Annotated in this window: 48 protein-coding genes (2 of these 48 cut by a window edge); 23 read left to right on the top strand and 25 right to left on the bottom strand. The window is 65.4% G+C overall.

What is annotated here, in order from left to right:
* A protein-coding gene (locus JQ587_RS11780; RefSeq protein ID WP_212299193.1) for a hypothetical protein crosses the window boundary here: on the top strand, positions 1-312 show its 3' portion. It extends 51 nt beyond the left edge of the window; the window shows 312 of its 363 coding nt (coding positions 52-363); its start codon lies off the left edge, out of view; the stop codon is at positions 310-312.
* Between the two features lie 72 nt (positions 313-384).
* On the opposite strand, the gene JQ587_RS11775 is transcribed toward JQ587_RS11780, so the two are convergent.
* Together JQ587_RS11775 and JQ587_RS11770 are read right to left on the bottom strand one after the other, a co-directional pair.
* On the bottom strand, positions 385-933 hold the full coding sequence (locus JQ587_RS11775; RefSeq protein WP_249148955.1) for a sterol desaturase family protein: 549 nt from the start codon (positions 931-933) through the stop codon (positions 385-387).
* Entirely contained in the window at positions 912-4,295 is a 3,384-nt protein-coding gene (locus JQ587_RS11770) for an AAA family ATPase (RefSeq protein WP_212425407.1), read from the bottom strand. Before JQ587_RS11770 ends, JQ587_RS11775 begins: the two co-directional genes overlap by 22 nt.
* 160 nt (positions 4,296-4,455) lie before the next feature.
* Between JQ587_RS11770 and JQ587_RS11765 the strand changes: the two genes are divergently transcribed.
* Positions 4,456-5,295, top strand: a complete 840-nt coding sequence (locus tag JQ587_RS11765; RefSeq protein ID WP_212425406.1) for a class I SAM-dependent methyltransferase — start codon at positions 4,456-4,458, stop codon at positions 5,293-5,295.
* A 9-nt stretch (positions 5,296-5,304) separates the two neighbouring features.
* Here the strand turns inward: JQ587_RS11765 and JQ587_RS11760 are convergent, their stop codons facing one another.
* The 5 genes from JQ587_RS11760 to JQ587_RS11740 form a co-directional block, all read right to left on the bottom strand.
* Positions 5,305-6,924 carry a di-heme-cytochrome C peroxidase gene (locus tag JQ587_RS11760; protein ID WP_212425405.1) on the bottom strand — a complete coding sequence of 540 codons (1,620 nt, stop codon included), beginning with the start codon at positions 6,922-6,924 and terminating at the stop codon, positions 5,305-5,307.
* Between the two features lie 507 nt (positions 6,925-7,431).
* A complete protein-coding gene (locus tag JQ587_RS11755) occupies positions 7,432-7,677 on the bottom strand; it encodes a hypothetical protein (protein WP_212425404.1) in 246 nt (81 codons plus the stop codon).
* Between the two features lie 25 nt (positions 7,678-7,702).
* On the bottom strand, positions 7,703-8,827 hold the full coding sequence (locus JQ587_RS11750; protein ID WP_212298850.1) for a DUF2336 domain-containing protein: 1,125 nt from the start codon (positions 8,825-8,827) through the stop codon (positions 7,703-7,705).
* Between the two features lie 365 nt (positions 8,828-9,192).
* On the bottom strand, positions 9,193-12,816 hold the full coding sequence (locus JQ587_RS11745; RefSeq protein WP_212425403.1) for an AsmA family protein: 3,624 nt from the start codon (positions 12,814-12,816) through the stop codon (positions 9,193-9,195).
* A 144-nt stretch (positions 12,817-12,960) separates the two neighbouring features.
* A complete protein-coding gene (locus tag JQ587_RS11740) occupies positions 12,961-14,190 on the bottom strand; it encodes a cytochrome P450 (RefSeq protein WP_212425402.1) in 1,230 nt (409 codons plus the stop codon).
* Between the two features lie 131 nt (positions 14,191-14,321).
* Here JQ587_RS11740 and JQ587_RS11735 point away from each other — a divergent pair, with 131 nt between their 5' ends.
* Together JQ587_RS11735 and JQ587_RS37160 are read left to right on the top strand one after the other, a co-directional pair.
* Positions 14,322-14,933 (top strand): TetR/AcrR family transcriptional regulator, encoded by a 612-nt coding sequence (locus JQ587_RS11735; protein WP_212425401.1) that lies wholly within the window; start codon positions 14,322-14,324, stop codon positions 14,931-14,933.
* Between the two features lie 150 nt (positions 14,934-15,083).
* Positions 15,084-15,377, top strand: coding sequence for a CPCC family cysteine-rich protein (locus tag JQ587_RS37160; RefSeq protein ID WP_433995293.1), 294 nt, complete (start codon positions 15,084-15,086; stop codon positions 15,375-15,377).
* Positions 15,378-15,407: 30 nt separating this feature from the next.
* Here JQ587_RS37160 and JQ587_RS11725 read toward each other — a convergent pair whose 3' ends face one another.
* The 3 genes from JQ587_RS11725 to JQ587_RS11715 all read right to left on the bottom strand — a co-directional run bounded on the left by JQ587_RS11725 (position 15,408) and on the right by JQ587_RS11715 (position 21,963).
* The gene (locus JQ587_RS11725) at positions 15,408-17,993 is read right to left on the bottom strand and encodes an EAL domain-containing protein (RefSeq protein ID WP_212298855.1); all 2,586 of its coding nucleotides are present in this window, start codon (positions 17,991-17,993) and stop codon (positions 15,408-15,410) included.
* 148 nt (positions 17,994-18,141) lie between these two features.
* On the bottom strand, positions 18,142-19,443 hold the full coding sequence (locus tag JQ587_RS11720; protein ID WP_212425399.1) for an MFS transporter: 1,302 nt from the start codon (positions 19,441-19,443) through the stop codon (positions 18,142-18,144).
* Between the two features lie 90 nt (positions 19,444-19,533).
* A complete protein-coding gene (locus JQ587_RS11715) occupies positions 19,534-21,963 on the bottom strand; it encodes a bifunctional diguanylate cyclase/phosphodiesterase (protein WP_212425398.1) in 2,430 nt (809 codons plus the stop codon).
* A gap of 285 nt (positions 21,964-22,248) precedes the next feature.
* Here JQ587_RS11715 and JQ587_RS11710 point away from each other — a divergent pair, with 285 nt between their 5' ends.
* Entirely contained in the window at positions 22,249-23,415 is a 1,167-nt protein-coding gene (locus JQ587_RS11710) for an ABC transporter substrate-binding protein (protein WP_212425397.1), read from the top strand.
* Between the two features lie 9 nt (positions 23,416-23,424).
* On the opposite strand, the gene JQ587_RS11705 is transcribed toward JQ587_RS11710, so the two are convergent.
* From JQ587_RS11705 to JQ587_RS11690, 4 genes are all read right to left on the bottom strand, one after another.
* Positions 23,425-24,402, bottom strand: a complete 978-nt coding sequence (locus JQ587_RS11705) for a hydroxyacid dehydrogenase (RefSeq protein ID WP_212425396.1) — start codon at positions 24,400-24,402, stop codon at positions 23,425-23,427.
* Between the two features lie 12 nt (positions 24,403-24,414).
* A complete protein-coding gene (locus JQ587_RS11700) occupies positions 24,415-26,268 on the bottom strand; it encodes a TRAP transporter large permease (protein ID WP_212425557.1) in 1,854 nt (617 codons plus the stop codon).
* Positions 26,269-26,290: 22 nt separating this feature from the next.
* Positions 26,291-27,322 (bottom strand): TRAP transporter substrate-binding protein, encoded by a 1,032-nt coding sequence (locus tag JQ587_RS11695; RefSeq protein WP_212298860.1) that lies wholly within the window; start codon positions 27,320-27,322, stop codon positions 26,291-26,293.
* A 332-nt stretch (positions 27,323-27,654) separates the two neighbouring features.
* Positions 27,655-28,098, bottom strand: a complete 444-nt coding sequence (locus JQ587_RS11690; protein WP_212298861.1) for a DoxX family protein — start codon at positions 28,096-28,098, stop codon at positions 27,655-27,657.
* Between the two features lie 98 nt (positions 28,099-28,196).
* Between JQ587_RS11690 and JQ587_RS11685 the strand changes: the two genes are divergently transcribed.
* The 3 genes from JQ587_RS11685 (at position 28,197) to JQ587_RS11675 (ending at position 32,587) form a co-directional block, all read left to right on the top strand.
* On the top strand, positions 28,197-29,117 hold the full coding sequence (locus JQ587_RS11685; RefSeq protein ID WP_212425395.1) for a LysR family transcriptional regulator: 921 nt from the start codon (positions 28,197-28,199) through the stop codon (positions 29,115-29,117).
* 145 nt (positions 29,118-29,262) lie between these two features.
* The gene (locus tag JQ587_RS11680; protein WP_212425394.1) at positions 29,263-30,744 is read left to right on the top strand and encodes a caspase family protein; all 1,482 of its coding nucleotides are present in this window, start codon (positions 29,263-29,265) and stop codon (positions 30,742-30,744) included.
* A 175-nt stretch (positions 30,745-30,919) separates the two neighbouring features.
* Entirely contained in the window at positions 30,920-32,587 is a 1,668-nt protein-coding gene (locus tag JQ587_RS11675; protein ID WP_212425393.1) for a SulP family inorganic anion transporter, read from the top strand.
* Between the two features lie 6 nt (positions 32,588-32,593).
* On the opposite strand, the gene JQ587_RS11670 is transcribed toward JQ587_RS11675, so the two are convergent.
* From JQ587_RS11670 to JQ587_RS11660, 3 genes are all read right to left on the bottom strand, one after another.
* Positions 32,594-32,956 (bottom strand): hypothetical protein, encoded by a 363-nt coding sequence (locus tag JQ587_RS11670; protein WP_212425392.1) that lies wholly within the window; start codon positions 32,954-32,956, stop codon positions 32,594-32,596.
* 38 nt (positions 32,957-32,994) lie between these two features.
* Positions 32,995-34,329, bottom strand: a complete 1,335-nt coding sequence (locus JQ587_RS11665; protein WP_212425391.1) for a Spy/CpxP family protein refolding chaperone — start codon at positions 34,327-34,329, stop codon at positions 32,995-32,997.
* Positions 34,330-34,431: 102 nt separating this feature from the next.
* Positions 34,432-35,856: an FAD-binding oxidoreductase gene (locus JQ587_RS11660; RefSeq protein ID WP_212298867.1), complete on the bottom strand. Its 1,425-nt coding sequence runs from the start codon at positions 35,854-35,856 to the stop codon at positions 34,432-34,434.
* A gap of 87 nt (positions 35,857-35,943) precedes the next feature.
* Between JQ587_RS11660 and JQ587_RS11655 the strand changes: the two genes are divergently transcribed.
* On the top strand, positions 35,944-36,450 hold the full coding sequence (locus JQ587_RS11655) for a thioesterase family protein (RefSeq protein WP_212298868.1): 507 nt from the start codon (positions 35,944-35,946) through the stop codon (positions 36,448-36,450).
* A gap of 16 nt (positions 36,451-36,466) precedes the next feature.
* Here the strand turns inward: JQ587_RS11655 and JQ587_RS11650 are convergent, their stop codons facing one another.
* Positions 36,467-36,637, bottom strand: a complete 171-nt coding sequence (locus tag JQ587_RS11650; RefSeq protein ID WP_128950323.1) for a DUF1328 domain-containing protein — start codon at positions 36,635-36,637, stop codon at positions 36,467-36,469.
* 240 nt (positions 36,638-36,877) lie between these two features.
* Between JQ587_RS11650 and JQ587_RS11645 the strand changes: the two genes are divergently transcribed.
* The 8 genes from JQ587_RS11645 (at position 36,878) to JQ587_RS11610 (ending at position 45,355) form a co-directional block, all read left to right on the top strand.
* Positions 36,878-39,478 (top strand): ATP-dependent helicase, encoded by a 2,601-nt coding sequence (locus JQ587_RS11645; RefSeq protein ID WP_212425390.1) that lies wholly within the window; start codon positions 36,878-36,880, stop codon positions 39,476-39,478.
* Positions 39,479-39,780: 302 nt separating this feature from the next.
* Positions 39,781-40,068, top strand: a complete 288-nt coding sequence (locus JQ587_RS11640; protein WP_212298870.1) for a type II toxin-antitoxin system HicB family antitoxin — start codon at positions 39,781-39,783, stop codon at positions 40,066-40,068.
* 88 nt (positions 40,069-40,156) lie between these two features.
* Positions 40,157-40,573, top strand: a complete 417-nt coding sequence (locus JQ587_RS11635) for a hypothetical protein (RefSeq protein ID WP_212298871.1) — start codon at positions 40,157-40,159, stop codon at positions 40,571-40,573.
* Complete coding sequence (locus JQ587_RS11630; RefSeq protein ID WP_212425556.1) at positions 40,573-41,241, top strand: OmpA family protein; 669 nt, start codon at positions 40,573-40,575, stop codon at positions 41,239-41,241. The genes JQ587_RS11635 and JQ587_RS11630 overlap by 1 nt, the downstream gene beginning before the upstream one ends.
* Positions 41,242-41,414: 173 nt before the next feature.
* Positions 41,415-41,933, top strand: a complete 519-nt coding sequence (locus JQ587_RS11625; protein ID WP_212298872.1) for an Mpo1 family 2-hydroxy fatty acid dioxygenase — start codon at positions 41,415-41,417, stop codon at positions 41,931-41,933.
* A gap of 33 nt (positions 41,934-41,966) precedes the next feature.
* Positions 41,967-42,998, top strand: coding sequence for an NAD-dependent epimerase/dehydratase family protein (locus JQ587_RS11620; protein ID WP_212425389.1), 1,032 nt, complete (start codon positions 41,967-41,969; stop codon positions 42,996-42,998).
* Positions 42,999-43,028: 30 nt separating this feature from the next.
* Positions 43,029-43,655, top strand: coding sequence for a methyltransferase family protein (locus JQ587_RS11615; protein ID WP_212425388.1), 627 nt, complete (start codon positions 43,029-43,031; stop codon positions 43,653-43,655).
* A 395-nt stretch (positions 43,656-44,050) separates the two neighbouring features.
* Positions 44,051-45,355 carry a PQQ-dependent sugar dehydrogenase gene (locus JQ587_RS11610; protein ID WP_212425387.1) on the top strand — a complete coding sequence of 435 codons (1,305 nt, stop codon included), beginning with the start codon at positions 44,051-44,053 and terminating at the stop codon, positions 45,353-45,355.
* An 80-nt stretch (positions 45,356-45,435) separates the two neighbouring features.
* On the opposite strand, the gene JQ587_RS11605 is transcribed toward JQ587_RS11610, so the two are convergent.
* Together JQ587_RS11605 and JQ587_RS11600 are read right to left on the bottom strand one after the other, a co-directional pair.
* Positions 45,436-46,260: an aspartate dehydrogenase gene (locus JQ587_RS11605; protein WP_212425386.1), complete on the bottom strand. Its 825-nt coding sequence runs from the start codon at positions 46,258-46,260 to the stop codon at positions 45,436-45,438.
* A gap of 37 nt (positions 46,261-46,297) precedes the next feature.
* Complete coding sequence (locus JQ587_RS11600; protein WP_212425385.1) at positions 46,298-47,215, bottom strand: LysR family transcriptional regulator; 918 nt, start codon at positions 47,213-47,215, stop codon at positions 46,298-46,300.
* A gap of 252 nt (positions 47,216-47,467) precedes the next feature.
* Here JQ587_RS11600 and JQ587_RS11595 point away from each other — a divergent pair, with 252 nt between their 5' ends.
* Both JQ587_RS11595 and JQ587_RS11590 read left to right on the top strand, forming a co-directional pair.
* On the top strand, positions 47,468-48,766 hold the full coding sequence (locus tag JQ587_RS11595) for an MFS transporter (protein WP_212425384.1): 1,299 nt from the start codon (positions 47,468-47,470) through the stop codon (positions 48,764-48,766).
* 21 nt (positions 48,767-48,787) lie between these two features.
* Entirely contained in the window at positions 48,788-49,861 is a 1,074-nt protein-coding gene (locus JQ587_RS11590) for a tartrate dehydrogenase (RefSeq protein WP_212425383.1), read from the top strand.
* A gap of 6 nt (positions 49,862-49,867) precedes the next feature.
* Here JQ587_RS11590 and JQ587_RS11585 read toward each other — a convergent pair whose 3' ends face one another.
* Together JQ587_RS11585 and JQ587_RS11580 are read right to left on the bottom strand one after the other, a co-directional pair.
* Positions 49,868-50,821: a LysM domain-containing protein gene (locus JQ587_RS11585; protein ID WP_212425382.1), complete on the bottom strand. Its 954-nt coding sequence runs from the start codon at positions 50,819-50,821 to the stop codon at positions 49,868-49,870.
* A gap of 112 nt (positions 50,822-50,933) precedes the next feature.
* Positions 50,934-51,650, bottom strand: coding sequence for a hypothetical protein (locus JQ587_RS11580; RefSeq protein WP_212425381.1), 717 nt, complete (start codon positions 51,648-51,650; stop codon positions 50,934-50,936).
* A 282-nt stretch (positions 51,651-51,932) separates the two neighbouring features.
* Here JQ587_RS11580 and JQ587_RS11575 point away from each other — a divergent pair, with 282 nt between their 5' ends.
* Both JQ587_RS11575 and JQ587_RS11570 read left to right on the top strand, forming a co-directional pair.
* A complete protein-coding gene (locus JQ587_RS11575) occupies positions 51,933-52,856 on the top strand; it encodes an ABC transporter ATP-binding protein (protein WP_212298882.1) in 924 nt (307 codons plus the stop codon).
* Positions 52,853-53,614, top strand: coding sequence for an ABC transporter permease (locus JQ587_RS11570; protein WP_212425380.1), 762 nt, complete (start codon positions 52,853-52,855; stop codon positions 53,612-53,614). The genes JQ587_RS11575 and JQ587_RS11570 overlap by 4 nt, the downstream gene beginning before the upstream one ends.
* Positions 53,615-53,670: 56 nt before the next feature.
* Here JQ587_RS11570 and JQ587_RS11565 read toward each other — a convergent pair whose 3' ends face one another.
* Positions 53,671-53,994 (bottom strand): hypothetical protein, encoded by a 324-nt coding sequence (locus tag JQ587_RS11565; protein ID WP_212425379.1) that lies wholly within the window; start codon positions 53,992-53,994, stop codon positions 53,671-53,673.
* 372 nt (positions 53,995-54,366) lie between these two features.
* Between JQ587_RS11565 and JQ587_RS11560 the strand changes: the two genes are divergently transcribed.
* On the top strand, positions 54,367-55,158 hold the full coding sequence (locus tag JQ587_RS11560; RefSeq protein ID WP_212425378.1) for a L,D-transpeptidase: 792 nt from the start codon (positions 54,367-54,369) through the stop codon (positions 55,156-55,158).
* Between the two features lie 2 nt (positions 55,159-55,160).
* Here the strand turns inward: JQ587_RS11560 and JQ587_RS11555 are convergent, their stop codons facing one another.
* Complete coding sequence (locus tag JQ587_RS11555) at positions 55,161-56,423, bottom strand: hypothetical protein (RefSeq protein ID WP_212298886.1); 1,263 nt, start codon at positions 56,421-56,423, stop codon at positions 55,161-55,163.
* A 125-nt stretch (positions 56,424-56,548) separates the two neighbouring features.
* Here JQ587_RS11555 and JQ587_RS11550 point away from each other — a divergent pair, with 125 nt between their 5' ends.
* A complete protein-coding gene (locus JQ587_RS11550; protein ID WP_212425377.1) occupies positions 56,549-57,547 on the top strand; it encodes a glycerophosphodiester phosphodiesterase in 999 nt (332 codons plus the stop codon).
* Positions 57,548-57,570: 23 nt separating this feature from the next.
* Here the strand turns inward: JQ587_RS11550 and JQ587_RS11545 are convergent, their stop codons facing one another.
* Positions 57,571-57,671, bottom strand: the end of a protein-coding gene (locus tag JQ587_RS11545; protein ID WP_212425376.1) for a fused MFS/spermidine synthase. 2,182 nt of this gene lie beyond the right edge of the window; only the last 101 of its 2,283 coding nucleotides appear in the window; its start codon lies beyond the right edge, outside the window — the gene reads right to left on this strand; the stop codon is at positions 57,571-57,573.

The raw sequence follows: 57,671 nt of genomic DNA, 5'->3' as shown, positions 1-57,671 counted from the left end.
GTCACTGCACCGGCTGAGCCAATGCACAAAAGGCCCAAGCAAAGCTGGCACGGCTACGGTTTTCTTCCGGGCTATCGTCAGCCGCTGAGCAACAGTCAGCCGCTCTATGCGCAGAAGAACGGGTTCCGACGTTATGCGCGCGAAAACCAGCGCCCCTGGTATATCGATCCCGTGCCGGCCTATTACCGCTACATTGACGGCGAATGGCGCTATTTCGGACGGCCCGGCTTCGGCGGCTCCCGCTACAATGGCGGCAGCTTCGGTCCGTGCTGGACGCGCACGCCGATCGGCGCGATCTGGAATTGCGGCTGATCTCTCTTCACCTCTCCCTTCGGGAGAGGTGAACCCAGGCCTCCGCTGACTGCGCCTCAATCAGTAGCGCGATCATTCGGAACAATACGTTCCGAAGACGCGATCCCACATGCTGGTGACCACGCCGAAATTGCACGGCCTCTTGCCGTAGTGATGGCGCGTGTGCCGGCGCTTCAGGCGCCAGAGATAGCCGCCGCGCTTCAGGCGATGATGGTGAATGACGTGGTGGAGCGCGCCGAAATAGATGTAGCCCAGCATGAGCCCCGCCGTGACGGTGCAGGCGCTGCCGAACCCGACCAATAGCCAGACCGGCAGCAGCGATCCCAGACAGATCGAGCCCAGGCTCAGCCACAGCGGCGACCCCACCAGCGCGCGCGGATCGGAATGGTGCATGTCGTGCAGGGCGGCGAGATAGGCCGGACCATGCAGGGCGAAACGGTGAATGACGTATTCGGCGAGGCTCCAGAGCAGCAGCCCACACGCAAAGCCGATCGCGGCTTCGTCCCAGCGCAGCGGCTCCTTCAGCAGCAATGCGACCGCGACCAGCGCAGCGCTTGCCAGGGGATAGAACACGAAATCGGCAAAGTACAAGAATGTTTTCAATCGCATGGGTTTGCGCATGGGCCTGTCCTGCTGGACCGCTCCATGGCCGCCCTTGCTTCGAATATCTCCGGCAATGCCTGTGCGTCGGCGAACATGCCGACCACCGGGCTGAGCACGCTCAGCGCCTGCGCATCCGTTCCGCTCGCCTGATACAATCTGGCAAGCGAGAGCGCGGCGCGCAGCTCGTAGGTCGCAGCCCGTTGCGCCCGCGCGGTCTCGATGGCCTGGATGAAGGCCGTCTCCGCGGCGACGATATCGATGGGATCCTTGCGCAGCAGCAGTTCGCCGCGCCAGCGCTGGATCTCCGGCGTGAACCACTCCTGTCCGGTCCGCTCCACCGCGACGAGCTGCTCGTCGAGGATCGCGAGCGCCTCGTCGAACTGCCCCTCGCCCGCCTTTGCCTCCGCCAGCAGCGTCCAGGTCAAGGGCACGTAGAGCCCGGTCGCCATCTTGCCGACCAGCGGCAGCGCGATGGAATCCTCCATCTCCTGCAGCCCGGCCGCCCGGTCGCCAAGACGACAGCGGATCCACCCGTTCCAGAATTTGCCGGCGCGCGTGTAGAGCAGAAGGCCGTGCTCGCGACTGAGCTCGATCACGGCATCGACATGCGGCCTGGCGCTTTCAGGATTGCCGCGCACCGCTTCGAGCACGATCTTGTGGAAATGCGCGTAGACCATCGTCGCGATATGGCCGCTGTCGGCGGCACGGCGGATCGCCTCCTGCGCCAGCTGCTCGGCGCGATCGACTTCGCCGAGCGGCCACAGCACCAGCGCGAGGTAGATCGCCGCCGCGATGCCGTAGTCGTGGCCGTACAGGAACGCGAGATTGCGATCGTGCTCGTCGCGGTAGATGGTGAGCGCCTGCTCCAGGTGCTGCTTGGCGTCGGCGAAATTGCCCTCGAACCAGCGGGTCATGCCGCAGACCCGATGGGCAATCCCCGCCTCCGGCGCGTCGGGCCGGTCGGCGGTATCGTGCAGGAACGCCTGCGCGAGCTCCTGCATCGATTCCAACTCGCTGCGAACCAGGCTGCCGACCCACAGACCGTAAGTGGCGGCGAACCGCTCCGGCGCGCCCTTGAGCCCGGAGGCGAGCTCACGCGCGCGGGCGAAGGCGACCGACGTCTCCGGCGCGCCGTAGCCGCGCGTCGCGATCAGCGCGTTGCCATAGGCGATCTGCAATTGCAGCCGGCGGCTCTGCCCCGCCGGACTCTCGCTCAACCCTTCCGCCAGGCCGATCGCCTTGGTCAGGTGCGCGATCGCCTCGGGATAGGCCGAGCTGCGCAAGGACCGGTCTCCCGCCTTGCCCCACCACTCGACGGCGTCCTCGACGAGACCTGCCTGCGTGAAGTGGTGGGCTGCGATTTCGGGCGCCGTCGCGGCAGCCTCCGGAAATTTCTCCTGGAGCACAATGGCGATCCGCTCGTGCAGTCGTCGCCGGCTGCTCTTGAGCAGGCTCTCATAGGCGGTGTCCTGCACCAGCGCGTGCTTGAACGTATAGACGCTCTCGGGCGCGGACCTGTTGCGGAAGATCAGTTCGGCGCTTTCGAGCTGGGCGAGCCGGGCATCGAGCTCGGCATCGTCCTTGTCGGCGATGGCGCGCAGCAGCAGGTCGGAGAATTCGCGGCCGATGACGGCGCAAACCTGCGCGACCTCCTTCGCCGGTCCGAGCCGGTCGAGCCGCGCCATCAGCGAATCCTGCAGCGTCGTCGGGATCGACAGGCGCGGCAGGCTTCCGGCGATCCTGTAGCGGCCGCCCGCTCCCTTTTCGAGGACGCCCATCTCCAGCATCGTGCGCGTTAGCTCCTCGACGAAGAGCGGGATGCCGTCGGTCCGCGTCGCGATCTGCGTGACCAGCTCGGACGGGACCGCGCGGCTTCCGATCACCTCCGCGATCAGGCGCTGGACGTCGGTCTCCTTGAGCCGTCCGAGCTCCAGCGTCGTCAGGTTCGCCGGGCCCATCCACGGCAGCGTGAATTCGTTGCGGAACGTCAGGACGAGCAGGAGGCGAAGCTGGTCGGCCAGCCTGAAAGCGAGCCCGAGCAGTTCGAGCGAGGTCGCATCCGCCCAGTGCAGATCCTCGACGATGCAGACCACGGGCGCCTCGGCGCTGAGGCGCTGCAAGCGCTGGATCAGCGCCGCCAGCGTGTTGCGGCGCAGCTGCTGCGGCGTCCAGTCGAGCGGCGGATAGCGTCCATCGGTCGCGATCGACAAGAGATCCGCAAACAGCGGCACCAGCGTCGGCGTCTTCAGATCGCTGCGCCCCAGCAGCGCTTGCAGCTTGCGCAGCCGCTTTGGGTTGCTGTCGCCGGCGCTGATCTTCGCCGCCCGCTGGAGCTGCGTGATGACAGGATAGAGCGCGCTGGCACGATGATGCGGCGAGCACTGATAGCGCAAGCGGATGTGCGGCTCCGCGCCGATCCGCTCGTTGAGGAAGTGCTCCGCAAGCCGCGACTTGCCGATGCCGGGCTCGCCGGAGATCAGCACGACCTGGCCGTGGCCGCGCCAGGCCCGCTGCTTGCACTCGGCCAGCCGCTCGAGCTCATGCTCGCGGCCGACGAAGCCGGCAAGGCCCGCGGAGCGATAGGCTTCGAAGCGGCTCGCGAGCGGCGACGGGCGGTCCACCGCCCAGACCTCGACCGGCTCGGCAAATCCCTTGATCGGGCGGGTGCCGAGCTCGCGCAGCTGGAACAGATTGCCGAGCAGCCGGCGCGTCGAGGCCGCGATGATGACCGAGCCTGGTTCGGCGAAGGTCTGCATCCGCGCCGCCAGGTTCGGCGTTTCGCCGATCACCTCGAGCCGGCTGGACGCGCCCTTTGCAATGAGATCACCGACGACGACGAGCCCGGTGGCGATCCCGATGCGGACCTCCAGCCGCAGGCCCGGCTGGATGTCGATGGCCTGGACGGCGGTGGTGATCTCGAGCCCGGCGCGGACTGCGCGCTCGGCATCGTCCTCATGCGCGGACGGGTAACCGAAATACGACAGGATGCCGTCGCCCACCAATCGCGAGACGATGCCGTCATAGCTCGCGATGACCGCGGTCGCGGCCTCGCGATAGGCTTGCAGGATCTCGCGCATCTCCTCGGGATCGAACTGCTGCGACAACGCGGTCGAGCCGACGAGATCGCAGAACATGATCGTGAGCTGGCGACGCTCGGCACCCGCATCGATCGTCGGTGCGAGCAGACGTGCCTTAGGAACGTCGAGCTCTGCGATCGAACGCAACAGCCTGCGCCGGTGCCCCAGCACGACGCCCATGGTCGCGAGATCGCGATCCGTAATCTCGGAAAGGATGTCGAAATCAATGCCGTGGTCGGAAAAGGACTTCAGGTATTGAGGGAGGCCGACCTTCTCCAACCAGGCAGCAACCTGCCCAGTCATCACGCGGGGTCCAGCATTATTGTACTAAACCTAAAGTATATCCCCCCTCGGAATGAAGTCAATCGTGGCAGGCAAGCGTCGCCATTGTTGACGCATCCAAAGCGCTGGCCCATGCTTCATGGTGGAAGCGTTCCCCATTTTCGCGTGAGAGTATTCATCCGTGAAGCAGGATCCGTATCCGACAGCGGCAAACCCGATACATCAGGCCGTCGTAAAACTGTTTTATTCGCGCGCCGCGCGCCACCTTTTCACCAATGCCTGGTACTCCCTGCTCAGCAACCTCGACAGGGACGCCGCGATCCGGTTCCTCAACTACGGCTATGCCGCGCTGAACGGCGCGCAGGTCGCGCTGCAGGCCGCCGATGAGCCCGATCGCTATGCGATCCAGCTCTACCATCACGTGGCGTCGGGGGCTGCGATCGAAGGCAAGGATGTGCTCGAGGTCGGGTGCGGTCGCGGCGGCGGCGCATCCTACATCGCGCGCTATCTCCACCCGAAGAGCTACACCGGGCTCGACATCTGCAAGCCGGCGATCCGGTTCAGCAAGGCGCGTTATGCCGATCAGTGCAACCTCACCTTCCACGTCGGCGATGCGCTCAGCCTGCCGTTCGCGGACGCGAGCTTCGATGTCGTGGTCAACGTCGAGAGCGCGCAGCATTATGGCGACATGGGACGCTTTCTGGCGGAGGTCCACCGCGTGCTCAGGCCGGGTGGCGCGTTCCTGATGGCCTGTTTCGAAGACCGGTCGAAGGACGTGTATCCGCGCGAGGCTCTCGCCCAGTCGCGCCTGCGCCTCGTCCACGAGGACGACATCACCGCCAATGTGGCGCGCGCGCTGGAGCTCGACGGGGCGCGGCGAACGGCGCTGGCGGACGAGATCGTGCCGCGGATGCTGCTCGGCGTATCGCACGAATTCGCGGGCATTCCGGGCACGCAGCTGCACGCCTCCTTTGCCAACGGCACGTGCCCCTATTACTGCTTCACCTGCCGCAAGGACTGAAGCGGCCGCTCAAAGCGTCTTGAGATATTCGATCAGCGCCTTGCGGTCGTCGTCGGTCATATCGGTTCCGTAAGCATGCCCGGCATTCGAGTTGCCGCGCATGGTGGTGTCGAATTTGAACGCGCCGGGAGTCTCGCTAGCCATCGCATATCCGACGTTGACCGGATCGAACTCCCAATTGCCGACAAAGAATGTCTTGGGCCGCTGTTCCGGCGGAAGCAGGAGATCATGGAGCGACGGAACGGAGCCGTTGTGCAGATAGGGCGCCATCGCCCAGACGCCATTGAGGGGCCTTGCGCGGTACTTGAGCTCTCCGCGGTACTCGTTGGGACGTCCGCAATTGATCGCCGCCGCAGCCGCCGCGTTGTCCTTGGATTTGGCGATCCATTGATCGGCGATGTTGCCCGTGACGATCCGTGCAGCCTCGTAGTTGGCAATATCGTCCGCTCCGCCGACCTTCGACAGCGTGACCCTGCGTTCAGCGAACGTGGTCGCCTGCGCAGGATCGGTGCCGATCTCCTTGAGATCGTACGTCCGGACCTGAATCTCCTCACAGGCTCCGGGAGCTGCTGCCGCGGGAGCGGGATCGTGGCAGTTCGCGCAAGCCTTTGCGTACAGCGACGCGCCGACTGCAGCCAGCTTCGGATCGGGCGCATTGAAGAACTTGTCCGGCCAACGCGGCGAGCGTAGGTCCATCAGCGCCCGCTGTCCCCAGATCACGTTATCCATCTCGACTGCATGCGTCACCTTGTTCGTGATCATCGTGGCGTCATGCTTGATCGGCGCCTGGACGCCGAGCGCCTCGATCAGGTTGCGCGTCAACGGCTGGCGGATCGAGGCGTTGTACAGCACCCAGCTGAACCGCGGCGTATCCCACAGCGGCGGATATCTCACCGGCGCCGTCCGCGGCGCATAGTTCCTGGCGTCATTTATCGGGTAGGCAAGCAACTGGTTCAGCCCTTCCCCGTGCGCGTCCAATCTGCCGGCCCCCGCAGGCGTCTCGGGGTTCTGCGGATCCGGCGGAAACGATGGGAGTGCAGCAAAACATCCCAACGCCGTTCCCACTTCGGGGAGCGGATGCTGCACACGCGCTACAAAGCGCGCGAGTGCTTGCTGGTCGGTTTTGAGCGTTTGGAGCGCGCCGAAGAGCTGGGCGGTCAGGCCAGCGATGTCGATATGGGACGGCCCGCCCTCGAGGCGGATCTGCTGGCCGCGGTAGCTCACCTGCCCGGTGTGACAGCCCGCGCAGCCCAATCCGAGCCAATTGCCCTTCCAGCACTTGTGCTTGCCATCGGGGAAATCGACCTGCGTCTTGTAAAGTCCGACAGGAAGCCCGTCCGGGTTGCCGGTCGGATCCGCAGGATCAGCGAGGAAGCCGAGCCGCTGCAAATTCGCAGGCGCACTGATCAGTTCGGTTTGCCCGGGCTGCTGGCCCGGCTGCTCGAGCCCGAGAAACCATTCATACGGGAAGATCGCCGTCCCCTGCGAGATGAAGTGCCAGCGCTTTGCGGTCTCCGGGCTCCAGCCCTGCGGATAGCCTGACGGCGCCTTGTCTTCCGCCGCCGCGAGAATGAGAACGCCGAGAAGGGCCCCGATGGCAAGCAATGATACGCGCACAGTAAATTTCATATTCGGCTCCAATTGCTATGAAGCGCTCGAATTCGGACTTCCAGCCGGCCACTTCCAGCCGGCCCATGTGCCGCGATCAATCAGCGCGGCCTCGCCGCCCGGCACCGGCAAACAATGACGTCAATAGGTTGGCTGCGCAGGCAATCAGCAATCACACAGCCCTGATGCAGCTGCGCCCTGCACCGGAAGCCCTCATCTTCAAGCAAATGACAACGGCGGCCCGCGAAGGGTCGCGTCCCGAGCGCCTGCAGAATAACCCACAAGCATGTCCGTCCGCATGAAACAGATCACAACGAAGGCACGCCGCTCGCAGCCGCTCCAGACCCTTTGCCTGCCGGCGCCTCGCGGCGCCTGCAAGTGGAGGCTACATCATGCCATAAATTATCGCAAAGGTAGAAATGAGATCTGTGCTTCGCCGTTTTGGCGAGCTGTAACAAGGTCGGTGGTATCCGGACCCCGCGAATGCCGGTCACCATGGCGGCCGGAATAGGCATCAAGCTCCGAAGCTTAGCGGAAATAGCCCAGCACCAGATCGGTATCCGCGCTGCCCGCAACAGTGCCGTTCAGCTCGGCATCGATGACGCGGCGGCAGGCTTCGATCGCGGCGTGGTCGCCAAGATCGTTGGCGGCTTCCAGCACGAGCCATGCGGCGTCGACCGTCGCCTTCTCCGGAGCCGCGCCGCCGGTCTCGGCGACGAGGGTCTTGGTAAGACTCTTGTTCTTGCGAACTGCGGTGCCGAATTGAGGCAACATTGCAAATACTCCCTCGATTTCCCGCTCAGTGAACCTGGAGCTCAGGCTGACGACCCGTCGCGGGATCGGTGCCGGCGCTGTTCTTGCGCGACTGGTAGAATTTCAGAATGCTGCGTGAGGTCTCGATCTTGAGCCGGCCGAAGTCGCGCTCGTTGTCGTGAAGCTCGCGCGCCGTGATCAGGTGATCCTTGGCGCCGAGGAACAGCAGCGACATCGTGGTGTCCCAGGAGAAGTCGAGCGCCTTGCACAGCACCAGGATCATCTCGCGATTGCGGTCCATCAGCGCCCGCTCGATCACGTCGACCGGGAGCGACGACAGCAGCGACAGGCCGATCTGCACCTCGTCGAAACGGTGCTGGCGCGCGTAGTTCGAGATCGAGACCTGGTTGAGGTTGCCCTGCCGGTGCTGCGTCGTCACCACGCGCTTGGCGACGAAATAGCTGCGCGAGGACGGGCCGAATTTCGACTGCAGATCGCCGGTGACCTCGGTCACCGAGCTCTGGATCTGCGACATCATCTCGGGGCGCTCGGTCTCGAGCCGGCGGCGGACGTCTTCCGACGCCTTGGAGATCAGCTGCTGGAAGATGTGGCGCGGCACGTCCTTGCGCAGGCCGAGCTGCTCGGCGAGGATCGAATCTCCCTCGGCGCGGCGGACCATGTGCAGCAGGCCCGAACCGGAGAAGCGCGCGCCCTCGTTCTTGGCGACCGAGGTGACAACCTCCTGGTTACCACGCTTGACGAGCACGTCGGTCACGGCCTCGCCGATCGCATCACGCTGGGAGATCGCGAGCAGATGCGCCTGGCCCTTGGTCATCGCGCTCTCGACCAGCACCTTTTCGTTGATCCGGTTCGAATCTCGCAGCACGGGACCCGCGACCTCGATCTCGTCGTCCAGAGCGAGCTTCTCGATGACGTTGAGCGGAGCATGATCGCAGCCCGCCATCAGCTCGGAGAGCTGCGTCCGCGCGGCGACTTCGATCTCGTCGGCGAGCCTGCCGATGACCTCGCCGAACATGCTGATCTCGTCGTCGACGTAGCGGCCGGTGATCAGGAGATCAGTCGCATGCCACAACGCCTTCGCGCGGCTCTCGTCCGTACCACGCGCGATTGCGTCGTCCAGATCCTGTAGAAGCGTTTTCGCCCCGTCCATCTCGATAACCCCAGTTCTTGGTCGTTTCTTCGGCGATCCATCCTGCTCGTGCGGGCAGGATTCCGAATTCCTCTGGGAGCAACGCTAGCGATCAAACGCGAGAATCCAGTAAAATCTGCAGTTCAGTTTTGCCGACGAAAATTCATTCAAATGCGAGCGAATGTGGTTACCAGCACGTAACGCGAAAGTGCGCTCCCTCTCCCGCTTGCGGGAGAGGGTTGGGGAGAGGGTGTCACCGCCCCGGGACTTGTTGAGGACTGCGGAAAAAATCCCTGCGTGGTGAGAACCCTCACCCGCCGCGCTCTGCGAGCGCGTCGGCCTCTCCCGCAAGCGGGAGAGGCGGCGCAAGCCCGCGCACACCGGCCCTAAGGATTCTGCGGCGTCAGGACCAGCGGCGGTTTCGGCCGGGGCTTTGCGGGGGGCGGGCCCGGGGCGGGCCGCACGTCGATCGGCGGCGGCAGGGGCGCGACCTGCTGGCTTGCGAGCGGCGGGCTCGGCGCGGCGGGCGCGGCAAGCGGCGCCTTCGGCGTAGGCGCGGCCTTTGGTTCAAGCCTGACCTTCGGCGGCGTGCGGCGCGGATCGCGGCCGGGCATCGGCACGTCGGTCAGCGCCGGCGCAGGCTCGGGCTCGGGCGAGACCAGCGTCGGCAGCGCAGCGGTCGCCGGCGGCGGCTCGCCGCGCTCGATGGCGTCCAACCGGCGCGTCTCGCGATCGATCGTGCGCACCGCAAGCCACGACGACAGCGGCGTGAGATCGACGGTGCGGCTGAGCTTGTCGGGTGGACCTGCCGCAAACAGCTGGATCTCCGGCGGCGCGCCGGAGAGGCCGGTCATGATCGGCGTCAGGCTGGCGCGAATGTCGGCCTGATCGGCGGGAATGTCGTAACCGCCGGAGACGATGGCGCGAGCGTTCTTCGCTTCGAGCGGGGTTGCGCCGACACGCAGGCGGCCGTCGCGGATCGTGAACGGGATCTGCGCCGAGGCAACCGTGATGGGGGCCGCAGACAATGCGGGCTCGACCAGCTGACGCAGCCGGTTGTCGTCGCTCACCTGCCCGCCATCGCTGGCGCGAATGGCGATCTCGAAGGCGCGCGGATTGAGGCCGATGATCTCAGCCGAGTCCAGCGTCACCGTGCCGTTGCCGGCGAGCGCGCCGGTGAGCGCCGAGACGCTGCGGCCCTGGCTCGTCAGCGTCATCTGCACCGAGGCGCGTCCCTTCGGCAGCGCGAGATCGCGGTAACGCAGCGACGCCGCATCGACATTGGTAAGATCGAGATGCGCGCTCAGCGCGAGACCGTTGGCGCCATTGCGCGCATCAAGGCTTGCGGTCATCTCCCCACCACCCAGGGCGCCCTTGAGGCCATCGAACGCGAGCGATTGGCCGTCGCTCCTGAGCATGCCGCTGAACGGACGCAGCTCGATTCCGCCAGGCAGACTGCCGCGCAAGGCCTGGAACGCGATGCGGCCGCGCCAGCCGCTGACGAGACCCGCACTTAACGGCTCGCCGCTGTCGCGCCCGGCGGCGCCAACGGCAAGCGCGAGCGCCGGCGCCAGATCGAGCGAATCCAGCCCGACTTCGCCGTCGACGCTCTTCTCCTGACCCAGCGTCATAGCGAGATGGCCGCGCAGATGCGAACCAGAGGCGGTGCTGTCGAGATCGTCGAAGGTCAGGCGATTGCCGGAAAGCGTGAGACGGGAGGACAGGCTCACATTCTGCGCCGATTTGTCGGTCCCGAACAGCGGCGCCAGATTGGCGTTGCGCACGCGCAGATTCACGCTGCCTTTCGGCTCCGGCGCCGACAAGTCGACGCTGCCTTGCGCATCCGCATCGAGCCCGCCGCCACTGAGCTTCGCGTTCAGTTGCAAGGGACGGCGCCACGCGCCGCTCAGCTTGCCCTCGATCTGCGAGGCGCCCTCGCCTGCGGTGACCATGCGATCGAGGCCGAGCAACGCCGTGAGCGAAGCGGCCTGCGGCGATGACACTCTTGACTCCAGCGTGAAGTCGCTGGCGCGCAGACGATCGATGTCGATGCCGTTGACGGCGGCCACCGGCATCTGCGCGGCCAGCGTCGCATTGGCCTTGAGCTGCGGCGCATCGAGGTCGAGCATGGCGCGCGCGTCGCTGCGGTCGGCATGTTCGGCATTCTTGTCGAGGCTGAGGTTGAGCGTCAGGCGCGTCGCGCCAGGTAACGCCGGAAGAGCATCGAAGCGCGCGCGCACCGCAGGTGCGATCGGCTCGAGCAGCGCCGTGACATCGCGCAGCGAATTGGCCGAGGATTTCAGCGCGAGCTTGCCGGTGGCCTTGGTGCGATCAAAGCTGCCGCTCGCCTCCGTCGTGACGCCGCTTGACTGGCCGAACCGCAACTGCTCCAGCGACAGCGAGGTCGGACCATATCCGAGCTTGGCCGCGAACGGCCGCAGCTCCTGTCCCGCCGAAATCGCGCGACCGATGTCGAGCGAGAGTTTCGCTTCCTCCGGCCATTCACCCTGCGGTCCCGCGAGCGCGCGGACAAAGCTGGCGGCGGCATCGAGGTCGAGACGGTCGGCCTTGAGGTCGGCATCGATCCGCGAGCCTTTGCTGGCGCCTGTTTGCACGAAGGCGATGCGGCCCTCGACCGCGCCGCCTTCGATGTCGGCTTTCAATTTGTCGATGGCGAGATGGTTGGCGGCGATCGTGACGTCGCCGGCAAGGCGCAGCGGCCGCGTGCTGCGGCGGTTGACCTCGTTGCGGCCCTGCAGCCAAGCCACTAGCGTATCGGGATCGGACGACTCGACGCTGAGCCGGCCGCTGAAGCTGTCGGCGCCGGGCGTGGCGCCTTTGAGCGAGAGCTGCGTCATGCCGGGGGCGCGCAGCTCGAGCCGCTGGAAGGTCCAGGACCGGCCGTCGGTCTGCAGCTCGGTCGTGATGTTCTGGAGCGGACGTCCGCCCAGCATGATCTGGTCGGAGTTGAATTCGATCTGTGCCGGGATCGGCGCCTGCGGGATCGCGGCGAGGCCCGCGCGCAGGGCCGGCAAAATGCGCAGCGGCTCGGCATCGTCACGGCCCGCGAGCTTGTCGGCATCGACCTGCCGCGCCGACAGCACCGCGCGCAGTAGCGGCGAAGCACCAAACCTGAGATCGCCGACGCCGCCGACCTTGAGCGTGGTGTCTTCCGCGCCAAAGCTCGCATCGATCTGGTCGAACTTGGCGCCGGCCGGGTCGGCCTTGAGTTTTGCGGTGAGCTTCCACGGCGACGGTCCCGCCTCAGCCGGCTTCTTCGTTGGCGGCACGGCGAGCGTCAGCGCGCCGTCGAATTTCGGCAGGCGGTTGTCGAAGGCAAGGACGCCTTCGAGATCGACCAGGATCGCGCGCTCGCCGGGATCGATGTTGAGGTGCAGACGGGTCGCGCTGCCGTCGGGGCTCGGGCCGGAGGAGATGCGGAACGGATAGCGGGTGCCGGCGGCGGTGAAATTGCCGTCGCCCCGCACCGAGCCTGCGAGCGAGCGGACGTCGCCGGAGAAGACGATGTCGTTGAGCTCCAGCGTCGAGCGGCTGGCAGCGTCGTGCAGCGCGATGCGGCCGGTGAGGTTCAGCCGCTCGATGGCGAGCGATGCCAGATTGAAGGTGCCGCTCGCGGTAGACGGCAGGTCGACCTTGCCCCTCGCGTCGAGGCCGAGATCCACCGCCATGCCGCCGACCGAAAGCTCGGTGGCCCGCCATTCGCCGCGCATCAGCGAGCCCAGGCTGAACTCGACGTCGAGCTTGTCGGCGCGCAGCCGGCCAAGATCGTTGTTACCGCCGAACGTGACCGAGCGCAGCCGCAGCGTCGGCGCCGGCAAGAGCCGCGCATCGAGCTCGCCCGCCACGCGCACCGGCACACCGATGATCCGGGTCGCCTCCGCCTCGAACTGGGGCCGAAACTGGTTCCAGTCGACGAAATATGGCCCGATCAGCGCGGCCAGCAGCGCTAAGATGAAGGCAATCGCCAATCCGAGCAGCGTCGTCTGCACGGGTCTCCCCTCGGCCAAGCCGGCACCCGGGTCAAACCCAAGCTGACAAACCAAGCTTCAGGCGCGCCGGAACTGCCCCTTATATAAGGGGAAGTGTGGCGAAGTCACAGCGACTGTTGCGCGCGGAGGTTAACGTACCCGGCCTCACCAACTGGCCGGCAGCCGCTTCAAGCCACGCAGCACGAAGGTCGGCCGCCATTCGGGGTTCTCGACGTCGTCGATCCGCAAGTCAGGCAGCCGCCGCAACAGCGTGGCGATGGCGATCTCGGCCTCGATGCGCGCCAACTGGGCCCCCAGGCAGAAGTGGATGCCGCCGCCGAACGACAGCGGCTTGACGTTGGGCCTGGCGATTTCCAGCCGCTCAGGGTGATCGGGATAGACCGCGGGGTCGCGGTTGGCCGAGCCGAGCAGGCACAGCACGGTCTCGCCCTTGGGGATCCTCTTGCCGCCGAGATCTTCGATGTCCTCCAGCGTGACGCGCCCGGTCATCTGCACCGAGGAATCGTAGCGCAGGAATTCCTCGATCGCGTTGACCATCAGCTCCGGCTTCGCCTTGAGCAGAGCTAGCTGGTCCGGGTTTCGATGGAGCGCCAACAGGCCGTTGCCGATCAGATTGACAGTGGTCTCGTGACCGGCGCCGAACAGCAGGATGATGTTGGCGGTCAGTTCCTCGTTGGTGAGCTTGTTGCCGTCTTCCTCGGCCTGCACGAGCTGGGTGGTGAGATCGTCGCCGGGGCTGCGGCGGCGGAGTTCGAACAGCTGCTGGAAGTACATCTGCGCCATCATGTTGGCGGCGTTGCCCTTCGCGATCTCCTCGGGCGTCATCGGCACCGGATCAAGCAGCCGCCCACCGTCGCGCGAGCTCTTGTAGAAGACCTCGCGATGATCCTCGGGGATGCCCAGCATCTCGCAGATGACGGTAACAGGCAGGCGAAAGGCGAAATCCTCGATCAGGTCCATGTGGCCACGCTCGATCACGGCATCGATCGCCTGATCGACGATCTCCTGGATGCGCGGCCGCATGTCCTCGACGCGGCGGGCAGTGAAGGCCTTCACGACCAGACCGCGCAGGCGGGTGTGGTCGGGCGGATCGGCCTGCAGCATCCAGTGGCCCATGCTGCGGAACACCGGCTCGTTCATGATCTCGGGGCCATAGCGGCGCGTCGTGCGCTCGACAAAATCCTTGCCGAAACGCTTGTCGCGCATCACGAGGCTGACATCGGCATGACGGCTGGCGACGAACTGGCCGAACGGCGTGATGTGGATTGGATCGATCGTGCGCAGCCGGTCGTAATGCGGATAGGGATTGCGGATGAAGTCCGGCGCCAGCGGATTGAACAGAGGATCGCCCGCGGGTTGCACTTGCTCGTTCATGGTGACCTCACGTCGGTTGCCGCATGACACGATACGCCGATTGCTGTCCCGGAGCCCGGCGTAACCATCCCTGTGAATTATCAACTCGATACATTGTTGTATCGAATTGCATTCTGCCCTAACCTGGCCCGATGTCAAGGGTGAGAACCAGGCCGACCAGGGACGACACGCGCGACAAGCTGTTCGAGGCCGCCGCGCGCGTGTTCGAGCGGGACGGCATCGGCGGCGCCAGCATCGAGGCTATCGCGGCGGAGGCGGGCTTCACCCGAGGCGCGTTCTATTCGAACTTCAAGAGCAAGGACGAATTGATCTTCGCTATGCTCGAGGACCACGTCGAGCAATCGATCCGGCGCAACATGGAGATCCTCGCGCAGCACGACAATCTCGACGATTTCATCGCGGCACTGAAGGCGATGGATCGCGGCCGGCAGGATCCCCTCACCCGCTCGCCGCTGCTGCATATCGAGATGATCCTGTTCGTCGCGCGCGCCGAGAAGCGCCGGCCCGAGCTCGCCAAGCGCCTGCGCGCGCGGCGCAAGCTGATCGCCGACATCGTCGAGGCGACGTTGAAGGACAAAGCGAATGGCGAGAGGCTGAATCCACCCTGGATGGCCTCGGTCGTCCTCGCGCTGGAAGACGGCTTCCGCCTGCACCGCCTGATCGACCCGGAGACGACGCCGGCCGACAGCTTCTTGCGCGCGATCACGGATTTGCGGCGCAGGACGGGATTGGCGGAGGATTAGGATGGGTCCTTATAAAATCGTCAGTTGGTCTTACCCTCGAGAGCAGACGTCTATGCGGCGTGGGCATGTGTCGGCCATGGTAGCCAAGGCTAAACCGCCCCTATCATCCCACGCCCCACGTTGAGCCACGTTGACAAGTTTCGCCTCAATATGCAGTCGTTAGGGATGACATTCCGCAACACGATCGAGCCCTACTCCGCGACTGCTGCGTACGGGTGTCCGTGTTGCCAATTCCGAACCCTGCACGAGCGAGGCGGCTTTGAGATTTGCCCTGTATGCTTCTGGGAGGACGATGGGCAAGACGATCATGACGCCGAAGAGGTCCGAGGCGGCCCCAACGGTTCGCTATCGCTTGCTAGGGCGCGGCAAAACTTCAAGCGATGCGGTGCTTCCGATCCAGCACACCGCACCTCCGTTCGACCTCCAACAGAAGAAGAACGCTAGTTTCCGGCTTCCTGAGGTAGAGGCCCCTGACTAGGCCGACCGTTTCACCGCGGCCGTGCTCACCGGCCTGACATCGAGCCGCCCCAGCATCGCCCTCGCCTGTTCGGCGCAATGCTCGATCAGCCAGCGCTCGAAGGCGACCGGCGCGAGCGCCGGAGCATAGAGGAAGCCCTGCACGACGTCGCAGCCGAGCTCGGCCAATATCTTGCGCTGGCCTTCGGTCTCGACGCCCTCGGCAACGACGGTCATGCCGAGGCCCTGGCCGACGCGCACCACGGCGGTGGCGATCGCGAGCGCACCTGCATCCTTGTCGATGTCGCGCATGAAGCTGCGGTCGATCTTCAGCTCGCGGATCGGCAGATGCGCGAGCCGGCTGAGGCTGGAATAGCCGGTGCCGAAATCGTCGACCGAAAGCCCGACGCCGAGTTCACGGATCGCATGCATCGTCTCCAGCGCGGCCGCACCGTCCTGCATGAACGTGCCTTCGGTGATCTCCAGCATCAACGCGTCCGGCGGCAGCGCGTATTCGGTGAGGACGTCCTTGAGCCGCGCGGCCAGCGCAACGTTGCGGAAATTGAGCGGCGACAGGTTCACCGACACGCTGGGAATGTTGAGCCCGGCGCGGCGCCAACTCGCCATCTGCCGGCAGGCCTCGCGCACCGACCACAGGCCAATCTGCTCGATCAGGCCGCATTCTTCGGCGAGCGGAATGAATTTTGCCGGCGAGACGTCGCCGAGCACGGCGTCGTGCCAGCGCGCCAGCGCCTCGACGCCGTGGATGGCGCCGTCGTCGCTGCGGATCTGCGGCTGGTAGAAGAGGCTCAGCGCATTGTCGGCAATGGCGCGGCGGAGTGCCGCGATCATCGCCAGCCGCTGTTCGGTGAGCCCGTTCATTTCGGCGCTGAACATGCGATGGGTCGACCGTCCCGCCTGCTTGGCCATGTACATGGCGGCGTCGGCCTGCTGCATCAGCGTGTCGATGTCGGTGGCGTGGTCGGGATAGAGGCTGATGCCGATGCTGGCCGACATCGGCATCAGCTTCGATCCGAGCCGCAACGGCGCGGCCAGCGCTTCGGTGATTCCAGCCGCGACGCGCTCGGCGCTCTCGGCATTGCGGTGCGGCAGCAGAATGACGAATTCGTCGCCACCAAGCCGGCCTAGCATGTCCTCGGGCCCGATCTGCTCGCGCAGGCGCTGCGCCAGATGGATCAGCAGTTCGTCGCCGGCGGCGTGGCCGAGTGTGTCGTTGACATCCTTGAAATGGTCGACGTCGAGAAAAGCCAGCGCGACATGGCCGCCGGTCGGACAGGCATCGATCGCGGTCGTGATCAGGTGCCGCAGCTGCGCGCGGTTCGGCAAGCCCGTGAGGATGTCGTGATAGGCGAGCCGCGCGATCTCGGCCCGCGCTTCCTTGCGCTCGATCGCGAAGGCGCCGAGATTGACGCAGGCCTCGACGATGCGCCGGTGCCACTTGCTCGGGGCGCGGGACTCGCGGAAATAGAAGGCGAAGGTGGCGATGACCCGGCCGTCCTTGGCCTTGACCGGGGTCGACCAGCAGGCGCGCAGGCCGATCGCAAGCGGCATCGCCTTGTAGGGCTGCCAGCGCGGATCGGTTTCCAGATCCATCGCCAGCACCGGCTCGCCGTAGAAGGCGGCGGTACCGCAGGAGCCGACATTGGGGCCGATCGCGATGCCGTCCAGCGCGCGGGAATAGTCCTCGGGCAGGCTCGGGCCGCCAAGCGGATGGACCAGACCCGCGGCATCGACATGAAGCAGCGAGCAGACGACATCGGGCGCGATCTCCTCGACCCGGCGGCAGAGCCTGTCGGCGATGTCGCTGATCGGAACCTCGTCGGCCAGCGCGCCCATGATGAGCTGCTGGAGCGAGCGCAGCTGCTTGGTCTCGGTGATGTCTTCGAGCAGCGCGAAGATATGCTTGACCCGCCCCTTCTTGTCACGGAAGGCGTCGAGGCTGGCGCAGACCCAGATCTCCTCGCCGTCCTTGTCGTAGACCAGCACCTCGGCCTCACCGCGGCGGCCGCCGCGCATCAGGCGCTTGATGAGCCGGGCAACCGCCTTGCGATCGGTATGGCAGCCGGCGATGAGCTCGCCCGCGCGGCGCCCTTCGGCCTCGCTGCTGGTGTAGCCGAACAGCGCCGTGAAGGCCGAATTGACGTAGACGATGTTCTGCTCGACGTCGGTGATGATGACCGCGCGGTTGGTCTGGTCGGAGACGGCGTGGAGCAACCCGATCCTGACGCGGCGCTCGGCGTCCGCAGTGACGTCGCGCGCGAACACGATGTGACGGGTCGCGCCGTCGACGGTCGCCGACGACAACGCGATCGCCGCCTTGATCCGGCTGCCGTCGTGCCTCACCAGGCTGATCTCGTCGCGACAATCCGCGACCGGATCGGCCTCGAGGCATTTGAGGGCGAGACTTGCGGCGTCGCGCCCCAGCACGTCGGCGCGCGCGAGCTTCCAGATCCGTTCCGCGCCGGCGTTGAAATGCGTGATGCGATGCGCGTCATCGACAATGACGATGCCGTCGTCGGCGCATTCGAGCGCCGCGCGCAGCACGTCCGGCATTTCGGTCACTGGGGCGTCGGAGGCGGACATCGTTGGACCCGGCAGCATACGGCAATCGGCCCAAAGCTAACGCTTCGATGGTGTCCAAGACGTTCTTGCAACCGGCCCGCGTTCAGCCAAGCCGGGACATGCTTAACAGTCCGCGAAAGATACGAAGGTAATCTGTTGCAGACGGAACCTAGTCAGCGCTGGTTCCGGCCCGCGGCCCGTGCAGCCGGCCGGCCACGGCCCGCACCTTGCCGGGCGAGGCCTGCCAGACCGACACGGCCGAGAGGCCACTGACGACGATGGCGAGGGCAAAAGCGAGCGTGTAGTTACCGGCGCGATCGTAGAGCAAGCCGGTCAGCCAGGGGCCGGCCGCACCGCCCGCGAGTGCCGCCAGCATGATCATGCCGAAGATGCTGCCCTGGTGCCGGCCCTGGAAGATCTCGAACACCACTGCGCCCATGATCGAGGTGAGGCCGTAGCCGAGCGCGCCTTGCGTGAGCACCATCAGCCAGACCAGCCAGAACGCGGGTTGGTATTTCAGCGCGATCAGCGCCGCAAAGCAGATCGCAAAGCCGGCGCAGCTGATCGCCCAGACCCATTCCCGCCCGATCCGGTCGGAGACATGACCGAGGAAGATCTGCCCGGGAATGCCGAGCATGCTGACGGACCCGAGCGCCCACACCGCGACGTTCGGGCTGAAACCGATGTCGAGCAGGAATTTGGTTTGATGCACCTGCACCGCGTACCAGATGTACAGGCCGCAGAAATAGCCGAGCGCGATCCACCAGAAGCGCGCGGTCGCAACCGCCCGCTTCAGCGTCCAGTCGGTCGCGGCCCAGACGGGATCGACGATGTTGGAGACCGGCTTTGCAGTGCCCGCGGCCGGCGCAACGTCGCCGTCCGGCTGCAGGCCGATGTCTTCGGGCCGCTTGTGCAGCAGCAGATTGATCGGCGCCAGCACGATCAGGATCATCAGGCCCATCGCGGTACAGGCGGTGCGCCAGCCGGCCTGCTCGATCATGTGCTGCACCCACGGCAGCAGTGTCATTGAACCGATGCCGACGCCGGCGAAGGCGATGCCGATGGCAAAGCCGCGCTTGCGGATGAACCAGTTCGGCAGGAACAGCGATTGGCCGGAATAGCCGAGGCACACCGAACCGGCGCCGACCATGACGCCGATCGTCACGTAGAGGTGCCAGGGCTGGCTGGTGAGCGGCGCCAGCAGCATGCCGCCCGCCATCAGCACCACGCCGAGCTCCATCACCGCGCGCGGTCCTGCCCGATCCATCAAGCGGCCGATCAGCGGGCTGGCGACGCCCGAGGCGACGAAACCGAAGGAGAAGGCGCCCGCGGTGACGCCGCGCTCCCAGCCGAATTCGGACAGGATCGGCGGAAAGAACAGCGAGAAGGAGGTGCGCGCATTGACGCCGATGGCCATGGTGACAAACGTCACGGCCACCACGACCCAGCCGTAGAAGAACGGAAGCCGCATTTTTTTGTTTTCATCCCTGGACGATCCTTCGGACCATCTGGGGCCGCGCGGGTCAAGCCATTTTCGCGGATGCCGCTTTGCGTGGCGCGTTCAGGCCGCGTCCCGCTGCGAGCCCTCGGCAGGCTCATCAAGCTCGATCGCGTCGATCGGCAGCGGGCGGCCGAACAGATAGCCTTGCGCGAAATTGACGCCGAGCGCCTTCAGCCGCTCGAACTCCTCTGCCGTCTCGACGCCCTCGGCGGTGACCGACATGTCGAGCCCGCGCGCCAGCGTCACGATCGAGGAGATGATGGCGGAAGAGCGCGGCTGGTGCGTGAGGTTGCGGATGAACGATTTGTCGATCTTGATCTTGTCGAACGGGAATGCGGTGAGATAGCTCAGCGAGGAATAGCCGGTGCCGAAATCGTCGAGCGCGAGCTCGATGCCGATGCTCTTCAACCGTTCCATGAAGGCGTGGTTCTCGGCGCCGCGCTCCAGCAGGACGGACTCGGTGATCTCGATCTCGAGCCGTTGCGGCGACAGGCCGGAATCCTGCAATGCCGCGCAGATGACATCGAACAGATCGGCTTCCTTGAACTGGATCGGCGACAGGTTCACCGCGACCATCAGATCGGACGGCCAGCTCGCCGCATCCGCGCAGGCACGGCGCAGCACGAATTCGCCGAGCGGAACGATCAGCCCGGTCTCCTCGGCGAGCGCGATGAACTGATCCGGCGGGATCAGCCCGCGCACCGGATGCCGCCAGCGCACCAGCGCCTCGAACCCGCGCCGCGCGCCGGTGCCGGCATTCATGAACGGCTGATAGTGCACCTCGAGCTGGCAGCGCGCGATGGCGTCGCGCAGATCCCCTTCCAGCGTGTTGCGCGCCTCGAGCTCGGCCGACATCGCTTCGTCGTAGATGGTAAAGCAGTTCCGGCCAGCCGATTTCGAGCGATAGAGCGCAAGGTCGGCCTTCTTCAGCAGCTGCTCCTGGTCGCTGCCATGATCCGGCGCGATCGCAATGCCGATGCTGGTGCCGATCTCGACACGGTGCCCTGGCAACAGAAACGGCTCGGCCACGCGCTTGGCGATCCGCATCGCCAGCTCGGTCGAGCAGGCGCGCTGATCCTCGCAGCTTTCCTGGATGATGGCGAATTCGTCGCCGCCGAGCCGCGCCAGCACGTCGGTGGCGCGCACCGCGGATTTCAGCCGCTGCGCCACCAGGCGCAGCAGCGCATCGCCAGCGCCATGACCGAGGGAATCGTTGACGTTCTTGAAGCGGTCGAGATCGAGCATCAGGATCGAGAAGGTCGCCCCGCCATCTTTCAGCTGGCTGTTGAGCTCGTCGAGCCGGGCGAGGAAGAAGGCGCGGTTCGGCAATCCCGTGAGGACGTCGGTCTGCGCCAGCTCGAGCACGCGCCGGTTGGCCAGCGACAGCCGCCGCGAATTGCGGCTTGCGAGCATCAGATAGGTCGCCAGCGACAGCGTCAGCAGCATGCCGACGATCAGCACGGCGCCGGCGCGATCATACGTCGTCTCCAGCGGGCCGCCGGCGGTCGGAACCGCGCGCACCTGCCAATCGGTGTCGCCGATCCTGAGGCCGCCCGACCAGTGCCGGCCGCGCGCAACATCGCGCATCGATTGCGGCGCGGCGGCTGCAGAGGCGTAATCGGGCAGCGTGCCTTCCAGGCTGACGATGCGCGCGCTGAAGGGCTGATAGACGTTGACGCTGACGGCGGGGCTCGCCCCGGTCCTGGCGCGGATGGCCTGCATCAGCAAAGGCAGGTCGAAGATGCCGACGACGAAGCCCGAGATGTTGCGGCGCCGATCGGTGATCGTGTCACGCGAAGTGCCCTTGGCGTAGACGGGCACGATCACGAGCACGTTCGGCAACTGGCCCGCTTCGTTCCGGGCGTAGAGTTCGGTGCGGATCGCGGCGATGGCGTCATTGTCCCGGGCGCGTTCGAGCGCCACCTTGCGGTCCGGCACGCTCATGTAATCCATGCCGTAGACAGGCGACGTCTTCGGCTGCGTCGAATAGAGAATGGGGAAATACTCCGCGCCCTGCGGCGCGGTCACGAAATCGCTGCCGTCGAGCACCTTGATATGATAGCCGGACACGCCGTCGGCGATCGCGGCAGCCTCGTATTCGGCGCGCTCCTTGCGCGTGATACGCGGCAGCCAGCCGACGCGCAGCAAGCCGGGATAGCGCTCGAACAGCCGGCCGCTGAACGTCTCGAACTCGCTCCGCGTGACCCCCTCGTTGGAGGATTCGAACAGGGTTCGCAGCGCCACGAGCCGGCTGATATATTCGTTCATGCCGTTCTGCATGACGATGGACTGCGTTTCGGCCGCGTTCTCGAATTCGATCTTGTTGACGCGGTCTTCCCAGCGCGCCACCGCAGCTGCGCCCGCGAGCGAGAACAGCAGGCCGACGGCAGCCGCGACCAGCGCAGGACGATACAGGCCGAGCAGCGGCGCAACGCGCCACCGTCCAGTCAGTCGCTTTCGATCCAGATCATTCTGATCGCGATCGCCCATCTTGTTTTCCGCAGGTCCCCTCGGCGCGGCGGCCGAACTTAGGGTTGAGCCGCCGTGGCGACTATCGGACAAGGATCGGGGTTAAGAACTGCACAACTTTGGAACCAAGGCATCCCGCATTGCGAAGCGTAGTTAATGATTGACCTGCGCATTCCCGCAAATGTGGTCGTCGATTGCCACATTTCCCCGGAGTCCTACGGATCGATCTCCCGGTGCCGGTTAGTGCCCTGTTCAGCCCGCGGATCTATCGTTGCCGCAACTTCTCCCGCATCGGCGAGCTCTCTCATGAAACGATCGCGCCCAGCGATAGGCATTGCGCTTGCCGCCATGGTGCTGGCGGCGGCAACGCTGACGGCAAGAGGCGACGAGGTCGGCGTCAGCGAGGACGCGATCCTGTTCGGCCAGGCTGCCGCGCTCGAGGGGCCCTCCGCCGTGCTCGGACAACGCATGCGGCACGGCATCGTCGCGGCGTTCACCGAGATCAACGCCAAAGGCGGCGTCCACGGCCGCAAGCTCCAGCTCATCAGCCGCGACGACGGCTACGATCCCGACCGCTCGGTGGCGCAAACGCTGAGGCTGATCGAGGACGACAAGGTGTTCGCTTTGATCGGTGCCGTTGGCACGCCGACTGCGATCGCGACCATCCCGGTGACGAGCGCCCGCAACATCCCCTTCATCGGCCCCTTCAGCGGCGCCGAATTCCTGCGCGACCTCGAACTCCCGAATGTCGTGAACATCCGCGCAAGCTATAGCGCGGAGTCGGAGACCCTCATCAAGCATCTGGCCGAGGACCGCCACTTCAGCCGGATCGGCATCTTCTACCAGGACGATTCCTTCGGCCGCGACGGCCTCGCCGGCGTCAAGAACGCGCTGGCCAGGCGCGGGCTCGAACTCGCCGCTGAAGGCACCTTCGAACGCAACACCCGCGCGGTCAGCGCGGCCTGGCGCACCATCAAGCGCGCCGAGCCCGAGGCGATCGTCATGGTCGGCACTTACGGTCCGAGCGCCGAGTTCATCAAGCTCGCGCACCGCAACGGCGTCTTTCCGACCTTCGTCAACATCTCCTTCGTCGGCGCCAACGCGCTCGCCAAGGAGCTCGGCCCGGACGGCGAAGGCGTCGTCGTCGCCCAGGTCGTGCCGTTTCCATGGGACCGCTCGATCAAGCTCGTCGCCGACTACCAGGCCGCGCAGACGGCGTTCGATCCGACGCTGGCACCGGACTTCGTGTCGCTCGAGGGCTATCTCTCCGGTCGTCTCGCGGCAGCGGCGCTGGAAAAGGCCGGGCCGAACCCGACCCGTGCGAACCTGCTGCGCACGATCAACGATATCGGCCGCTTCGATATCAGCGGCAGCATCGTCACCGTCGGGGCGCGCGCCGTCGACATGCCGCCAAAGGTGTTCCTGACGGTGATCCAGAAGGACGGGACGTTCACGGCCGTGGACCGGCTGTAGAGCCGCAGCTCACGGCCGCCGTGTCCAACGCTCGGCGTTGACGGCGCCCTGCGGGGCTTCGCCCTTGACGATGGCGTCGACCTGCCGCACCGTTTCCAGGGACTGGTATTCGATCGCCTGCGGCGTCAGCCCGCCGACATGGGGCGTCGCGACGACGTTGGGAAGCTTTGCCAGCTCCGGCGTCGGCATCTGGTCGGGCGCGCGGCCGACGTCCATCGCCGCACCCGCGATGCGGTTCTCAAGCAGCGCCTTGGCGAGTGCCGCCTCGTCGACCAGATTGCCGCGCGAGAGATTGATGAAGACGGCATGCTTCTGCATGCGCGCCAGGGCCGCCTCCCCGATCAGCTTCTCGGTCTGCTCATTGGCAATTGCGAGGCAGACAACGTAGTCGGACGCCGCAAGGAGGTCGTCGAGACCGACCTGCCTGATCGCGCCGTCACTGACATCGGCAAAGGGATCGGCGACCAGCACATTCATGCGCATGACCTTGGCGATCTCGGCGAGGTAACGCCCGATGCTGCCATAGCCGATGATGCCGATCGTGCTGCCGGCAAGCTGACGGCCCATCCGCGCCTCCGGCTTGCGGCCGGCCTGGTAGTCGGCCGTGGCCCGCGACACGCCGCGCGACAGGTCGACCATGAAGCCGAGCGCGAGCTCGGCGACGGCCTGCACGAAGCCGGGACCGGCACGCGTCACCAGCACACCGGCTTGCGAAGCGGCCTCCACATCGACATTGCGGATGTCGACGGCAGAGCGGACGAAGGCGCGCAGGCGCGGCAGCTGCGCGAAAATTTCGCCGCGGCCTTCGGTCATGCGGTCGGCGACGATGATGTCGGCATCTTTTGCCGCAGTCACGAGGCCTGCGGCATCGAGCGCATGGTCGCCCTCGTGCAGGATCACGTCGGCAATGGCGCGCAGGCCGTTCAGGCTGCGGTCGCCGTAATAATTGCGGCGCATCTCCGGCGTGTGGGCCAGCAGGACTTTCACGGCAATACTCCTTCAGTAACCGAACGCGCGCGGCAAGGCGGTGCTCAGCCATGGCACGAAGGCGATGACGAGCAGGCAGAGGAACAACAGGCCAAGATAGCCCAGGATCGGTTTCACCGTCTGCTCGATCGGGACATTACCGATCAAGCAGGCGCCGTAGAGCCCGAGCCCCAGCGGCGGCGCGAACAGGCCGATGCCCATCGCAATGACGAGCACCACGCCGAAATGCAGGGGATCGATGCCGAGCTGCACGGCCACCGGCAGCAGCAGCGGCCCGAAGATGATGAGCGCCGCCGCGCCTTCCAGCACCGAGCCCATCACGATCAGCACGGCGATCGCGAGCAGGATGAACAGCCAGACGCCGGAGGTCTTGGACAGGCCCAGCATGAAATCGCCGACCGCATGCGGCACCTGCTGCAAGGTCAGCGTGAACGCCAGCGATTGCGCGGCGGCGACGATGAACAGCACCAGCCCCGCGCGCGTCGCTGCCTGCACGAAACTATGCGTCGCCGATTTGAAGCTGAGCTCGCGGAACACCACGCTGCCGACAACAAGTGCATAGGCGACCGCGAACGCGGAGATTTCCGTTGCCGTGGCAAAGCCGCTCTTGAAACCGAAGAAGATCATGAAGATCAGGCCGAACGAGGCGATTGCGCCGCTCCAGAGGCCCGACACCGGCACTTGCGGCTCGACCGCCTCGGTCTGCGCCGGCGTCTTGCCGAAGATGATGGAGAAGGCGATCAGGACCGTCGCCATCAGCGCCGCCGGCAGCAGGCCGGCGACGAACAGGCCACCGATCGAGAGGTTCGCGACGAATCCCAGGATGATCAGATTGATGCAGGGCGGAATGGTCTCTGCCATCACCGCGGACGCCGCGAGCAGCGCCACGGCGCTGCCTGGATTCTGCCTCGAGCGGCGCGCCGCCGGAATCAGCACGGAGCCGACGGCCGCGACATCGGCCATCTTCGAGCCGGAGATGCCGGAGAACAGCACCATCGAGGCCACCATCACGACGTTCAGGCCACCGCGCATGCGGCCGACCGCACGCTGCAGCAACTCGATCAGGCGTACCGACATGCCGTTGGCTTCCATCAGGTAGCCGACGAGAATGAAGAACGGGATTGCGAGCAACACGAAATTGTCGATGCCGCGCGCCATCTGCTGGGCGAAGATCACGCCCGGCAGCGCACCCTCGACCCAGATGAAGATCAGCGCGGCCAGCGCCAGCGCAAAGCCGATCGGCAAGCCGCCGAACAGGGTTGCGAAGAAGCCGATCAGCATCAGCATGCCCGCCGACGGCACTGATGACGGCGACAGATAATCCCAGGCAAGATAGAGCCCGGTGACGATGACGACCGCGACAAGGCCTCTGACCATGTCAGGCAGCGGCCGCGCGCGGAGATGGTCGATCGCGAACACCGTCATGAACAGTGCGCCGATGCCCATCGGATAGAAGGTGAGTTCAAGTGGCAGGCCCGAGCCGGTGGTCTGTCCCGATGTCAGCGAACCCAGCTTGATCGCGTTGTAGGCGACGTAGCCCGAGACCAGCACGACGAGCACGGCGCTCGCGGCGTCGACCAGTGTACGCAACCGTTGCGGCAGCAGATCGCGAAAGAAGGACACGCCGACATTCTCGCCGCGCGCCAGCGCGCTCGCCGCGCCGAAGAAGGCCGAGCCGACCATCAATCCGCGCGCGACGTCGTCCGACCATTCGACCGGCGCGTTGAAGAAAAAGCGCAGCAGCACGGAGCCGCAGACGACCGCGAGATCTGCGGCCAGCAAGATCGCCGCGATCGCATCACTAAGGCGAAGCAGCAGCGCGATGCTCCCGTGGCGGCCGCCCGAGAGAGACAACGCGCCGGTCATCGCCATCTCGGATTTGGCCATCTCAAGCTTGCGTCGAACGAATGATGTCGATGACCGCCTTGGATTCCGGCCGCGCCTTGATGAAGTTCTCGGTCTGCGGCGCCACTCGCTTCTTGAAGGCCTCACGGTCGCACTCGGCCACCGTCACGCCCTTCTCGGTGAGCGCCGCGAGCGCCTCCTTCTCGACTGCGAGCCCATGGGCGCGGGTATCGACCGCGGCCTTCTTCGCGGCGTCGAGAAATCCCTCCCGCAGCTTCGGATCCATGCGGTTGAAGGTCATGTCGCTGAAATAGATCGCGAGCGGCGAGAAATTGTGCTGCGTCAGCGCGTAGAACTTCGCGGTTTCGAAGAACTTGCTGGCGAGGATCGTCGGCGGATCGTGCTCGAGGCCGTCAAGCACGCCGGCCTGCAATGCCGTGTAGATTTCGCCGAACGCCAGCGGCGTCGCAGCAGCGCCCATCAGCCGCAGGCATTCCGTGATGACGGGATTGGGCAAGGTGCGGATCTTGAGGCCGGCGAGATCCTCCGGCGTCTTCACCGGTTTCTTCGCGAACACGCTCCGCGAGCCGAAATTATAGGCCCAGGCGATGATGCGGATGTTGCTGCCCTTGAGCAGGGCGTCCTCGATCGGCTTGGCGGCGCCGGCGTCGAACGCCTTGGTTTGCTGCGGGAAGCTCGAGAACAGGAAGCCGAGATCGTAGGTGCCGACCAGCGGCACCAGATTGGCCGAGATCGACGAGCCCGACACCATGAGGTCGATGACGCCGAGCTTCACCGAATTGATGACGTCGATTTCCTGACCGAGCTGGTTGTCCGGGAAGAAGGCGACCTCGACCTGCTCGCCGAGTCCGTTGCCCTTCAGATTCTTGACGAGATTGTCGTAGTAGACGCGGCCGTTGGCGAATTTGGGATCGTTCGGCAGCGAGGAGGAGCATTTCAGCTTCAGCGTCGCCGCCTCAGCGCGGCCGATGATGGCGGGAGAGAGCACGAGGCCGGCGGTCACCGCCGTCGACGACTTGAGGAACGTGCGACGGCTGACGGGCACGAAAGTCATGGTGTCTCTCCCCAGTATTTTTTTCGCGGCCGCGGTCACAGCCGCAGCTTGTTGCGCGGACTGTATGGCCAAAGCGACGGGGCAGGCAAGGCTGGCAGTTGGGGCGATGCGAGCGCGCGAGCGGCGGACGCGCCGGCAGAGATTGCAGGGAACGCCTATGTTTGCTGATGTTTTCGCTATGCCGCATCGGGACGGACGACGGGCTATGCAAGATTGACGCAGATCGATCCAATTCAGGTATGGATCAATGCCGAACGCAGATTGATGGGAGCGCAGCAAAACGCTGCGGGACCGGGATCCCGCAGCGCTCTCATTCCTGCGTTAGATGAGGTTCAGCGCGACGGCGCGACGCTCAGCTGTCCATTCGCCGCCTCGACATCGCGCGAGGGCCGCAGCGCGAAGGCACCATCGCCGAGCAGCGCCTGTGCGACCAGCGCAATGGCCCAGAACGCGGGATATTCCCAACCGCCCTTCGGGTTCGTGAAGAAGAAGCCGGCCGCACCGTGCACGGTGAAGATCGCGCCGAGCAGGATCGGGATGCCGGCGAGCGCCGCGTAGCGGGTCCAGACACCGAGGATCAGGGCAATGCCGCTGAGGACCTCCACGGTCATCACGAGGTAGGCGAGTTCAGGCGGGAAGCCGAGGCTGCCGAAGAACTTTGCAGTCCCGGCGGGGGTGAAAACGAACAATTTCAGGCTGGCATGGGCCAGAAACAGCGCACCCAGCGTCACGCGCAGCACCAGCGCGGCGTAGGGAGCGGTACGGGAATCGATCATATGGCGGTCTCCATTGTTGCGGCGAGCTATGATCTATTCTCAATCGAACGACAATCAGCTATAATGGAAAAATACCTCACACTCGTAGAGTGAGATGGATGCTCGACCGGCTGACCAGCCTGGAAGTCTTTGCCAAGGTGGCGGCGAACGGCAGCCTGTCGGGCGCGGCCCGGGCGATGGGCCTGTCGCAGACCATGGTCACCAAGCATGTGGCCTCGCTGGAGACGCGGCTCGGCATCAAGCTGTTCCATCGCACCACGCGTCGGCTGTCGATCACCGAGGCAGGGCGTCTCTATCTGGAAGCGTCCGAGCGGATCCTCGCCGACATGGAGACGGCCGATGCCGCGGTCGCGCGCGAGCGCGCCGAGCCGCGCGGATTGTTGCGGGTCAACGTACCCGTCGTGTTCGGCACACGGCAGATTGCGCCGCTGATCGCGGACTTCTCGGAACGCTACCCCGAGGTCACGATCGAGCTCGGCCTCAACGATCGCCTCGTCGATCTCGCCGAAGAAGGCTGGGATCTCGCGATCCGCATCGGCAAGTTGCGCGACTCCAGCATGGTCGCCCGAAAGCTCGCGCCGAACCGCCTGGTGGTCTGTGCCGCCCCTTCTTATCTGGCCAAGCACGGCACGCCGCGCAAAGTGGCCGACCTCGCCGCGCATAATTGCCTCGGCTACACGCTGACGCAGCAGGGCAGCGCTGCGGAATGGCCATTCGGTGTCGACGGCGAGATCCGTATCCAGATCAGCGGAACCTTGCGCGCCAACAATGGCGATGCGCTGCGCGCAGCGACGCTGGCCGGCCTTGGCATCGCCCGGCAGCCGACCTTCATCGTCGCCGATGATTTGCGCGCGGGCACGCTGGTCGCGCTTCCGCTCGACCAGCCGGAGATCCAGTCCTCCGCGGTGCATGCGGTCTACCTGCCCGATCGCCGGCCGCCGGCGAAGGTGCGCGCCTTCATCGATTTCCTTGCGGCGCGCTTTGCGCCGGTTACGCCCTGGGACCGTGGACTGTCCTGACGTTTCGCGGCATGAGGCGTCAGCTCCGGCAGAGCTCCTGCCCATTTTGCCGCATGCGCAAGCGTGAGCTAGCGCACAGACAGAGTCTTGGCGGGCGACTAGAAAAGGTGACATCCTCGCGCCCATTGCCGATGGAGGTGACACCATGCGCCGTCCAGCCCTTTGCAATTTGATTCTTGCCTCCGGTCTCCTTGCACTTGCGCGGTTGATGACACCGACACAGGCCGCGGCCGAAACGCGGCTTGCGCTGGTGATCGGCCAATCCACCTATCGCACGGTTCCCGAGCTGCCCAACGCCGCCAATGACGCCAAGGGCATGGCCGAGCTGCTCGGCAATGCCGGCTTCACCGTCACAGCGGCGCCGAACCTCGCGCAGAACGAGATGCGGCAGGCGATCTCGGATTTCGCCGGCAAGGTCAGCGCCAGCGGCGCCGACACCGTCGCGCTGGTGTTCTATGCCGGCCACGGCTTGCAGATCGACGGTGAGAATTATCTCGTGCCTGTCGATCTCGACCCCAAGCGTGAGGCCGACATTCCGCTGCAGGGCGTGCGGCTGAACGATCTGCTCAACACGCTCGGCGCGCTGCCGACGCGGGCGCGCATCTTCATGCTCGATGCCTGCCGCAACAATCCGTTCCCTGCGCTCAGCGGCGCCGGCCACGGGCTCGCCATCGTCGACACCAAGGCCGGCGCGCCCGGCTCCTTCATTTCCTACTCGACCTCGCCCGGCGCTGAAGCCGAGGATGGCTCGGGTGCCGACAGTCCCTACACCACGGCCGCGCTGACGGTCGCCAAGCAGCCGAACATTCCGATCGAGGAAGTGTTCAAGCGCATCCGCATCGCAGTCGCACAATCGACCGACGGGCGGCAGATCCCCTGGGAAAGCTCCTCGCTGACAACCGACTTCAAATTCTTCGGCGACAGCAGCGGTCACCCCCCTGCTCCGGGTGCGGACGCGATGGCGCTCGCCAGCACCCCGCGCAGTGTCGCGGACTGGCGCAAGGATTTGCAGGGCAAGGATGCCAAGGTCGCCTATGATCTCGTGATCTCCGACGACACCGTGGAAGCCTATCAGGCCTATATCGAGCTCTATGCGCAGGCCTCCTACACGCCGCGGCTGCGCACGGTGCTGGAGCGCCGGCGCCAGATGCTGGCGTGGGACCGTGCGGTCGCGATCAACACCCGCGCCTCCTTCGAGGCCTATCTCGCGAATTGGGACAACAGCGATCTCGCCGCGACCGCGCGCCGGCTGCTGCTGCGCGTACAGAACCGCAATTATGCCTTGCCGGTTGCGGCCGCCGCGGTGCCGGTCGCCGTCGCCATGGCGCCGACCTGCCCGTGCTCGACACCGACGCCACCGGCAACGCCGATCAACCCGACGGTTGCGCCGGTCATCAAGAAGCGCGTCGACGACACGCCGCCCAAGCGCAAGGTCGTCGACACGCCGCCGAAGCCGCGCCGGCCGCCGCCCGACGACGTCGTCGTCGAGCGCGCGCCGCCTCCCGGCCCGCCGCCCGAAGCCATCGGCGTCGGAATCGGGATTGGCCTCGGCATGGGTATGGGCATGGGTGGCCGCGGCGGTGGAAGCATGGGACACGGCGACTACGGCAACCGCGGCAGGTATTGAGAGCACGTCGTGCGATACGGAGGACCGATTTGTCCTCCGTCATTGCGGAGAGGCCGCAGAGGACCAACCCCCATCCGGATATCCCTGTTGATGGCTGAGAAGTTGCGCGGTCTGCCGCCTTCCACCCCGGAAATGCTGTAGTCTGATCGACTGACACAGGTTTTCCGGGGACTCGATGCCGCAAGATTCGCACGCCAAGCACGCATGGCCACTGTTCCGCTCACTGGCATCTTACTCCCTGCCCGGCGACCTGATGGCGGGACTGACGCTGGCAGCCATCGCGATCCCTGAGCAGATGGCGACCGCACGGCTTGGCGGCTTCGCGCCGCAGGTCGGCTTCTTTGCCTTCCTGGCGGGCTCGCTCGGCTTCGCGCTGCTCGGTGGCAACCGCTTCCTGTCCTGCGGCGCCGATTCCACGATCACGCCGATCTTCGCCGGCGGGCTCGCGGCGATCGCCGCCACCGGGTCACCTGAATATCAGGGGCTCGCACTCGCGCTGGCCTTGATGGTGGGCGCCATGATGCTCGCCGGCGGCGCGTTCCGGCTCGGCGGCATCGCCAACCTCTTGTCGATGCCGGTGATGGTCGGTTTCCTCGCCGGCATCTCCGTCCACATCATCGTGTCGCAGCTACCGGGCGTCCTCGGACTGGAGTCGCCGAGCGGTCCCACGCTCGATCGCATCGGCGTGCTCGCAACCGAGATCGGCCTCACCAATCCCATCACGTTTTGCATCGGCTTCGGCGTGCTGGCGGTGGTCTTCATCTCCGAGACGATCAGCGCAAAGATCCCCGGCGCGCTGATCGGGCTCGTCGCCGCAACGCTGGCCACGATCGCGCTTGGTCTCGAGAGCAAGGGCGTCAACGTCGTAGGTAGCGTGCCCGGCACGCTGCCGCGCCCGACCTTCCCCGATCTTGCGCCCGAGCTCTGGGTGCGCCTGGTGCCGCTCGCGTTCGTGGTCACGGTCGTCGTGATGGTGCAGACTGCGGCCACCACGCGATCCTTCCCATCCGATCCCGACAAGCCCGCTGATGTCGATCGCGACTTCCTCGGCGCCGGCGCCGGCAGCGTGTTGTCAGGCCTGTTCGGCGCATTTCCGGTCAATGCCAGCCCGCCGCGCACCGGCATCGTCGCCGAGACCGGGGGGCAATCGCAGCTTGCGGGACTTGCCGCGGCGGCGATCGTGCTGGCGCTGCTCGCGTTCGGAACGGGATTACTGCAGCATGTTCCGGATGCAGCCCTCGGCGGCATCCTGCTGTTCGTGGCGCTGCGGATCATCCGCACCAAGCAGATCGTTACGATCTATCGCCAGTCGTTCAGCGAATTCCTGCTCATCGTTGCCACCGCAGCGCTGATCATCGTGCTGCCGATCCAGCAGGGCGCGTTCCTCGGCATCGTGCTGTCGCTGCTGCATGGCATCTGGAGCACGACGCGCGCACGGCTCGTCGAGTTCGAGCGCGTGCCGGGCACCACGATCTGGTGGCCGGCGCATCCGCACATCACCGGCGAGCGCATCGCCGGCGTTGCCGTGATCGGGCTCCAGGCGCCGCTGTCCTTCCTCAACGCGCCGGGCTTCCGCAGCGATGTGACGAAGGTGCTGGGCACGGCGACGCCGCAGTTGCTGGTGCTGGAAGCGAGCGGCATGGTCGAGATCGACTTCACCGCCGCGCAGATCCTGCTCGACGTCTTCAAGGTGTGCAACGCGCAAGGCGTCACGGTGGCGCTGGCGCGGCTGGAATCGGTGCGCGCACAGGACGCGTTCGAGCGCTTCAAATTGTTCGATGTGCTGCCGAGGGAGCACGTCTTTCACAGCGTGGATGAGGCCGTGCACAAGCTGGCGAAGTAGCTGCCGCTACTGCACCAGTGCCGGATGGTCCCGCTGCACCATCTCGCGGATCCAGCTGGCTTGGATCGCGCGGAACAGGATCTGCGCCGTCTTGATGTCGTTCGCCATCATGCAGAGGTCGACGATGCGATGCACCGCGTCGTCGCGCACCAGCCCGTCGGAGATCTTCATCGCGATCTCCATCGCGACCCTGCCGGCGCGTTCATAGCGCTCGCTGTCCTGTCTGTCATTGCGCGCAGAGCCCGCCGCGCTCGCAGTCGCAGCCGCGCAGATCGCGCGAATGCGCTCGGCGGCTTCGATATCGCCGAGCGGCCCTTCGATCGCTTCGTCCCAGATATCCGCCGGCTTCTGCTTGGCTAACCACTTCATCGTCCACCCACCCCTGGTCTTTACAGCCACCGATGCATTCAGGACGTCCGGCGCGGCCCGATCGACTCGAACTGCGCCTTCTGCTCGTCATTGAGCGTCGCGTAGAAATCCTCCAGCGCCGCTCGAACCGACTTGACGCCGTCGAGCATCGTGTCGAGCCGTGTGCGGATTGAGGCCATTCGCGCCGGCGGCGTCAACACCTCGCTCGGCTGGCAGGCCGCCTTGAGCGATGCGCTGACCTTGGCGCTGGTATCCTGGAGCACCTGTAGCGCAGCACGCTGGGTATCGTTGGGATGAAGCCTCGCCTCGATGTCGGCGCCGGGCCAATCGAGCGCCGCGGTCGCTCCGCAATTCTGCACCAGCGATCGCTCGCCGGTGCTGGACGCCGTCGCGCGACGCTGATCCTCGGCCAGCGCATTGAAGCGTGCCTTCTGCTCATCCGTGAGCAGGCCGTAGAATTTATCCAGTGCGGGCTGAACGAGGTCGACGGCCTTCTCCATCGCCTCGATGCGCTGTTGCATCGCCATCAGCCGACCGGGCGCCGTCGCTGCGACCTGCGCCGGACAGGACGCGCGGATCATCTCCGCCGCCTGGATCGAGGCGTTGCCGAGCTCGTCGAGGCTCGCGCCTTGTGCCTCGGTCGGCTGCACCGCGGCTGCGATCTGGTCGATCGGCAGACCGACGATCTCGCGCCGGTCGCTGCCGCAGAGCTGATCGAGTGCGACGCCGCGCGCTTGCCGCCGTCCATAAGGACGCTGCGGCAGATAGGTTGCGAGGCCGTCATAGCCATAGGGCCCGAAGATGCCGGCATAGATGTCCGGGTAGCCGTAGCCCCAGAAGCCGAGACCATCGCCCCAGATCGCGTAGTCGTAGAGGTCGTTATAGGCGAACGGCCAGAACAGCGGCCCGACCCAGCCATAACCGCCCCCGGCATGTTGCCACCATCCGCCGCCGGCGCCGTGCCAGCCGGCGAGCGCGGCGGCGGCCGCGATCTGGGCGCGCGCCGCCGGATTGCCGATCAGCCGGCCGTTGCGGAAGGTGCTGGCGTGGAAATTGAAGGCGTTGCGAAAATTGGCGGGATGAACGGCCGCATTGCGGATCTGACCGAAGCTCGGGCCGCCATGTCGCGCTGCTGTTGCGAACCGGAACCCACCATGATGCCCACCACCGCCATGCGCGTGCCGGACGCCATGAGCGCCAAAATGACCGCCACCGAAATGGCCGCCGCCATGACCGCCACCGAAATGACCGCCACCATGACCGCCTCCGTGCCCGCCGCCGTGACCGCCACCGCCGCCGCCCTTCCCCAGAGCCGTGCCCGCCACCAGGCAGGCGAGCGCCATCACGGCAATTCCAATGACCGGTCGTAACATCGTATCCTCCCGCTGAGCCGCGCCATTGAGGCATCGGAAGTTGACGGGAATTGGAACCGGCCGGGTGGCCGAAAGTTCCGCAACCGCGACGCAGCAGGCGCGCTACGCCTCCGGCACGATCTTGCCGGGGTTGAAGATGTTTTGCGGATCGAGCGCCTTTTTCAGCGCGCGCATCGCGTCCAGCGCCTCGGGGCCGAGCTCGGCCTTGAGATATTTCTGCTTGCCCTGGCCGATGCCGTGCTCGCCGGTGCAGGTGCCATCCATCGCCTGCGCGCGCTCGACCAGGCGATGCATGAACTCCTCGCCGCGCGCCATCTCGGCCGCATCGTTGGTGTCGCACACCAGCGAGCAGTGGAAATTGCCGTCGCCGACATGGCCGACGATCGGCGACAACAAATTGAGGCGCTTGAGATCTTCCTCGGTCTCGCTGACGCAATCGGCAAGCCGCGAGATCGGCACGCAGACGTCGGTTGCGACCACGCCGATGCTGTCGCCGGGCCGCAGCGCCTTGACGGACCAGTACGCATCGTGCCGCGCCTGCCACAGCTTCGTGCGATCCTCGGGCTTGGTGGTCCAGGAGAAATCGCCGCCGCCGCATTCTTTCGCAATCTCGCCGAACGCCTTCGACTGCGCATCGACCTCGATCTCGCTGCCGTGGAATTCCAGCAGCAACAGCGGCGTCTCCGGCAGCGTCAGCTTCGAATAGGAATTGCAGGCCTTCACCTGCGCGGCATTGAGCAGTTCGATGCGCGCCACGGGAATGCCGGTCTGGATCGCCAGGATGACGGCCTGACACGCCCCATGCACGGTCTCGAACGACACCGCCGCCGCCGCGATCGTCTCGGGAATGCCGCGCAGACGGATGGTCAGCTCCGAGATGACGCCGAGCGTACCCTCGGCGCCGACGAACAGATGCGTCAGGTCATAACCGGCGGATGATTTCTTGGCGCGCGTGCCGGTCGTGATGATCTCGCCGTCGCCGCGCACGACTTTCAGCGCCAGCACGCTGTCGCGCATGGTGCCGTAGCGCACCGCGTTGGTGCCGGAGGCGCGCGTCGAGGCCATGCCGCCGAGCGAGGCGTCCGCACCGGGATCGATCGGGAAGAACAGGCCCTGGTCGCGTAAGTGCTCGTTGAGCGCCTTGCGGGTGACGCCGGGCTGGATCACGCAGTCGAGATCCTCGGCATGCACCGCGAGCACCTTGTTCATGTCGCGCAGGTCGATGCAGATGCCACCGGCCGGCGCGTTGACCTGGCCCTCGAGCGAGGTGCCGGTGCCGAAGGGAATGACGGGCACGCCGTTCTTCGCGCAGATGCGCACCACGTCCTGGATGTCGGCGGTCTCCTGCGCCATCACCACGCCGTCGGGCGGCTGGTTGACGATCCATGTCGTGGTGTGGCCGTGCTGCTCGCGCACAGCCTGCGAGGTGACGAGGCGGTTGCCGAAACGTGCGGCAAGCTGCTCCAGCGCGCTTGCGAGGGCTTTCGGCTCGACCCGCGGCGGATTATTGGTGATGGTCGTACCCACGGACATTCCTCCCGACAGAAGAAACCGTGGCAAAGGACATCTCACCGGTCAAGTCAAGCGACCGGACGCATAGCTGGGGAATGACACATGCCGGAGACTGCCGCTCACGCGCCCGAGGCAGAGCCGTTCCGCGCCTCGATCATGCAGATCGAGCCGCAATGGATCGACTATAACGGCCATCTCAACATGGCCTATTACAACGTGATGTTCGACCGGGCGATCGACCAGATGTGGCTGCAGCTTGGGATCGGGCCGGGATATATGAAGGAGCGCAACGGCTCGACCTTCACCGCCGAATGCCATGTGCGCTATCTGCGCGAGATCCATCTCGGCGATCCCGTACAGGTCTCGGTGTGGCTGCTGGAAGCCGACGACAAGCGCCTGCACACGTTCCAGGAGCTGCGGCACGCCACCGAAGGCTGGCTCTCGGCCACGTCCGAGAACATGTCGCTGCACATCGACATGGGCTCGCGCAAGGTGGCGGCGTTTCCGCCCGACATTCGCGAGCGCATCGCGGCCGTCGTGGAGGCGCACAGCGCCGTGCCGCGGCCCGAGGGCATCGGACGGAGCGTGGCGATGCCCTCGAAGCGGTAGTGCATGATCCGTCGCGCTATATCCTGCGGCCGCGGGCGAGGCCGACCACGGCCGAAACCAGGAACAGAACGACCGCGACGAAGAAGATGATCTTGGCGATTTCGATCGACGCACCGGCGAGGCCGCCAAAGCCCAGGATACCGGCGATCAGTGCGATAATCAGAAACGTCACAACCCAGCTCAGCATGGTCAAAACCTCTGTTTCGATGTCTGTCTGCGATCGGCGCGGCTGAGGCGCCTCACTTGCAGAAACAATTGCCGGCTCGGAACATTGGTTCCGGCCGGCCGCCGCTGGAAATTCGTCCCGTGCCGAGGAACAAATCGGCCCGCCGCGCACGTGGAAAACCCCTCGCGGCCGCCCCATATAGGCGGCAATCCCTGTTATGAAGGCTCCCTTCCGCATCCCCGCGGTGCCATCGTGGGGCCAATGATTCGCATGACCGAGCCGAGCAAGATCACAAGCGTCCCCGACCACCAGCCCGCCGCCGGCGGCATCGCCGCGCGTGCGCGCGCCTCCGTGGGCCCGAAATACCTGACCGGGCTCAATCCGGAGCAGCGCGAGGCTGTGGAGACGCTGGACGGCCCGGTCCTGGTGCTGGCCGGCGCCGGCACCGGCAAGACCCGCGTGCTGACCACGCGCATCGCCCATATCCTGAGCCAGGGCCGCGCCCGTCCTGCCGAGATCCTGTCGGTGACCTTCACCAACAAAGCCGCGCGCGAGATGAAGCACCGGCTCGGCCAGATGCTGGGCCACGCGGTCGAAGGCATGCCGTGGCTCGGCACCTTCCACTCCATCGGCGGCCGCATCATGCGCTTCCATGCCGAGCTGGCACAGCTCAAGTCGAACTTCACCGTGCTCGATGTCGACGACCAGGTGCGTCTGTTGAAGCAGCTGCTGCAGGCCGAGAACATCGACGACAAGCGCTGGCCGGCGCGCATGCTGGCCGGCCTGATCGACGGCTGGAAGAACCGCGGCCTGATGCCCTCGCAGGTGCCGTCAGGCGAAGCCGCGATGTTTGCCAATGGCAAAGGCGGCAAGCTCTATGCGAGCTACCAGGAACGGCTGAAGATCTTGAACGCCGCCGATTTCGGCGATCTCTTGCTGGAGAACATCCGCATTTTCCGCGAGCACCCGGATATCCTGCGGCAGTATCAGCAGCGCTTCAAATTCATCCTGGTGGACGAGTATCAAGACACCAACGTTGCGCAATATCTGTGGCTGCGGCTGCTGTCGCAGGCACCGGCGACGACCAAGGCCGTCATTCCGGGGCACGTCGAAGACGCGAACCCGGAATCCAGCAGTGAGTCCGACGATCGAGATTCCGGGTTCGATGCTGCGCATCGCCCCGGAATGACGGAGCAAACGGTCAGCGCTCCGATGGCCGCCCCCCATGTCAAAAACATCTGCTGCGTCGGCGACGACGACCAGTCGATCTACGGCTGGCGCGGCGCCGAGGTCGACAACATTCTGCGCTTCGACCACGACTTTCCCGGTGCCAAGGTGATCCGCCTCGAACGCAACTACCGTTCGACCGGCCACATCCTTGCGGCCGCCTCGCATTTGATCGCGCACAACGAAGGCCGGCTCGGCAAGACGCTGCGCACCGAAGACCACGACGGCGAGAAGGTCACGGTAACAGGCTCGTGGGACTCGGAAGAGGAAGCCCGCGGCATCGGCGAGGAGATCGAGCAGATCCAGCGCAGGGGCGAGAAGCTCAACGAGATCGCGATTCTCGTGCGCGCCTCCTACCAGATGCGCGAGTTCGAAGACCGTTTCGTCACGCTCGGCCTGCCCTATCGCGTCATCGGCGGCCCGCGCTTCTACGAGCGCGCCGAAATCCGCGACGCGCTCGCTTATTTGCGTGTCATCAACTCTCCCGCCGACGATCTCGCCTTCGAGCGCATCGTCAACGTGCCCAAGCGCGGGCTTGGCGATGCCACCATACAGATGCTGCACGACCACGCCCGCAAGCGCCGCATCCCGCTGTTCGAGGCCGCGCGTGCCGTGGTCGAGACCGACGAGCTGAAGCCGAAGGCGCGCGGAAGTCTGCGCGACGTCGTCGCCCAGTTCGATCGCTGGCGCGCCCAGCGCGAGGTCACCGCGCATACGGATCTCGCCCAGATCGTGCTCGACGAGAGCGGCTATACCGAGATGTGGCAGAAGGACCGCTCGGCCGACGCCGCGGGCCGGCTGGAGAACCTGAAAGAGCTGGTGCGCTCGATGGAGGAGTTCGAGAACCTGCAAGGGTTCCTGGAGCACATCTCGCTGGTGATGGACCGCGAGGGCGGCGCCGAGGACGACGCGGTGTCGCTGATGACGCTGCACTCGGCCAAGGGTCTCGAATTCGACAACGTGTTCCTGCCCGGTTGGGAGGAAGGCCTGTTCCCGAGCCAGCGTACGCTGGACGAACAGGGCCGCGCGGGCCTCGAGGAAGAGCGCCGGCTCGGCCATGTCGGCCTGACCCGCGCCCGCCGCCGTGCCATGATCTATTTCGCGACCAACCGCCGGATCCATGGCACCTGGTCGACCACGATCCCGTCGCGCTTCCTCGACGAATTGCCGGCGGCGAATGTCGAGATCACCGAATCCAAGGGCGGCTCGGCCTGGGGCGGCACGGGCGGCTACGGCGCCTCGCGCTTCGACGACATGGAGGCGTTCGGCTCGAGCTATTCGACGCCGGGCTGGCAGCGCGCCCAGGCGAACCGCAACCGGGGCGGCGGCCGCAATAGCGGTGGTGGTGACGGTCGCGGCGGCTTCGAGGAAGAGGCCGCGACCTTCTCGTCGACTTCATCATCCGGCCCCGATTTCGGCAGCTTCTCCTCGCGCCGCCGCGGACCGCTGACGATCGAGGGCGAGCTGGTCGCCAAATCCACCGGCACGACGTCGGAGTTCTCGCTCTCCGACCGCGTCTTCCACCAGAAATTCGGCTACGGCCGCGTCACCAAGATCGACGGCAACAAGCTCACCATCGCCTTCGACAAGGCCGGCGAGAAGAAGGTCGTGGACAGCTTCGTGCAGCGGGCGTGAGGCCCATTACCTCACTGCCAAGACTCGCGCAATCGACTAACCTTCGCATCCTCTCGCATGCGGCGGCCATCTGGCTTGATGAGTTGAACGCTGCCTGGAGGGAGGCCGTACGTTTTCTCGATGTGTCTTTTGATAGTCCGGAGCGCTCCGTCTTTGTGCGCCCGCTGAAATCGACGCCCCTTTAGGGCGCGTTTCGCCTTTTTGGCCATTATCGTCTCCTGCCCTCGTAAATGTTTTCTTTGAAATGCGTGATGCTTGACGTATTCGTGCAATCCTAGATCGTAGCATCACCCAGATCAACCATGCCTCACTACGTCGCCATCATCGAGGACGCCGGCCCGGACGACGTCAGCCTGTGGTTTCCGGACCTGCCTGGTTGCATCTCCGGCGGCGACGACGTCGAGGAGGCTCTGGAGAGTGCACCCGAAGCGATCGCGTTCTACGCGCAGGACCTGATCGAGGACGGCCGCCAGCTTCCCCCGCCGAGGACGCTGGACGAGCTCAAGGCCGATCCGGAGTTTGCCGACGACATCCGGAACCACACGGCCGTCCTGATCGAATTTCCGCCGAGCGACGCCGCCGAGGAGTGAGGACTGTTCGCCGCACTCGCGCAACTCTCGACAGTTCTGGTCCGAACAGCCCTTGACCATGGCGAACTTCCCCGTATCAGATGCAACCATGGTCCGGGGCTTCGTCACACTGATCGTGCTTGCATTGGGGATGCCGTCGCTTGCGACGGCGGAGACCATGAGCTTTGGCGATTCGATCGGGCTTCTGGCGAAAAGCTGCGGCGCGGAAATCGTCGCGAATTGCCGCGGCGTCAATCCGGACTCCACCCGCCTGAAAGAGTGCCTGTCCCGCAACCGGGACGTGCTCTCGCAGCAGTGCCAGAGGGATTATCTCGCGGCGTTCGATGCCATTCAGAAACGCATCGCCGCCCGCGTCACGGTCGCGAACGCCTGCCAGCGCGAGATCGTCAAGGTCTGCGGCGGCTCGACCAAGGAGACCAGCAAGTCGATCCCTTGCCTGATCTCGACGCCGAAGGGCATCAGCAACAACTGCCTGAAGGCCGTCGACGACGCGGGGTACCGATGATGCGCGCAAGCGGGCACGTCAGCGCCGGAATGGGCCTCGCATTGGGTCTCGCTCTGCTCGCAGGCACGGCCGGCGCGCAGACGGCGCCGACCCGTGACGACATCGTCGGCAAGCTCAATCATTTCGAGGAGGCCGCCGAGGTCGACATTCCCGCGCTGAAGCAGCAGGTGATGGAGCGGGCAAAGGCCAGGATCAAGAATGATCCGGGCCCGGTGAACCGGCCGCCGATCGCGCCTGATCTGGCCAAGCTGCCCGCCTTCAACGCCCAGATCCAGTTCGACGCCGACACGCCGATCATCCAGCCGGAGTCCTACCAGACCGTCGGTCGCATCGCCGACGCAATGGTTCACGCCTCGCTGCTGCCCTACACGTTCCTGATCGTCGGCCATGTCGAGTCCAGCCAGAAGACGCGCGAGGCCAACGCGATCCTGAGCCAGCGCCGGGCGGATGCGATCCGCGACGTGCTGGTGAACACCTTCAAGATTTCGACCAAGCGGCTTCAGCCGATCGGGCTAGGCGAGGAGCAGTTCCTCGACCGCGCCAAGCCGACCTCGGCAATCAACGGCCAGTTGCAAATCCTGACCTTTGCCAAGGTACCCGAGGAAGCGCCGGCGCATCCCGCGACAGCACCTGCGCCTGCGACGAAAAAGCCCGCCAAGAAGCGTTGAGCGCATCCATTCCGGCAGCTGTTGGAACCCTTTGAACTCCCGATTGTTTTGTAACCTGTCCCAGGGCGCGACAGCATGGTCCTGCGCGACAAAAGCGCCGGTTTGTGCACTGCTCTATCAGGTGCTATAGCCACTGTACGTCCTTACCCGACCCTGTGCTGCATGAGACCGAGATGGGTGGCTTTTTTCAACGCCAACTTGCCGTTTATGTCGAGTACCATCGCGATCCCCGGAACACGGCGATGCATGTGGTCGGCATCCTCCTGCTGTTCACTGGCGCCGTGATGCCGCTGACACTGGTGAAGCTGCCACTGTTCGGTGTCGAGATCAGCCTGGCAGTGATCCTGGCAACGCCGGTTCTGATCTATTGGCTGCTGCTCGACGTGGCGCTCGGGTTCGGGATTCTGGCCGTCTCTATTTTATTATTTTCGATCGCATCGACCATTGCCGCGCAGGTCAGCACCCTGACGATGTGGGCGATTTTCAGCGCCCTGGTCGTGCTCGGCCTCGCCGCGCAGACCATCGGCCACAAGGTTTTTGAGGGGCGCGAGGCCTCGTTGTTCACGTTTCCGTCGCACCTTTTGCTGGGACCGATGTTCGTGATGGCAAAATTGTTCATTGCACTGGGTTTTCGTCGTGACCTTGCCGCGATTCTCGCGCCTCTTCCGACCAACTCCCTTTCAACCCGATAGGCTTCCCGAAGCGGAATAGTAGCAACCTTCTTCATGACTCTCGCACTGGTTACCGGTGGCAGCGGCTTCATCGGACATCATCTCGTCGAAGCGCTCCGCAGCAGGGAGCAGCGGGTGCGCGTGCTCGACGTGCGGCCGCCGGCCGCACCCTGTTCCGACGTCGACTATGTGACAGGCTCCGTCCTCGATGGCGCCGCGGTCGATGCTGCGCTCGCCGGGGTCGATCAGGTCTATCACCTCGCCGGCCTGCCCGGCATGTGGGTCGCCAACAAGCAGGACTTTCACGAAGTGAATTGCCGCGGGACCGAAGTGGTGCTCGCAGCAGCAATGAAGCACGGCGTGTCGCGCTTTCTGCACTGCTCGACGGAATCGATCCTGTTCCCCTATTCCAACCTCAACGGCGTTGCCGCCGAGGAGGCGCTGCAGCCGGCCGACGCGATGCCCGGCGCCTATACGCGTTCGAAGTCGCTCGCCGAGCATCACGTCGCAAAGGCCGCGGCCGGCGGCTTCCCGCTCGTGATTGGCACGCCGACCATGCCGATCGGCGCCGCTGACCATAACCTGACGCCGCCGACGGCGATGCTGTGGTACTTCCTCCAGAAGAAGGTGCAGCCGCATCTCGACTTCCTGGTCAACCTCGTCGACGTCCGCGATGTCGCCATGGGCCTCGTGCTGACGATGGAGCGCGGCCGCATCGGCCAGCGCTACATCCTCGGCGGCGATTGCGTCAGGCTCGGCCAGATCCTGCGGATGATGTCGGCGATGAGCGGACGGCGGCAATATCCGGTTGTCGTTCCCGGCAAGATCGCCGAGCTCTCCGCCATCATGCTCGAATCGATCTCCAATCGCATCACGCGCCGTCCTCCCAACGGCACTGCCGAAGGCGTGCGTATCGCACTCGCCGCAAGCGACCTCTCGATCGGCAAGGCGCGCACCGAACTCGGCTATGCACCGCGCCCGATCGAGCCGGTGCTGCGCGAAACCATCACCCATCTGCTCGCCCGCGGCGGCCAGGCCGCGTCCAATGCCATCAAGCATCACGCGCTCTCGTCGCGCGCGAGCTGATCTGCAGCCCAAACCAAAGAACCTTTCCGCATGTCCTACGATTTCAGCAAGCTTCTTTCCGTCGCCTGGGGCGGCTGGACCACGACCTGGCCGACCGAACTCCTGGCCCTGATCTGGCTCGCCTTTCTCGCCAGCTGGGTGGGCGCCTCGTTCTGGCAGGGGCGGACCAAGAAGCAGGTCATGACGCTGGAGTCGCAGCGCTATCGCCTGCCGATCCTGATCGGCGGCATTCTGTACACGCCGTGGATTGCGGAGATCCTGGGCTGGAAGCCGCTCTGGGTGCTCGGCAACACCGGCATCACCATCGCCGCGGTCCTCTCGGTCGCCGGCATCGCCTTCGCCTGGTGGGGCCGGCTGCATCTCGGAAAATTCTGGTCCAACACCATCACCCACAAGGAAGATCACCGCGTCATCGACACCGGCCCCTACGGCATCGTGCGTCACCCGATCTATACGGGACTGATCTTCGGCATGCTCGTCACCGGCGTCGCGATCGGCTTCGTCACGACGATCCTCGGCTCGATCCTGATCTCGCTGGGCATGTGGCAGAAGGGCCGGATGGAAGAGGTGTTCCTGTCGAAAGAGCTCGGCGAAGACGCCTACGGCGCCTATTGCCGCCGCGTGCCGATGATCATCCCGTTCACGTCGCCACGGTAAGATAAGAACCCACCCCATCCTCGGTGTCGTTCCGGCGAAGGCCGAGACCCATAACCACAGGGCGATGTCTGGCGAAGATTCGTCGTTCGGTACCTCGACCATCCACAATCGATAGATCACGCGGTGGGTCCCGGCCTTCGCCCGGACGACGCTGAGAGTCTTGCGCGGTCGCATTCTTGCCATGCAAATTCGGCGTGCTGCCATTTGCGCCGTGAACGGCCCGATCCGAGCCCACACAGGTTGACCTTTTTACCGCGACCCAGTTGGATGCGCGCACAAAAGGCACGACGGCATCCATCGTCGATCTGGAGAGGTCGACGATCTGGCCTGAGCCCGCGCGGGGCTCGGTGCGATCCGGCGTTGGACAGTGCCACAGGATTCGACAGGGGCGTCTCATGACTTTTTCCAGCATCTTCGCGCAGTTCGTCGCAGTCCTCGGCGGCATGGCGCTGCAATGGCGGAAGCTCACGGGCACCGAGGCCGCACCGGCCTGGGGCCAGGCGCCCGCCATTCCCGAAGCCAAACCGCAAGGCGCGATCCCGACACTGAAGATGCCGACCGCACGCGGCTGGAGCGAGGGCCAGAAGCCGGCGGTCGCGCCCGGGCTCAAGGTCAATGCGTTCGCAGGCGGCCTCGACCATCCGCGCTGGATCGAGGTGCTGCCCAATGGCGACGTGCTGATTGCGGAAGCGACGCAGATCGCCGGTGCCCCGCGCAACGTGTTCCACTACGCGATGCAGGCGACGATGCGCCGCGCCGCCGCGCTCGGCGTGTCGGCCAACCGCATCACGCTGTTGCGCGACAAGGACGGCGACGGCGTTGCCGAGGTTCGCGGCGCCTTCATGGAAAACCTCAACCAGCCGTTCGGCATGGCGCTGGTCGGCGACACCTTCTATGTCGGCAACACCGACGGCGTGATGGCCTTTCCTTACGTCGCCAATGCCGATCGCATCACCGCGCCGGGCAAGCGGCTCACCACCTTCAAGCCGAGCGGCCATTGGACGCGCAGCCTGCTCGCCAGCCCCGACGGCAAGAAGCTCTATGCCGGCGTCGGCTCGCTCAGCAACATCGCGGAGATGGGCATGGAGGTCGAGGAAGGCCGCGCCGCGGTCTACGAGCTCGATCTCGCCGCCGGCACGCACCGCATTTTTGGCGCGGGCCTGCGCAATCCGGTTGGATTGGCGTGGGAGCCGACGACCGGCGTGCTCTGGACCGTGGTCAACGAGCGCGACGGTCTCGGCGACGAGACGCCGCCAGACTATCTGACCTCGGTGCGCGACGGCGGCTTCTACGGCTGGCCCTATTGCTACTGGGGCAAGACGGTGGACGACCGCGTGCCGCAGGATCCGGCGATGGTCGCCAGGGCGATTCAACCGGACTACGCGCTCGGCGGCCACACCGCCTCGCTCGGCCTATGCTGGATGCCGGCGGGCACCCTGCCCGGCTTCCCCGACGGCATGGTGATCGGCCAGCACGGCTCGTGGAATCGCAGCACGCTGTCCGGTTACAAGCTGGTGTTCATCCCGTTCGCGAACGGAAAACCCTCCGGCCCCGGCCGCGACATCCTGTCGGGCTTCCTGTCCCCCGACGAGAGGGAATCCTATGGTCGCCCGGTTGGCGTCGTGATCGGCCCCGACAAGAAGTCGCTGCTGATGGCCGACGACGTCGGCAACGTGATCTGGCGCGTGACGGGCGCGTAGCGATGATTCTTCGCCTCTCCCCGCAAGCGGGGCGAGGGAGCCGACCGCCGCTTGGGGCGGTCGCTCTAGTCCGATCCGCTCTACGTCCCCACGCACAACGTGGCGCGCTGCTTGCGTAGCAGCGCGATGACGGACAGCGCGGTGATCATTCCCGTCTTTGGATTTTCTGACGGGATGTTCTCGATGCCCATCGAGAAGCGCGCCGAATCCGCTTCGACCTCGATGCGATGAACATTGCGCGTCACGGTGGGGTCGGCCCAGACCTGCATCTGGGTGCGATCGGGCCCGATGCCCGCCAGCGACAGCGCAACAGCGACATTGACGTTCGCCGGAAAACCCTTCGCCGCCTCGCGCGCGCTACCCTCGAACAGCTTGAGCGGCTCGCGCAGATTGTCGATGTCGATGTTATTCTCGACGATGAACGGCGCGCCCTTCAGCCCATCGACCGGCTTGCGCGTCACCATCTTCACCGAATGAATGGTGCCGACCGCGGCGGCGTTGACGGCATCGAGCCCGATCAGCGCACCTGTTGGCACGAGGATGCGGCCACCCTTGGCGCGGGCGAGATCGATCAGATCGAAATTGTCGAGCAGTCCGCCGACGCTGACCACGACGGCGGACTTGCCGCGCTTCACCGCGGGCTCGACGATCGCGCGCAGCCGGCTGCTTGGCGCGCACTCGACCACGATGTCGGCGGCATCGCCGAGCTGGTCGATCGGCAAAATCTTTGGCGGACGGCGCAGGCCGTTGAGGAACGCCCGATGCTTGACGGGATCGCGCACGGCCACGGCGGACAAGCTCAATCCTTCGATGCCCTGATCGAGCGCCGTTGCGATCTTGCTGCCGATCGAGCCCAGCCCTGCGATGGCCACCCGCAATTCGTTCGAAGCTTTCTGATCAGTCATCGCATCCACCTTCTCGCCGGGCCCAAGTCATAACCGCTCACGCCTCCCGCGCATAGCTGCGCAGGCGCGCGTCCAGCACCGCCAGCATGGCATCGCGAGCCGGATCGCGCGAGCCGCGCAGCCATGCCGCCGCCAGCGGCAGCCGGCCGACGGGGCCGCTCTGCTTGGGACGGAGCGGCACGAAGCGCACGCCCGTCACCGCCATCCGCGCGGTCCAGCGCGGCACGATGGCGACACCGAGCTTCGTTGCCACCAGATTGATGATCGTCTGCTTTTCGTCGGCGACCTGCACGATGCGCGGCGTCAAGCCAGCCTGCTCGAACAGTTGGATGGTGAGGTCGTGGCTGTGCGGCCGCGAGCGGCGGTCCGGCACCAGCATCGCCTCGTCGGCGATGTCTGCCAGCGTGATCGACTTGCGCGCAGCGAGTGCGTGGCGCTGCGGAAAGGCCACGATCGCGGTTTCCTGAAGCAGAGGCCGAAACTCCAGCCGCTTGTCCGGCCGGTCGGGCGGACGAACGAAGGCGAGATCAAGCGCACCCGTCAAAATCTTGGGCAGCAGCCGGATCGTCTTGTCCTCGAGCAGCTGAACCGAGACTTCGGGATGCCCGGCGCGAAAGTCGCGCAAGAGCGACGGCAACAGCCCGGCTGCGGCGCTGTCGATGGCGCCGACCCGCAGCCGCCGCGCAGCGCCTGCGCGCGAGCGATTGCGCAAATTGCTCTCGACGGCCTCGACCCGGGCGAGGATGGCGCGAGCGTCGCGCAACAGCGTCGTGCCGTCCTCCGTCAGCGAGACGGCGCGGGTGGTGCGCGCGAACAGCCGCGTGCCCAGATCCTCTTCCAAGAGCCTGATCTGGCGCCCGAGCGCGGACGGCAGCATCTGCAGGTGCTGCGCGGCGCGGCCGAAATGCAGCTGCTCGGCCGCCGCCACGAAACATCGAAGCTGATGCAATTCCATCCTATGTCCTCGTCTCACCTGGAGCAAAAGATCTCTATGAGGTCGTCATGCCCGGCTTGTCCCGGGCATCCACGTGCTTCGCGCCGCGGTCAAAAGGCGTGGATGGCCGGGTCAAGCCCGGCCATGACGAGCGGCGGCCTTCCGAGGATTATATCATTTTTTTGTATAAATCAGCGCCAATTGAGTGCGCCTGCCGCCTCCGCCTAGGCTCACTACCACACAAACCAAAACCGGAACTTGAGGGAGGCGAGAGTGGCGAGCGAGATTCAGACGCGCGTGCTGCGCAAGATCACCTGGCGTATCGTTCCCTTCATCATGCTGCTGTACTTCGTGGCCTTCATCGACCGCGTCAACATCGGCTTCGCCTCGCTGACCATGAACAAGGACATCGGCCTGTCGCCGACCGTCTATGGCTTTGGTGCCGGCATCTTCTTCTGGGGCTATTTCCTGTTCGAGGTGCCCTCCAACATCATCCTGCACAAGGTCGGCGCGCGGATCTGGATCGCGCGGGTGATGATCACCTGGGGCCTGGTCTCGGCGGCGATGGCGTTCGTGCAGGGCGCGACCAGCTTCTACATCCTGCGCTTCCTGCTCGGCGTCGCGGAAGCCGGCTTCTTTCCCGGCATCATCCTCTACCTCTCCTACTGGTTCCCGGCACGCCAGCGCGCCGCGGTGACTGCACTGTTCATGGCGGCTGCCCCGCTCTCGACTGTGCTGGGCTCGCCGGTCTCCGGCGCACTTCTCGAGATGGACGGCCTGCTCGGCTTCAAGGGCTGGCAATGGCTGTTCGTGCTGGAGGCGCTGCCGGCCGTGCTGCTCGGTTTCGTCGTGCTGGCCTTCCTCACCGACCGCCCCGAGAAGGCGAAATGGCTGGCCGAGGACGAGCGCCGCTGGCTGGTCGAGACCATGAATGAAGAGACCACGCGCAAGGCCGCAACCGCGAGCCACAGCATCTGGCGCGGGCTCGCCGATCCGCGCGTGCTGGCGCTGTCGCTGATCTATTTCGGCACCTCGGCCGGCCTCTACACGCTCGGCGTCTGGGCGCCGCAGATCATCAAGCAGTTCGGCCTGTCGTCGCTCCAGGTCGGCTTCCTCAACGCGCTGCCGGCCACGGCTGCGGTCGTCGCCATGGTGCTGTGGGCAAGGCATTCGGACCGTACCGGCGAGCGCACCTGGCATGTCGTGCTGGCCTGCCTGATCGCCGCCGTGGGCCTCGCCTATGCCGGCCTTGCATCCGGCGTCGTTGCCGTGCTGGTCGCACTGACGCTCGTCAATATCGGCATCTCCTCGGCAAAGCCGCCGCTGTGGAGCATGCCGACGCTGTTCCTGTCCGGCCCCGCAGCCGCCGCCGGCATTGCCACCATCAATTCGATCGGCAATCTCGGCGGCTTCGCCGGTCCCGCCATGATCGGCTGGATCAAGGACCAGACCGGCAGCTTCGTCGGCGGCCTCTATTTCGTCTGCGGCCTGCTCGTCCTCTCCGCGGCCCTCACCCTGCTATTGTCGCGGGCGAAAACCGCCCGCATCGAACCCGTCCCGCAATCCCACTGATCTCTCAAACGGAGCACTCCCATGCGCACCCATTCGATCGCAGCCATTCCCGCCGACGGCATCGGCCCCGAGGTGATCTTGGCCGGCGTCCGTGTGCTGGAGGCGCTGGCCAAGCGCAGCGGCGACATCGCCTTCAACGTCAAGACGTTCGACTGGGGCTCGGACTATTACAAGAAGCACGGCGTGATGATGCCGGCCGACGGCCTCGCCGAACTCAAGAAGTTCGACGCGATCTATTTCGGCGCGGTCGGCGCACCTGACGTGCCCGACCACATCACGCTGTGGGGCCTGCGCCTGCCGATCTGCCAGGGCTTTGACCAATACGCCAATGTGCGCCCGACCAAGATCTTGCCGGGCGTGGCCTCACCGCTGCGCAATGTCGGCGTCGGCGATCTCGACTGGGTGATCGTGCGCGAAAACTCGGAAGGCGAGTATGCCGGCATGGGCGGCCGCGCACACAAGGGCCTGCCGGAAGAGGTCGGCACCGAAGTCGCGGTCTTCACCCGCGTCGGTGTCACCCGCATCATGCGCTACGCGTTCCAGCTCGCGCAGTCGCGCCCGCGCAAGTTCCTCACCGTCGTGACCAAGTCGAACGCGCAGCGCCACGGCATGGTGATGTGGGACGAGATCGCCGCCGAAGTTGCGACCGAATTCCCCGACGTGACCTGGGACAAGATGCTGGTCGACGCCATGACGGTGCGCATGACGCTGCATCCGAAGAGCCTCGACACCATCGTTGCGACCAATCTTCACGCCGACATTCTCTCCGACCTCGCCGGCGCACTCGCCGGCAGCCTCGGCGTGGCGCCGACCGGCAACATCGATCCGCAGCGCCGCTTCCCCTCGATGTTCGAGCCGATCCACGGCTCGGCCTTCGACATCACCGGCAAGGGCATCGCCAACCCGGTCGCAACCTTCTGGACCGGGGCGCAGATGCTCGAGCATCTCGGCGAGAAGGATGCCGCCGCTCGCCTGATGAAGGCGGTCGAGCAGGTCTGCGCCGCCGGCGTGCTGACGCCCGATGTCGGCGGCAAGGCCACGACAAAGGAAGTCACGGACGCCGTGATCGACGCGATCCACGGCTCGAACGTGTGAGAGAACCTACTTCTTCCGTCCCGAAGGTGCCGCCGGCGGCGGCACCGCCATCGCAGCCGCGGCCTCCGGCGGCGTCAGATGCCGCGGCACGATGATCGACTGGCCCGGGGTGAGCGTCGCGTTCTCCGGCAGCGAGTTGCTCTGTAGGATCGCCCAGACCGGCACGCGATGGGTCGCCGAGATGCTCTCCATCGTGTCTCCGGCACGCACCGGCAAACGTACGCCGCTATCCCACAATTCAACCAGCGTATCGGCGGGCACGAGATAGCGCAGCGGCACGGCATCGGCCTGGGTCTGCACCTGGATGCGCGGCAGCTGGGTCACCATGTCGACGATCTGGCGATGGATGTCGTCCGACTTCTCGATGTTGATGTGCGAGACGCGGCTGTTCAATTTCAAGTCGTAGCTCGCGTAATGGCCGCGAAAGCCGGGCACGGCCACCACATCGCCGCCACCGAGCACGCTGTCGGACAGGAAGATGTTGATGAAGCGCTCGACATTGAGCGGCACGTCGTCGGTCGCATGCGCGGGGTCGATGGTGATGACGAGACTGATCGGGATGTTTTCCTTGGCGGCCATTTCGGAGATGAGGACCGAGCACAGCCCGCCCATGGAGTGGCCGATCAGCACGATCGGCGCCGGGCTCTCCTTGTAGCTGGCGATGGCGCGGTTGCCGATCAGCCGGCACAAGGTGAATTCGTAGACGTCGGCCGAGAAGCCGGCCTTGGTCAGCTTCTCGCTGAGCCGGTCGATGCCGGTCGAAAAGAACGGTCCCATGGCGCCGCGGAACAGGTAGATCTTCGGCGGCGGCAGAGGTTCGGCGGGCGGCTCAGGAGGCGGCGGCGCGACAGAGGTGATTGCAGCCGGCTTTGATTTGGCGGGCGAAGCTGCGGCCAGACCGGGATTCAAGGCGAGCAGCGCAAAAGCTGCCAGCACCACAAGTCGCCTTGGATCAATCATCAAGTCCCGCAGTCCCACCACGAGAGGCACACGGCCTCCCCTGCGGCGCTTAGTGACCAGCGATTGGGTGGAATTTGGGGCACGGAACCTGCCCCGCCGCCCAAGCCCGCAGCTAGTTCCGAGCCGGCGCCGTTGCTGCCGCTGAATGCGCAGCCCGCGGCGCGCCTGGCTGGGCGATCGGGCCAGCCAGCCCGCGCGAGCGGGCGATCGCAGCGTCGATCTCGGCGATGACGCGGCGCTGGATCGCGTCGTTCTTGTCGATGGTGATGTGGCCGACGCCGCTGCCGCGCACATCGACATTGTCGAGCTTGCCGCGAAGACCGGACGCAGCCCGCACCGGCTCACCCGGACCGTCGCCGATATAGATGTTGATATAGCGCTCGGCGCCGGTCGACAGCCTGGTCTTGAATACGGAATCGAGCCCGATCGCGAGCTTCACGGGCACGCCGAGCTGATTGAGCTTGGCGATCATGTCGGGCAGCGCGGTTGCGCCGGAGGAATGCCCGACCAGCACGATGGTCTTGATGCGGCCGGCCTTGTAGGCGGTCGCGGCTTCATCGGCGAGCGAGGACCAGGACACGAAGTTGGCGACAGTCACCGGGATGCCCTGGGCCTCGAGTCGGGCGCCGATCGTGTCGAGCCCGAGCGAGAAGATATTGAGCACGCCGCGGAGCAGATAGACATGCGTCGTCGCCGCAGCCTGGCTCGGCGCCGCCTTGGCGGTGGTCGGGCTCATGGCAACAGCTGACAGCAGGAGCAGGCAGGTCGCCCAGATGCGGAGAGTGGACAACTGGCTGGCGCCGGCGGTGTGACGGCCGTTCGGTCTCATCGATTGTTTCCCTGGGGACATACGCTTCGCGATCGGCCGGAATCGTAGCCACGGCGCGCTCGCAGACGCAACAAAGAGCCGCGTGAATGGCGATCTTCGCCGCAATCCGTGACCATCGCGCAACACTTGCCCGAAACCGGCCACTTAAGGGCCTGTTTTGAGACGATTTTTCTCTCGCCAATTGCGACCGGGCAAGGCCATTCCTATTTCAGGGCTCCGCCGGTCGTCCGCCCGCCAGAGGACGGATTCCGGCCCCTCCCTCCCCACCCCCGACCGGCCCTCATGTCCTCCATCATTTCCGTCGCCAATTTGTCGAAGACCTATGGGTCCGGCTTCAAGGCGCTCAAGAACGTCAATCTCGAGATCAAGCGCGGCGAGATCTTTGCCCTGCTCGGCCCCAACGGCGCCGGCAAGACCACGCTGATCTCGATCATCTGCGGCATCGCCAATCCCAGCGAGGGCCGTGTTCTGGTCGGCGGCGAGGACATCCAGACCTCCTACCGCAAGGCGCGCTCGCTGATCGGCCTCGTCCCGCAGGAATTGCACACCGACGCCTTCGAGAGCGTGTGGGCGACCGTGAGCTTCTCGCGCGGCCTGTTCGGCAAGCCGAAGAATCCTGCGCATATCGAGAAGGTACTGAAGGATCTCTCGCTCTGGGACAAGAAGGACAACAAGATCATCACGCTCTCCGGCGGCATGAAGCGCCGCGTGATGATCGCGAAAGCGCTCTCGCACGAGCCGCAGATCCTGTTCCTGGACGAGCCGACCGCCGGTGTCGACGTCGAGCTGCGCAAGGGCATGTGGGAGGTGGTGCGCACCCTTCAGCAATCCGGCGTCACCATCATCCTCACCACGCACTACATCGAGGAAGCCGAGGAGATGGCCGACCGCATCGGCGTCATCAACAAGGGCGAGATCGTGCTGGTCGAGGACAAGACGACCTTGATGCAGAAGCTCGGCAAGAAGCGGCTGACGCTGCATTTGCAGGGCAAGATCATTTCGCTGCCGGAGAGTCTCAGCCAATACGAACTCGATCTTTGCGACGGCGGCGCGACGCTGGTCTACGACTACGACACCAAGGGCGAGCGCACCGGCATCACCAGCCTGCTCAGCGACCTCCGCACCGCCGGCATCCGCTTCAACGATCTCGACACGACCCAATCGTCGCTCGAGGACATCTTCGTCGACCTCGTGAGGACGTCATGAACCACCGCGCCATCCGCGCCATCTATCTGTTCGAAATGGCGCGCACCTGGCGCACGCTGCTGCAAAGCATCGTTTCGCCCGTCGTCTCGACATCGCTCTATTTCGTGGTGTTCGGCGCCGCGATCGGCTCGCGCATCAGCCAGGTCGAGGGCGTCAGCTACGGCACCTTCATCGTGCCGGGCCTGATCATGCTCTCGGTGCTGACGCAGAGCATCGCGAATGCCTCGTTCGGCATCTACTTTCCGAAATTCACCGGCACGATCTACGAGATCCTGTCGGCGCCGATTTCCTATTTCGAGATCGTGCTCGGTTATGTCGGCGCCGCCGCGACCAAGTCGATCATTTTGGGCTTGATCATTCTGGCGACAGCCGGGCTCTTCGTCCCATTGCATATCCACCATCCGGTCTGGATGCTGGCCTTCCTGGTGCTGACGGCGGTGACGTTCAGCCTGTTCGGCTTCATCATCGGCATCTGGGCCGACGGCTTCGAGAAGCTGCAGATGATTCCGATGCTGGTGGTGACGCCGCTGACCTTCCTCGGCGGCAGTTTCTATTCCATCGACATGCTGCCGCCGACCTGGCGCACGGTGGCGCTGCTCAACCCGGTCGTCTATCTGATCTCCGGCTTTCGCTGGAGCTTCTACGAGATCGCCGATGTCAGCGTGTCCGTCAGCATCGGCATGACCGTGGCATTCCTCGTGATCTGCCTGACCGTGATCTGGTGGATCTTCCGGACGGGATATCGGCTGAAGAACTAACCCTGATTGTCATTCCGGGGCGTGCGAAGCACGAGCCCGGAATGACGGCGGTAGACTTACCGATAGCAGTGGAAGTGGTGATAGCCGTCATAGTAGCCGCGGCAATGACGGCGGCCGTGATAGGGAATGCCGAGGATGCCGTCGACCGCACCCACGGCGCCTCCTACCCCGGCACCGACGACGCTGCCGACCGCACCGCCCACGGGCCCGGCAATCCGGTTACCTTCATAGGAGCCCTCCTGGGCGCCGCGCACGATGCCCTGGGCGTGACCGGCGTGCGGCAGCGACATCAACGCGAGAAGGACGGCAGCAGCTGCGAACAGCAGGCGGACAGGTAAGCCGGCCGGCAAGGTTGCGGCGGCGATACGGGCTTTGTTCATCTTCGGTCCCAAAGGATAGCTGGCGGCGAAGGCCGCCTGTCAGGGTGGGTCACGATCAACGCCCGAGGCGGCCAAATAGTTGCGCCTTTGTGACGAATTGTCGGCGTTGTGAACGCAGCGCCCGCTCGCGAAAATGTCAGCATCGCCAGGACATGCGCGGCACAAAGCGGCCTTGCTTACGCCCGGCATCGCGTTAACGATGGCAGGAAGGTTAGCTTGGCAGGCCGCTGGAACGAAAGCCGGACTGCAGGCATAGTGCACGCCGGGGACGGAGAGCCGCGGTGTTATTGTTCGAGCATGATCTTTCGGAAAACCGCTACACACTTTTCCGGATCCTGCTCTAGCGTGAACAGGCCGGAGGCCAGACGTCAGATGCGTTCATTTTTTTTCGCTTTCACTTCGCTGATGCTTGTGAGCGCGGGCACCGCGCAGGCCAAGGTCGACATTACCGTCGACAAGGACAATCAGCAGATGACCGTCGTGGTCGACGGCGTCGCGCGCTACCACTGGCCGGTGTCGACCGGCATCCCCTCGCGCGAAACGCCGAATGGCGCATTCCGTGCTTTCCGCATGGAAGAGGACCACTACTCCAAGGAATTCGACGACGCACCGATGCCGCACTCGATCTTCTTCACCAAGATCGGGCACGCCATCCACGGGACCGACTCGGTCGGGCGACTGGGCACGCCTGCGTCGCATGGCTGTGTGCGGCTGTCGCGCCAGAACGCCTCCACGCTCTACGCGCTGGTGCAGGAGCAGGGTGTGCTCAACACCACGGTGACGTTGACCGGCTCGGCGCAGGTGGCGCTGGCCCGCAACCCGCGTGGCCGCACCAACAATGCGGTCGCCCGCGCCCAGCAGCCGGCTGAGGAGCAGTACGCAACGACAGGCGATCCCGTAAATCTGACGCCGCCGATGCAGCCCGCTCGCCGCTACGTGTCGCAGGACGACAACTACATCTATCCCGCCGACGGCAGCGACACCGGCGCGCGTTACCCGGCGCCGCGTCCGATCACCCGCCCCTCTGGCACGCAGGTCTACCAGCAGCTGCCACAGCCGCAGCCGAGCTACGGCTACGATCCGGCATATAGCCAGCAGGGTTACTACTATCAGCAGCAACAGCCGCGCCAGTACTATCAGCCGCGTTATTATTACCAGAACTGAGATTATCTGAACGCGGTGTCGCCGCGTTCGACGATTTTCCGCACGGCATCGACGAAGGCGCGGGCGACCGGCTCGAGGATTTCGGGCCCGGTCGCGCTGAGATCGTCCGCGGGCGTGTGGAAGGTTTGATGACGGCCGGCCATTCCGAGAAAATTGGCGTAGCCCGCCGCATGCACGTCGCGCAGTTCGCCGACCGCCTGCTTCTCCGTCACCAGCCGTTTGGCCGCAACCGCGACGAAGGCCTCGTCGGTCAGCGCAACGGCTGACTTGCTCAGCACGAGATAGCGCTCCTCCTCGGGCCGGCTGGTGCGCGCGCCTTCCGCAAACGCGTAGCAGGCGTTCGACGAGCCGAAGTGGATCCAGGCCAGCGTCTCCTTTGGCGCAGGCGCGCCGTCCTTCAGAAACAGCTCCATGCCGCCATGGCCGATCTCGTGGCCTGCGGTGGCAATGAAGACGAAATGCGCAGGCCATTTTTCCGCCGCCGCCGTGCGTGCCAGCGCGAGGAAATTGGCGATGCCGGGGCCGCGCTCACAGACGCAACTGTACCAGCCGGTCATAGGGGTGGAGACGACGATGGTCGGCCCGCGCCCAATGCCGGTCTCGGCGATGACGTTGCGGCCGGAGACGTTGCGCTCGTAATGCCCGGCAACATCGAACGTCACCGGCGCGCCTGATGCGAGAGCCACCTCGAACGTCGCCCGCGCCTTGGCGCCGACCACGATCACCGGCACCGGCCAGGGCGTATCCTCCTGCGTGACATTGTAGGCGAAGCGGTCGTCAGCGGGATTGCCGATCATCAGCAGGATGGCGGCAGGCTTCCTGGCCACGGCCTCGGAGATCGCGGCACGATGCGCTGGGCCAAGATAGGCGCCGCGATCGAACGGCAGATCGACCCAGAGAATCTTGCCGGCAACGTCGCCCGTGCGCACCAGCGGAGCCGAGAGATGGAAGCTTGCCTTGTCCTCCGGCGGCCACCAGAACGGCGTCGCTTCGACGCTCGTGCCGCCCACTTCCGCGCTGGCCCGCTCCACGACATATTGCCGGCCGAGCACGACAGGCTGGAACCTGATGGCGTAGCCGGCCTCGGACAGCTCGCCAGCGAGCCAGTCGGCCGTTGCGCGATCGCCGGGTGAGCCGAAACGGTGCAGGCCAAAGGAAGCATAGCGCGCCACATCGGCCAGCAGGCCAGCCCCCGACAACACATCCTTGGCCGCTGCCTGTCCGACCATCAAAGCCGCCATCGTTGCGAGGAAGACAAACCGCATGTCGATCACTCCCGATCTTTTTTGAAGGCCAGTTTCGGCTTTCTTCAGCCGCCGTCAACCTCAGCACTGGACGAAACGAGCGAAGATTTCATATGCTTTCCCTTTCACTTGGGCTGCAAATTGTGATGCCGTCACCTGTTGCAACAATTCTGGCCGTGCTTTCGGTTCTCACGACGGGACAAGCCATGATAGGACAAACCATGGCTTTCGATCTCGAGGCGCATCGCGGCGGACGCGCGCTGTTGCCGGAAAACACCCTGCCGGCCTTTGCCAATGCGCTCACGATGGGCGTGGATACGCTCGAGCTCGACGTCGGCGTGACCGCCGACGGCGAGGTCGTGGTGTCGCACGAGCGCGGACTCAACCCCGATCTCGCGCGGGATGCGAATGGCGGCTATGTCGCCGTGCCCGGCACGCCTTTCGTCAAGCTGCGCCTGGCCGATGTCAGGACTTACGATGTCGGACAGATCCGTCCGGGAAGCGCCTATGCGAAGCAGTTTCCCGACCAGCGCGCCGTACCGGGGACCGGCATCCCCACGCTGAAGGAGCTGTTCGCGCTGGTGCGCAAATCCGGCAACGACAAGGTGCGCTTCAATATCGAGACCAAGATCGATCCGGGTCATCCGGATGAGTCGCTGGAGCCGCAGGGCTTCGTCGCGAAGCTGCTCGGGGTGATCGAGGACGCAAAATTCTCCGACCGCGTCATGATCCAGTCGTTCGACTGGCGAACGCTGCTTCTTGTCCAGCAGCAGGCCCCGACAATTCCGACGGTGTATCTGACGATCCAGCGCGGCTCGGCACCGACCATCGCCCTCGACAAGGCCACCAGCTGGACTGCGGGCTTCAGCCCGGCCGATCACGGCGACTCGCTGCCGCGCACGATCAAGGCCGCGGGTGGTGCGGTGTGGTCGCCCTATTTCGGCGACGTGACAGCAGCGCTTGTCGCTGAGGCCCATGCGCAGGGATTGCGCGTCGTGGTCTGGACAGTCAACAAGCCTGACGACATGGCGCGGATGATCGAGATCGGCGTCGACGGAATCATCTCTGATAGGCCGGACCTGTTGCGGCAGGTCGCCGGCGAGAAGGGCCTTGCGCTCCCGGCGGGGACGCCGGTCGAGCCTTAAGCCTGTATTTGCCGCCCGGAGGGCTACTGCTCTCCGTACCGCAAGCGCCGATACAGCGCGCCCAGAATGTTGGAATAGTCGTCGGTCCAGACCCGCACCTTCTCGTTTGCGTCAGTCTCCTCCC

The sequence above is a fragment of the Bradyrhizobium manausense genome, assembly GCF_018130615.1.
Taxonomy (GTDB): Bacteria; Pseudomonadota; Alphaproteobacteria; order Rhizobiales; family Xanthobacteraceae; genus Bradyrhizobium; species Bradyrhizobium manausense_A.
Note: the sequence above shows the minus strand (reverse complement) of the source record. Positions and strands in the feature narration are given on the sequence as shown.

Excerpts from the sequence above, each read along its gene's own strand:
- JQ587_RS11775 (WP_249148955.1), bottom strand. The coding sequence starts at position 933 with ATGCGCAAACCCATGCGATTGAAAACATTCTTGTACTTTGCCGATTTC.
- JQ587_RS11770 (WP_212425407.1), bottom strand. The coding sequence starts at position 4,295 with ATGACTGGGCAGGTTGCTGCCTGGTTGGAGAAGGTCGGCCTCCCTCAA.
- JQ587_RS11760 (WP_212425405.1), bottom strand. The coding sequence starts at position 6,924 with ATGAAATTTACTGTGCGCGTATCATTGCTTGCCATCGGGGCCCTTCTC.
- JQ587_RS11755 (WP_212425404.1), bottom strand. The coding sequence starts at position 7,677 with ATGTTGCCTCAATTCGGCACCGCAGTTCGCAAGAACAAGAGTCTTACC.
- JQ587_RS11750 (WP_212298850.1), bottom strand. The coding sequence starts at position 8,827 with ATGGACGGGGCGAAAACGCTTCTACAGGATCTGGACGACGCAATCGCG.
- JQ587_RS11740 (WP_212425402.1), bottom strand. The coding sequence starts at position 14,190 with ATGAACGAGCAAGTGCAACCCGCGGGCGATCCTCTGTTCAATCCGCTG.
- JQ587_RS11735 (WP_212425401.1), top strand. The coding sequence starts at position 14,322 with ATGTCAAGGGTGAGAACCAGGCCGACCAGGGACGACACGCGCGACAAG.
- JQ587_RS37160 (WP_433995293.1), top strand. The coding sequence starts at position 15,084 with ATGCAGTCGTTAGGGATGACATTCCGCAACACGATCGAGCCCTACTCC.
- JQ587_RS11725 (WP_212298855.1), bottom strand. The coding sequence starts at position 17,993 with ATGTCCGCCTCCGACGCCCCAGTGACCGAAATGCCGGACGTGCTGCGC.
- JQ587_RS11720 (WP_212425399.1), bottom strand. The coding sequence starts at position 19,443 with ATGCGGCTTCCGTTCTTCTACGGCTGGGTCGTGGTGGCCGTGACGTTT.
- JQ587_RS11715 (WP_212425398.1), bottom strand. The coding sequence starts at position 21,963 with ATGGGCGATCGCGATCAGAATGATCTGGATCGAAAGCGACTGACTGGA.
- JQ587_RS11710 (WP_212425397.1), top strand. The coding sequence starts at position 22,249 with ATGAAACGATCGCGCCCAGCGATAGGCATTGCGCTTGCCGCCATGGTG.
- JQ587_RS11700 (WP_212425557.1), bottom strand. The coding sequence starts at position 26,268 with ATGACCGGCGCGTTGTCTCTCTCGGGCGGCCGCCACGGGAGCATCGCG.
- JQ587_RS11695 (WP_212298860.1), bottom strand. The coding sequence starts at position 27,322 with ATGACTTTCGTGCCCGTCAGCCGTCGCACGTTCCTCAAGTCGTCGACG.
- JQ587_RS11690 (WP_212298861.1), bottom strand. The coding sequence starts at position 28,098 with ATGATCGATTCCCGTACCGCTCCCTACGCCGCGCTGGTGCTGCGCGTG.
- JQ587_RS11685 (WP_212425395.1), top strand. The coding sequence starts at position 28,197 with ATGCTCGACCGGCTGACCAGCCTGGAAGTCTTTGCCAAGGTGGCGGCG.
- JQ587_RS11680 (WP_212425394.1), top strand. The coding sequence starts at position 29,263 with ATGCGCCGTCCAGCCCTTTGCAATTTGATTCTTGCCTCCGGTCTCCTT.
- JQ587_RS11675 (WP_212425393.1), top strand. The coding sequence starts at position 30,920 with ATGCCGCAAGATTCGCACGCCAAGCACGCATGGCCACTGTTCCGCTCA.
- JQ587_RS11670 (WP_212425392.1), bottom strand. The coding sequence starts at position 32,956 with ATGAAGTGGTTAGCCAAGCAGAAGCCGGCGGATATCTGGGACGAAGCG.
- JQ587_RS11665 (WP_212425391.1), bottom strand. The coding sequence starts at position 34,329 with ATGTTACGACCGGTCATTGGAATTGCCGTGATGGCGCTCGCCTGCCTG.
- JQ587_RS11655 (WP_212298868.1), top strand. The coding sequence starts at position 35,944 with ATGCCGGAGACTGCCGCTCACGCGCCCGAGGCAGAGCCGTTCCGCGCC.
- JQ587_RS11650 (WP_128950323.1), bottom strand. The coding sequence starts at position 36,637 with ATGCTGAGCTGGGTTGTGACGTTTCTGATTATCGCACTGATCGCCGGT.
- JQ587_RS11645 (WP_212425390.1), top strand. The coding sequence starts at position 36,878 with ATGATTCGCATGACCGAGCCGAGCAAGATCACAAGCGTCCCCGACCAC.
- JQ587_RS11640 (WP_212298870.1), top strand. The coding sequence starts at position 39,781 with ATGCCTCACTACGTCGCCATCATCGAGGACGCCGGCCCGGACGACGTC.
- JQ587_RS11635 (WP_212298871.1), top strand. The coding sequence starts at position 40,157 with ATGGTCCGGGGCTTCGTCACACTGATCGTGCTTGCATTGGGGATGCCG.
- JQ587_RS11630 (WP_212425556.1), top strand. The coding sequence starts at position 40,573 with ATGCGCGCAAGCGGGCACGTCAGCGCCGGAATGGGCCTCGCATTGGGT.
- JQ587_RS11625 (WP_212298872.1), top strand. The coding sequence starts at position 41,415 with ATGGGTGGCTTTTTTCAACGCCAACTTGCCGTTTATGTCGAGTACCAT.
- JQ587_RS11620 (WP_212425389.1), top strand. The coding sequence starts at position 41,967 with ATGACTCTCGCACTGGTTACCGGTGGCAGCGGCTTCATCGGACATCAT.
- JQ587_RS11615 (WP_212425388.1), top strand. The coding sequence starts at position 43,029 with ATGTCCTACGATTTCAGCAAGCTTCTTTCCGTCGCCTGGGGCGGCTGG.
- JQ587_RS11610 (WP_212425387.1), top strand. The coding sequence starts at position 44,051 with ATGACTTTTTCCAGCATCTTCGCGCAGTTCGTCGCAGTCCTCGGCGGC.
- JQ587_RS11605 (WP_212425386.1), bottom strand. The coding sequence starts at position 46,260 with ATGACTGATCAGAAAGCTTCGAACGAATTGCGGGTGGCCATCGCAGGG.
- JQ587_RS11600 (WP_212425385.1), bottom strand. The coding sequence starts at position 47,215 with ATGGAATTGCATCAGCTTCGATGTTTCGTGGCGGCGGCCGAGCAGCTG.
- JQ587_RS11590 (WP_212425383.1), top strand. The coding sequence starts at position 48,788 with ATGCGCACCCATTCGATCGCAGCCATTCCCGCCGACGGCATCGGCCCC.
- JQ587_RS11585 (WP_212425382.1), bottom strand. The coding sequence starts at position 50,821 with ATGATTGATCCAAGGCGACTTGTGGTGCTGGCAGCTTTTGCGCTGCTC.
- JQ587_RS11580 (WP_212425381.1), bottom strand. The coding sequence starts at position 51,650 with ATGAGACCGAACGGCCGTCACACCGCCGGCGCCAGCCAGTTGTCCACT.
- JQ587_RS11575 (WP_212298882.1), top strand. The coding sequence starts at position 51,933 with ATGTCCTCCATCATTTCCGTCGCCAATTTGTCGAAGACCTATGGGTCC.
- JQ587_RS11570 (WP_212425380.1), top strand. The coding sequence starts at position 52,853 with ATGAACCACCGCGCCATCCGCGCCATCTATCTGTTCGAAATGGCGCGC.
- JQ587_RS11565 (WP_212425379.1), bottom strand. The coding sequence starts at position 53,994 with ATGAACAAAGCCCGTATCGCCGCCGCAACCTTGCCGGCCGGCTTACCT.
- JQ587_RS11560 (WP_212425378.1), top strand. The coding sequence starts at position 54,367 with ATGCGTTCATTTTTTTTCGCTTTCACTTCGCTGATGCTTGTGAGCGCG.
- JQ587_RS11555 (WP_212298886.1), bottom strand. The coding sequence starts at position 56,423 with ATGCGGTTTGTCTTCCTCGCAACGATGGCGGCTTTGATGGTCGGACAG.
- JQ587_RS11550 (WP_212425377.1), top strand. The coding sequence starts at position 56,549 with ATGCCGTCACCTGTTGCAACAATTCTGGCCGTGCTTTCGGTTCTCACG.